General features: G+C 64.6%; 51 protein-coding genes (2 of these 51 running past the window's edge). 27 read left to right on the top strand and 24 right to left on the bottom strand.

Annotation, left to right across the window (positions count from 1 at the left end):
• The 3 genes from J2X42_RS11450 to J2X42_RS11440 form a co-directional block, all read left to right on the top strand.
• Window positions 1-1,134: the final stretch of a Tat pathway signal sequence domain protein gene (locus J2X42_RS11450; protein WP_310165190.1), read on the top strand. The gene continues 1,500 nt to the left of window position 1, outside the view; only the last 1,134 of its 2,634 coding nucleotides appear in the window; the start codon falls outside the window, past its left edge; the stop codon is at window positions 1,132-1,134.
• Window positions 1,135-1,294: 160 nt separating this feature from the next.
• Window positions 1,295-2,197 (top strand): SRPBCC family protein, encoded by a 903-nt coding sequence (locus J2X42_RS11445; protein ID WP_310165188.1) that lies wholly within the window; start codon window positions 1,295-1,297, stop codon window positions 2,195-2,197.
• A 119-nt stretch (window positions 2,198-2,316) separates the two neighbouring features.
• A complete protein-coding gene (locus tag J2X42_RS11440; protein WP_310165186.1) occupies window positions 2,317-3,030 on the top strand; it encodes an SRPBCC family protein in 714 nt (237 codons plus the stop codon).
• A gap of 122 nt (window positions 3,031-3,152) precedes the next feature.
• Here J2X42_RS11440 and J2X42_RS11435 read toward each other — a convergent pair whose 3' ends face one another.
• On the bottom strand, window positions 3,153-5,141 hold the full coding sequence (locus tag J2X42_RS11435; protein ID WP_310165184.1) for a rhamnogalacturonan lyase: 1,989 nt from the start codon (window positions 5,139-5,141) through the stop codon (window positions 3,153-3,155).
• 417 nt (window positions 5,142-5,558) lie between these two features.
• Here J2X42_RS11435 and J2X42_RS11430 point away from each other — a divergent pair, with 417 nt between their 5' ends.
• Both J2X42_RS11430 and J2X42_RS11425 read left to right on the top strand, forming a co-directional pair.
• A complete protein-coding gene (locus tag J2X42_RS11430; protein ID WP_310165182.1) occupies window positions 5,559-5,816 on the top strand; it encodes a hypothetical protein in 258 nt (85 codons plus the stop codon).
• A 74-nt stretch (window positions 5,817-5,890) separates the two neighbouring features.
• Complete coding sequence (locus tag J2X42_RS11425) at window positions 5,891-6,532, top strand: NAD(P)-binding domain-containing protein (RefSeq protein ID WP_310165180.1); 642 nt, start codon at window positions 5,891-5,893, stop codon at window positions 6,530-6,532.
• A gap of 77 nt (window positions 6,533-6,609) precedes the next feature.
• Here the strand turns inward: J2X42_RS11425 and J2X42_RS11420 are convergent, their stop codons facing one another.
• The 3 genes from J2X42_RS11420 to J2X42_RS11410 form a co-directional block, all read right to left on the bottom strand.
• Window positions 6,610-7,539 carry a hypothetical protein gene (locus J2X42_RS11420; RefSeq protein ID WP_310165178.1) on the bottom strand — a complete coding sequence of 310 codons (930 nt, stop codon included), beginning with the start codon at window positions 7,537-7,539 and terminating at the stop codon, window positions 6,610-6,612.
• A gap of 176 nt (window positions 7,540-7,715) precedes the next feature.
• On the bottom strand, window positions 7,716-9,893 hold the full coding sequence (yicI, locus tag J2X42_RS11415; RefSeq protein ID WP_310165177.1) for an alpha-xylosidase: 2,178 nt from the start codon (window positions 9,891-9,893) through the stop codon (window positions 7,716-7,718).
• Window positions 9,890-11,950 (bottom strand): beta-galactosidase, encoded by a 2,061-nt coding sequence (locus J2X42_RS11410; protein ID WP_310165176.1) that lies wholly within the window; start codon window positions 11,948-11,950, stop codon window positions 9,890-9,892. The genes yicI and J2X42_RS11410 overlap by 4 nt, the downstream gene beginning before the upstream one ends.
• Window positions 11,951-11,975: 25 nt before the next feature.
• Here J2X42_RS11410 and J2X42_RS11405 point away from each other — a divergent pair, with 25 nt between their 5' ends.
• On the top strand, window positions 11,976-13,031 hold the full coding sequence (locus J2X42_RS11405; RefSeq protein ID WP_310165174.1) for a LacI family DNA-binding transcriptional regulator: 1,056 nt from the start codon (window positions 11,976-11,978) through the stop codon (window positions 13,029-13,031).
• An 11-nt stretch (window positions 13,032-13,042) separates the two neighbouring features.
• On the opposite strand, the gene J2X42_RS11400 is transcribed toward J2X42_RS11405, so the two are convergent.
• From J2X42_RS11400 to J2X42_RS11390, 3 genes are read right to left on the bottom strand one after another with little or no spacing between them, the layout of a single operon-like run.
• Window positions 13,043-13,978, bottom strand: a complete 936-nt coding sequence (locus J2X42_RS11400) for a carbohydrate ABC transporter permease (protein WP_310165172.1) — start codon at window positions 13,976-13,978, stop codon at window positions 13,043-13,045.
• On the bottom strand, window positions 13,975-15,048 hold the full coding sequence (locus J2X42_RS11395) for an ABC transporter permease subunit (protein WP_310165170.1): 1,074 nt from the start codon (window positions 15,046-15,048) through the stop codon (window positions 13,975-13,977). The genes J2X42_RS11400 and J2X42_RS11395 overlap by 4 nt, the downstream gene beginning before the upstream one ends.
• Window positions 15,049-15,062: 14 nt before the next feature.
• Window positions 15,063-16,769: an extracellular solute-binding protein gene (locus J2X42_RS11390; RefSeq protein ID WP_310165168.1), complete on the bottom strand. Its 1,707-nt coding sequence runs from the start codon at window positions 16,767-16,769 to the stop codon at window positions 15,063-15,065.
• A gap of 211 nt (window positions 16,770-16,980) precedes the next feature.
• Between J2X42_RS11390 and J2X42_RS11385 the strand changes: the two genes are divergently transcribed.
• Window positions 16,981-19,809 (top strand): glycoside hydrolase family 3 C-terminal domain-containing protein, encoded by a 2,829-nt coding sequence (locus J2X42_RS11385; RefSeq protein WP_310165166.1) that lies wholly within the window; start codon window positions 16,981-16,983, stop codon window positions 19,807-19,809.
• 75 nt (window positions 19,810-19,884) lie between these two features.
• Entirely contained in the window at window positions 19,885-20,043 is a 159-nt protein-coding gene (locus tag J2X42_RS11380) for a hypothetical protein (protein ID WP_165478346.1), read from the top strand.
• Between the two features lie 45 nt (window positions 20,044-20,088).
• Here J2X42_RS11380 and J2X42_RS11375 read toward each other — a convergent pair whose 3' ends face one another.
• Both J2X42_RS11375 and J2X42_RS11370 read right to left on the bottom strand, forming a co-directional pair.
• Window positions 20,089-21,021, bottom strand: coding sequence for a threonine/serine dehydratase (locus J2X42_RS11375; RefSeq protein ID WP_310165163.1), 933 nt, complete (start codon window positions 21,019-21,021; stop codon window positions 20,089-20,091).
• A gap of 213 nt (window positions 21,022-21,234) precedes the next feature.
• Window positions 21,235-22,119: a helix-turn-helix transcriptional regulator gene (locus J2X42_RS11370; protein ID WP_310165161.1), complete on the bottom strand. Its 885-nt coding sequence runs from the start codon at window positions 22,117-22,119 to the stop codon at window positions 21,235-21,237.
• Window positions 22,120-22,261: 142 nt separating this feature from the next.
• Between J2X42_RS11370 and J2X42_RS11365 the strand changes: the two genes are divergently transcribed.
• Entirely contained in the window at window positions 22,262-23,734 is a 1,473-nt protein-coding gene (locus J2X42_RS11365; RefSeq protein ID WP_310165159.1) for an MFS transporter, read from the top strand.
• Here J2X42_RS11365 and J2X42_RS11360 read toward each other — a convergent pair.
• On the bottom strand, window positions 23,731-25,113 hold the full coding sequence (locus J2X42_RS11360) for a cation:dicarboxylate symporter family transporter (RefSeq protein ID WP_310165157.1): 1,383 nt from the start codon (window positions 25,111-25,113) through the stop codon (window positions 23,731-23,733). The two genes, J2X42_RS11365 and J2X42_RS11360, sit on opposite strands and share 4 nt — an antisense overlap.
• A 131-nt stretch (window positions 25,114-25,244) precedes the next feature.
• A complete protein-coding gene (locus J2X42_RS11355) occupies window positions 25,245-25,631 on the bottom strand; it encodes a hypothetical protein (RefSeq protein ID WP_310165155.1) in 387 nt (128 codons plus the stop codon).
• 133 nt (window positions 25,632-25,764) lie between these two features.
• Here J2X42_RS11355 and J2X42_RS11350 point away from each other — a divergent pair, with 133 nt between their 5' ends.
• A complete protein-coding gene (locus J2X42_RS11350) occupies window positions 25,765-26,361 on the top strand; it encodes an AAA family ATPase (RefSeq protein ID WP_310165154.1) in 597 nt (198 codons plus the stop codon).
• A 68-nt stretch (window positions 26,362-26,429) separates the two neighbouring features.
• Here J2X42_RS11350 and J2X42_RS11345 read toward each other — a convergent pair whose 3' ends face one another.
• Window positions 26,430-26,594 carry an aldehyde dehydrogenase family protein gene (locus tag J2X42_RS11345; RefSeq protein ID WP_310165151.1) on the bottom strand — a complete coding sequence of 55 codons (165 nt, stop codon included), beginning with the start codon at window positions 26,592-26,594 and terminating at the stop codon, window positions 26,430-26,432.
• Window positions 26,595-26,901: 307 nt separating this feature from the next.
• Here J2X42_RS11345 and J2X42_RS11340 point away from each other — a divergent pair, with 307 nt between their 5' ends.
• A complete protein-coding gene (locus tag J2X42_RS11340) occupies window positions 26,902-27,597 on the top strand; it encodes an amino acid racemase (RefSeq protein WP_310165149.1) in 696 nt (231 codons plus the stop codon).
• A 59-nt stretch (window positions 27,598-27,656) separates the two neighbouring features.
• Entirely contained in the window at window positions 27,657-28,298 is a 642-nt protein-coding gene (locus tag J2X42_RS11335) for a GntR family transcriptional regulator (RefSeq protein WP_310165147.1), read from the top strand.
• Between the two features lie 176 nt (window positions 28,299-28,474).
• Here the strand turns inward: J2X42_RS11335 and J2X42_RS11330 are convergent, their stop codons facing one another.
• From J2X42_RS11330 to J2X42_RS11295, 8 genes are read right to left on the bottom strand one after another with little or no spacing between them, the layout of a single operon-like run.
• Complete coding sequence (locus tag J2X42_RS11330; RefSeq protein ID WP_310165146.1) at window positions 28,475-29,518, bottom strand: NAD(P)-dependent alcohol dehydrogenase; 1,044 nt, start codon at window positions 29,516-29,518, stop codon at window positions 28,475-28,477.
• Between the two features lie 33 nt (window positions 29,519-29,551).
• A complete protein-coding gene (gene aspA / locus J2X42_RS11325) occupies window positions 29,552-31,006 on the bottom strand; it encodes an aspartate ammonia-lyase (RefSeq protein WP_310165144.1) in 1,455 nt (484 codons plus the stop codon).
• Between the two features lie 5 nt (window positions 31,007-31,011).
• Window positions 31,012-31,146 (bottom strand): hypothetical protein, encoded by a 135-nt coding sequence (locus tag J2X42_RS11320; RefSeq protein ID WP_310165142.1) that lies wholly within the window; start codon window positions 31,144-31,146, stop codon window positions 31,012-31,014.
• A 14-nt stretch (window positions 31,147-31,160) separates the two neighbouring features.
• Window positions 31,161-32,162, bottom strand: coding sequence for a D-2-hydroxyacid dehydrogenase (locus J2X42_RS11315; RefSeq protein WP_310165140.1), 1,002 nt, complete (start codon window positions 32,160-32,162; stop codon window positions 31,161-31,163).
• Window positions 32,159-33,229 carry a tartrate dehydrogenase gene (locus tag J2X42_RS11310; protein WP_310165138.1) on the bottom strand — a complete coding sequence of 357 codons (1,071 nt, stop codon included), beginning with the start codon at window positions 33,227-33,229 and terminating at the stop codon, window positions 32,159-32,161. Before J2X42_RS11310 ends, J2X42_RS11315 begins: the two co-directional genes overlap by 4 nt.
• Window positions 33,226-34,770, bottom strand: a complete 1,545-nt coding sequence (locus tag J2X42_RS11305; RefSeq protein ID WP_310165136.1) for an aldehyde dehydrogenase family protein — start codon at window positions 34,768-34,770, stop codon at window positions 33,226-33,228. The genes J2X42_RS11310 and J2X42_RS11305 overlap by 4 nt, the downstream gene beginning before the upstream one ends.
• Window positions 34,771-34,788: 18 nt before the next feature.
• Window positions 34,789-36,066, bottom strand: coding sequence for an FAD-binding oxidoreductase (locus tag J2X42_RS11300; protein ID WP_310165134.1), 1,278 nt, complete (start codon window positions 36,064-36,066; stop codon window positions 34,789-34,791).
• 25 nt (window positions 36,067-36,091) lie between these two features.
• The gene (locus tag J2X42_RS11295; RefSeq protein WP_310165131.1) at window positions 36,092-36,766 is read right to left on the bottom strand and encodes a haloacid dehalogenase type II; all 675 of its coding nucleotides are present in this window, start codon (window positions 36,764-36,766) and stop codon (window positions 36,092-36,094) included.
• 336 nt (window positions 36,767-37,102) lie between these two features.
• Here J2X42_RS11295 and J2X42_RS11290 point away from each other — a divergent pair, with 336 nt between their 5' ends.
• From J2X42_RS11290 to J2X42_RS11250, 9 genes are all read left to right on the top strand, one after another.
• A complete protein-coding gene (locus J2X42_RS11290; RefSeq protein WP_310165129.1) occupies window positions 37,103-38,026 on the top strand; it encodes an ABC transporter substrate-binding protein in 924 nt (307 codons plus the stop codon).
• Window positions 38,027-38,072: 46 nt separating this feature from the next.
• Window positions 38,073-38,969 carry an amino acid ABC transporter permease gene (locus tag J2X42_RS11285; RefSeq protein ID WP_310165127.1) on the top strand — a complete coding sequence of 299 codons (897 nt, stop codon included), beginning with the start codon at window positions 38,073-38,075 and terminating at the stop codon, window positions 38,967-38,969.
• Window positions 38,966-39,733, top strand: coding sequence for an amino acid ABC transporter ATP-binding protein (locus tag J2X42_RS11280; RefSeq protein ID WP_310165126.1), 768 nt, complete (start codon window positions 38,966-38,968; stop codon window positions 39,731-39,733). Before J2X42_RS11285 ends, J2X42_RS11280 begins: the two co-directional genes overlap by 4 nt.
• Before the next feature lie 2 nt (window positions 39,734-39,735).
• Window positions 39,736-40,869, top strand: a complete 1,134-nt coding sequence (gene solA / locus J2X42_RS11275; RefSeq protein WP_310165124.1) for an N-methyl-L-tryptophan oxidase — start codon at window positions 39,736-39,738, stop codon at window positions 40,867-40,869.
• Window positions 40,870-40,946: 77 nt separating this feature from the next.
• Window positions 40,947-42,200: an aspartate aminotransferase family protein gene (locus J2X42_RS11270; protein ID WP_310165122.1), complete on the top strand. Its 1,254-nt coding sequence runs from the start codon at window positions 40,947-40,949 to the stop codon at window positions 42,198-42,200.
• 29 nt (window positions 42,201-42,229) lie between these two features.
• On the top strand, window positions 42,230-43,684 hold the full coding sequence (locus tag J2X42_RS11265; RefSeq protein WP_310165119.1) for an NAD-dependent succinate-semialdehyde dehydrogenase: 1,455 nt from the start codon (window positions 42,230-42,232) through the stop codon (window positions 43,682-43,684).
• 36 nt (window positions 43,685-43,720) lie between these two features.
• Window positions 43,721-44,413 (top strand): GntR family transcriptional regulator, encoded by a 693-nt coding sequence (locus tag J2X42_RS11260; protein WP_310165118.1) that lies wholly within the window; start codon window positions 43,721-43,723, stop codon window positions 44,411-44,413.
• Window positions 44,414-44,762: 349 nt separating this feature from the next.
• Window positions 44,763-45,896 carry an N-methyl-L-tryptophan oxidase gene (gene solA / locus J2X42_RS11255; protein WP_310165116.1) on the top strand — a complete coding sequence of 378 codons (1,134 nt, stop codon included), beginning with the start codon at window positions 44,763-44,765 and terminating at the stop codon, window positions 45,894-45,896.
• A 123-nt stretch (window positions 45,897-46,019) separates the two neighbouring features.
• Entirely contained in the window at window positions 46,020-46,724 is a 705-nt protein-coding gene (locus J2X42_RS11250; RefSeq protein ID WP_310165114.1) for a GntR family transcriptional regulator, read from the top strand.
• An 85-nt stretch (window positions 46,725-46,809) separates the two neighbouring features.
• On the opposite strand, the gene J2X42_RS11245 is transcribed toward J2X42_RS11250, so the two are convergent.
• The 4 genes from J2X42_RS11245 to J2X42_RS11230 all read right to left on the bottom strand — a co-directional run bounded on the left by J2X42_RS11245 (window position 46,810) and on the right by J2X42_RS11230 (window position 50,346).
• Window positions 46,810-47,154: a cupin domain-containing protein gene (locus J2X42_RS11245; RefSeq protein WP_310165113.1), complete on the bottom strand. Its 345-nt coding sequence runs from the start codon at window positions 47,152-47,154 to the stop codon at window positions 46,810-46,812.
• Between the two features lie 948 nt (window positions 47,155-48,102).
• Entirely contained in the window at window positions 48,103-48,501 is a 399-nt protein-coding gene (locus tag J2X42_RS11240) for a cupin domain-containing protein (protein WP_310165111.1), read from the bottom strand.
• Between the two features lie 221 nt (window positions 48,502-48,722).
• The gene (locus J2X42_RS11235) at window positions 48,723-49,100 is read right to left on the bottom strand and encodes a metalloregulator ArsR/SmtB family transcription factor (protein ID WP_310165110.1); all 378 of its coding nucleotides are present in this window, start codon (window positions 49,098-49,100) and stop codon (window positions 48,723-48,725) included.
• On the bottom strand, window positions 49,060-50,346 hold the full coding sequence (locus tag J2X42_RS11230) for an MFS transporter (RefSeq protein ID WP_310165109.1): 1,287 nt from the start codon (window positions 50,344-50,346) through the stop codon (window positions 49,060-49,062). The genes J2X42_RS11235 and J2X42_RS11230 overlap by 41 nt, the downstream gene beginning before the upstream one ends.
• 187 nt (window positions 50,347-50,533) lie before the next feature.
• On the opposite strand from J2X42_RS11230, the gene J2X42_RS11225 reads away from it, so the two are divergent.
• The 6 genes from J2X42_RS11225 to J2X42_RS11200 all read left to right on the top strand — a co-directional run.
• A complete protein-coding gene (locus J2X42_RS11225; RefSeq protein ID WP_310165107.1) occupies window positions 50,534-51,334 on the top strand; it encodes a TIM barrel protein in 801 nt (266 codons plus the stop codon).
• A 48-nt stretch (window positions 51,335-51,382) separates the two neighbouring features.
• The gene (locus J2X42_RS11220; RefSeq protein WP_310165106.1) at window positions 51,383-52,261 is read left to right on the top strand and encodes a 2-hydroxy-3-oxopropionate reductase; all 879 of its coding nucleotides are present in this window, start codon (window positions 51,383-51,385) and stop codon (window positions 52,259-52,261) included.
• A gap of 178 nt (window positions 52,262-52,439) precedes the next feature.
• Entirely contained in the window at window positions 52,440-54,218 is a 1,779-nt protein-coding gene (gene gcl / locus J2X42_RS11215) for a glyoxylate carboligase (RefSeq protein WP_310165105.1), read from the top strand.
• A gap of 1 nt (window position 54,219) precedes the next feature.
• Entirely contained in the window at window positions 54,220-55,416 is a 1,197-nt protein-coding gene (locus J2X42_RS11210) for a glycerate kinase (RefSeq protein ID WP_310165103.1), read from the top strand.
• On the top strand, window positions 55,409-56,752 hold the full coding sequence (allB, locus tag J2X42_RS11205; RefSeq protein ID WP_310165102.1) for an allantoinase AllB: 1,344 nt from the start codon (window positions 55,409-55,411) through the stop codon (window positions 56,750-56,752). The genes J2X42_RS11210 and allB overlap by 8 nt, the downstream gene beginning before the upstream one ends.
• 11 nt (window positions 56,753-56,763) lie before the next feature.
• A protein-coding gene (locus J2X42_RS11200) for a winged helix-turn-helix domain-containing protein (protein WP_310165100.1) crosses the window boundary here: on the top strand, window positions 56,764-57,436 show its 5' portion. It continues 101 nt past the right edge of the window; only the first 673 of its 774 coding nucleotides appear in the window; its start codon is at window positions 56,764-56,766; the stop codon falls past the right edge of the window.

Raw genomic sequence — 57,436 nt, 5'->3', positions numbered from 1 at the left:
CTGGACTTCCTCTTCGACTTCTACGCCGGCCAGGTGGAACAGCGCCGCTGGTACGGGTTCTGGAACTATGGCGACGTGATGCACACCTACGACTTCGACAGGCATGTCTGGCGGTACGACGTGGGCGGCTATGCCTGGGACAACTCCGAGCTCTCCCCCGACCTGTGGCTCTGGTATTCCTACCTGCGCTCCGGCCGGGCTGACGTGTTCCGCTTCGCCGAGGCCATGACCCGGCACACCGGCGAGGTGGACGTCTACCACCTGGGTCCATGGAAGGGCCTGGGGTCCCGTCACAACGTCCAGCACTGGGGCTGCAGCGCCAAGCAGCTGCGCATCAGCACCCCCGCCTACCGCCGGTTCTACTACTACCTCACGGCCGACGAACGGACAGGGGACCTGCTCACCGAACTGGTGGACAGCGACCAGAACTTCCTGGGTCTGGACCCGGTCCGCAAGGTCAGGTCCGACGCCGCCACCTACCGGCCGGACCGGAATGCGCTGGGCGTGGGGCTGGGCACGGACTGGGGTTCACTGGCCGCCACCTGGCTGACGGACTGGGAACGCACCGGCAATCCGCGCTCCCGCGACCGGCTCCTGGGCACCATGGCGGACATCGGCGCCCTGAAGTACGGCTTCCTCACGGGTGAGGCGCTCTACGACCTGGACAAGGGACGGTTCGACGCCGGGCGGGAGCGGATCCAGGTCTCGCACCTTTCGGCGGTGTTCGGGCTGGTGGAAATCTGCAGCGAGCTGGTGGACCTGGTCCCGGACAAGGGCTTTGAAGCCGCATGGCTGCAGTACTGCCGGCTGTTCCTGGCAACGGAGGAGGAGCAGACCGACGCCGTGGGGCAGCCGCTGCCCGGCATCTACCTGACCCAGGCCCACAGCAGGCTCAGCGCCTACGCCGCCGCCCGGCTCGACGACCCTGGCCTGGCGGCCCGTGCGTGGGAGAGCTTCGCCGAGGGCGGCGAGCATCTGAACCATGAGTCGGCCTTCACCCTGCGGACCATCGAGCCGCCGCACGTCCTGCTCCCGGTGGACGAAGCACCGACAGTCTCCACCAACGATGCCTCCCAATTCGGCCTGGCAGTGATCCAGAACCTGGCCCTGATCGGCGACCACCTCCCCCGCTGAGCAGCCCGGCCTCCCAAGCCAGCCTGCCGCCGTCGTCCTCTCATCCAGTTCACGGGTCCCTGGACGGGCTCTGGCCGAGAGCTGATTGTGAAGGTATGGTAAGCATGCTGATGAATTTCTTGGTTCTTCATCAGCTCCGGTTCCAATCGAAGGAGACGTTGTGAGCACGAAAGTGGAAAAGCGCATTCTGGTGAACGTACCGGTCAGCACGGCCTACAACCAGTGGACCCAGTTCGAGGAATTCCCCCACTTCATGGGCGGCGTCAAGAGCGTCAAGCAGCTCAGTGATGACCGCCTGGAGTGGGTGGCCGAGATCGCCGGAGTCCGGCGGCAGTGGACCGCCAAGATCCTGGAGCAGGTCCCCGACCGCAGGGTTGCGTGGGCAGCCACCGAGGGAGCCACCAACGCCGGCGTCGTGGAATTCGAAGACGTGGGCGGCGGCCAGACCTCCCTGCAGTTAACCCTTGAATACGACCCCGAGGGTTTCATTGAAAAAGTGGGCGACAAGCTCCACGTCGTTGACCGCCAGGCCGAGGCCGACCTGAAAAAGTTCAAGGAATTTATTGAGGCCGAGGGCTACGCCAGCGGCGCCTGGCGCGGCTCCGTCAGTGACGGCGCTGCTGTGGGCACCCCGGGCGTGGAGGACGCTGCAGCATCCCGCGGCGACTCCGGCAAAGCCGGCTTCTCCAGCACGGTGGCGGCAGCAGCAGGAGTGGCCGCGGCCGCAGGCGCAGCTGCAGCCATGAGCGCAGGAACGAACAAGGATGAAGGCCGCGACGCCGCCGCACCGGACGCCGTCCCGGTCGAGCCTGTCACCGTAACACCCATACCGGCGGAACCGGTTTCAACGGGTACAGCGGCGGATGCGTCAGGCGGCTCGCTCGCTGACCTTGGTGACGACAGGATCGGACACGCCTTCGACCAGACAAACGGACTGGTGGACACCGAGGGCGAGTCCGACGAAACCGCCGAAGGCGAGCAGCACAGCGCGGCCGAACGCCGCGAAGAGGATCACCGCCAGGGCGGGCTTCCCCCGGTGGGAGGGAACCTGGGCCAGCACTGACGGGCACCTCCGCGAGACAATCCGCGGCTCTGGTTCCCTGCCAGCAACGGCGATATGTTAAGCCTACTGATGACCTCTAGGACTCTTCATCAGATTCGGTTCCAGTCGAAGGAGACGTTGTGAGCACGAAAGTGGAGAAACGGATTGTTGTCGATGTACCAGTGAGCACTGCGTACAACCAGTGGACCCAGTTCGAGGATTTCCCGCATTTTATGGGTGGCGTGGAAAGTGTGACCCAACTTAGCGATGACCGGCTGAAGTGGGTGGCGCGGATTGCCGGAGTCCACCGGCAGTGGGAAGCCAGGATCGTCGAGCAGGTTCCGGACCGAAGGGTGGCGTGGGCGTCCACCGAAGGCGCTACCAACTCCGGCACAGTGGACTTCACCGACGCCGGCGGGAACAAGACTGAGCTGGCGCTCACCTTGGAATACCAGCCCGAGGGCATGGTGGAAAAGGTCGGCGACCTGCTCCACGTGGTGGCCCGGCAGGCGGAGCACGACCTGAAGAAGTTCAAGGAGTTCATCGAACACGAAGGCCATGCCACCGGCGCCTGGCGGAAGTCGGTCCCCGGAACTGCTGCAACTGACGGCGGACCGGCTGCTGCCGGCAGCACTGCCACCCCGGACACCACGGCCGGCGGCACCGCCGCGGCGGAGCCTGAATCGAACAGGTTCGCCCATCCGTTCGACCAGACCAACGGCCTGGTGGATTTTGAGGGCGAGTCTGATGAAACGGCCGAGGGCGAGAACTACAGCGCCGCGGAGCGCAAGCACGAGGAAGACCGCAACAAGGGCTACCTCCCGCCGATGGGAGGAGGATTGGGTCAGCACTGACCGGCCATGGCCGCGCCGCCACCCGGCGTCGGACGTTCTATTGACGCCCTGTTCCCCCAAGAGCACGGTCCGCCCCGCACCATTCGTGCCGGGGCGGACCGTGCTGTTAGGGGGCCTGGCGTTTACTTGCCCCCTACGTAGGTCACCGCGGGCATCGCCGGGGTTTCCATGCCTTCGCCGATGAAGAAGCTCGGGTGCGGCGGCTGGTTGTAGGCCACGTTTTCGCGGGCCACTGCCGTGCGGTACACGGGATCGTGCATCAGCGTGCGGAGCCGGACCTCGGTGGGGGCCGTGGTGGTGTAGATCCGCAGTTCGGTGCTGTCCGACGACGGGAAGGCCAGTTCCTCGCGCCAGTCACCCAGCAGGTCCGCCTGGAGCGACGGGTTGCCCTTGGTGTGGTTGTTGCTGCGTGCTCCGGTGGCGGTCAGCAGCCGGTCGCTGGTTTCGGTTTCCCAGTTCCATTTGGAGATGGTGGGAACGCCTACGCCGGCCGTCGCGTCGAAGTCGTGGTCCACGATCTCGCGAAGCAGGTCGCCGTCCCACCAGGCCAGGAAGTTGGCCGCCGGGATCTTCTCGGCGATCAGCTCGCCCTTGGCGGACATCAGCTGCCCGCGCGGGGAGTTCCAGGAGGCGTCGCCGCCCACAGCCCAGCCTTCGGCCCCGGCGTACCGCGGATCGATGTCGCCGGCAGCCCCGCGGCCCGTGTCCTTGATGGCCGGGATGCTCCAGAGGACCTCACCGGTGGCGGCATCGCGGAACGTGGCGCCGCGGTTGCCGCTCTGGCTCATGCTTTCGTGCACTGCGAAGGTTTCCAGTCCGGGCCGGGACGGATCCAGGTCGGACGTGTGGATGGCGTCGCCGTGGCCGAGCTTGGTGTTGTAGAGCGGCGTTCCATTGTCGTCGATGGTCATGGAGCCGAAGACGAATTCGTCCTTGCCGTCCTGGTCGACGTCGGCCACGGACAGGTTGTGGTTGCCCTGACCCTTGTATTCGGCGCCCGCGACGTCGGAATCGAACTTCCAGCGCTGCACCAGCTTGCCGTCCACGAGGTCGTAGGTGACCAGGACGGTGCGCGTGTAGTAACCGCGGCTGAACATCATGGAGGGGTGTTCGCCATCGAGGTAGGCCACGCCGGCGAGGAAACGGTCCACCCGGTTGCCGTAGCTGTCGCCCCATGCGGCCACCGAGCCGCGCGGCGGGTCGTAGGCGACGGTGTCCATGATGGTGCCTGTCTCACCCTTGAAGACGGTGAGGAACTCGGGTCCGGAGAGCACGTAGCCCGCACTGTTGCGGTAATCCGCGGCCGGGTCGCCGATGACCGTGCCGGCGGCATCCGTGGTGCCGTCCGCTGTCTTCAACGACACTTCAGCTTTGCCGTCGCCGTCGAAGTCATAGGCCAGCACCTGGGTGTAGTGCGCCCCGGCGCGGATGTTGCGGCCGAGGTCGATCCGCCAGAGCTTGGTGCCGTCCATCCTGTACGCGTCAACGTACACGTTGCCGGTGTAGCCGGACTGCGAGTTGTCCTTGGCATTGGACGGGTTCCACAGCTGGATGATCTCGTATTTGCCGTCACCGTCCAGATCCGCCACGCTGGCGTCGTTCGCGGTGTAGGTGTAGGCCTGCCCGGCGGGGGTGACTCCGTCCGCGGGTTTGTCCAGCTTGATGGCGAGGTAGTTCTGGGCCAGCGGCGTGAACTCCTCGCTCAGCCGGTCCTGGCCGTTGCCGTTCCCAACTGTCTGGATCACGTATTTCGAGCCGGCCGTTCCCGCCGGGTCCACGTACATGGTGCTGTCCCGGATTGGATCCACCGTGAGCTGGACGCCGTCGCGGATTACATGGAAGCCGATGCTGTCCTGGTCCAGGCCCAGCATCCGCCAGCTGAGCGTGACGCCCTGGTCGGTGAGTACGGCCACTGGGGCGCGGTCCAGGTTTTCGACCTGGCGCTTGAGTTCACTGGTGCCGGCCTGGGCTGCCGCGTTCGGACTGGGGTCTGCCTGGGCCAGCGGGAGGCCGGTGAAGGCCAGGGCCGCTGCCGCCAGGGTTGCCGCGGCTGCCAAGGGCGCGGCCTTCCGGGGTTTGGTGTGAGGGGAACATTTCACGGGGTATGCCAAAAGAACATCTCCTTTGATGCTGGCGGCAGCTGAGTTTGCCGCACAATGCGTTTTTGTAACGTTTCATTTCGATGCCGGTCGGGGCCCTCCGGGATTTCCGGACATCCGGCGTGGGGTTAGAAAGCGCTTTCCGTCCTTAGGTTTATCAGGGCATGACAAGATCGGTCAAGGCTTCCACGATCTAAAGTGGGAGAAATTGTTCCATTTCGTTGCCGGAGGCCTGGTGTCTTCCGATGGCCACCGCCGAGTTGCTTCCTTGCCCGGCTGACTGCGGTCCACATACATTCCACAGTTCTTGCCGCCATGACTGGACACGGCGGCCGGGCCTGCCCTAGCGTCGGAGCAGGACCCGCCTGCCCGGCGGGTCCCAGCGCTGAAGCAGTCCGGCGCCCGCGCAAACGCTGAAAGTGAGCAACCTTGCCAGCCACCCATTTCGACCGTTTCCTGGCTGAATCCGTGACGCCGCAGCGGGACTCCGGAACGGGATTAGGGCGCGATGAGCTCTATGGCCTCTACACGAGCTGGTGCCTGATCAACCACGTTGAACCTGAGGAGCCGGCGTCCCTGTGGAAGGCGCTGAAAGTGCATGGGATTGCCGCCGAACACAACAACCTGAACATGACCGGGCCCGCCGCTGCGGATTACATCATCTCCAGCGCCCCGGACCTCGTCTGAGGTTTCAGGATATCGCCGGGTTATTCCCGCCGAAGGCCTGAAATATCTCCGGTGGCACCGCTGTTGGCCCGGACATGACAACAATCGGAATCATCGGTGCAGGACACATTGGAAGCCAGGTTGCACAGAAGGCGGTGGAGCTCGGCTATGACGTGGTCATCAGCAACTCACGCGGACCGGAGACCCTCACGGAGCTGGTAACGGAACTGGGTCCGATGGCCCGGGCCGCCACCCCGGCCGAGGCAGCGGCGGCAGGCGATTTCGCCGTCGTCACCGTGCCGCTCAAAAACTACCGGGACATTCCGGTGGAGCCGCTTGCCGGCAAGGTGGTCATCGACACCAACAACTACTACTGGGAGCGGGACGGGCGCATCCCCGCCCTGGATAACGGCGACGCCACCACCTCCGGCCTGCTGCAGGAACACCTGCCGGAGTCCAAGGTGGCCAAGGGGTTCAACCACATCATGGCCAGGGAAATCACCACCGACGGCACCCCGACCGGAACCGTAAACCGGCGTGCCCTCGCCACTGCCAGCGACTACCCCGAAGCCGCGGAGCTGGTGGCCCGCCTGTACGACGAGTTCGGCTACGACACCGTCAACATCGGGCTGCTGGACGACAGCTGGCGCGTGGAACGGGACCGCCCGGCGTACGTCATCCGGCAGAACGAGGCCGAGCTGAAGGAAAACCTTTCCAAGGCTTCGCGCACCATCTAACCCCGGACCTGACTGGCAGCGGACGTCGCGAAAACGCATTTTGACGGCGCCTGCTGCCAGTCAGATGGGTTTTGGACCTACAGGCGGGCCGGGACCAGGACCACCTCGTACTCGCTGTCCGGATGCTCGAACTGGGCGTTCACGGCAGCAAGCGTGTTGCCGAAGAGGGCAGCCGTCGCTGGAGTATTGAAACTTTCGCCGGTGATGACGTCCTCCAGGGTGCCGGTGGAGAGATTGTCAGTGAGCGTAAAGCGGCTGATCTGGTCCGAGAAGTTCTGGACAGCCCAAAGACTCTGGCCCTGAACCAGGATGCCGTCGACGTTCGGCACACTCACTCCTTCGATGAGAGCGCTTTCCTCGGTTTCGGTGTCAACGGTGTAAATGGCCTGGTTCTGCGAATGGGCCACAAACAGCACCCGGCCGCCCTTGGCCGCGGCGATGCCATTCAAGCCAAATTGCATCGTGGGATCGGCCAGGACGAGGCTCGGATCCTCCAGGGTCACCGTCCTTACCGCATCCGGGTCACCCAACTGGTCGAAAGGCACGAAGTAAATCTCCGGGTACTTGGAATTGGTGAACCAGGCACCCTGCGGCGTCAGGGTGACGTCGTTGATAAAGGAACCTTCCAGTGTCGTCAGCGTAATTTCCGCAACGTGCTCGCCCGTTTCAGTGTTGTAAACGTACGCCGTCCCAGAGACTCCGCCCGCAACGAACAGCAGGTTGCTACCGGCATCAAACTTCATGCCCACGGCCATCCTGCCAGCGGGGGCATCAATAAGGAGCTCGGACGTCCCCGCGCGGATGTCGCCCTGGAAGATGTCGCCGGTGGCCAGCTCACCGGCGTAGAAAGTAGTTCCGTTTCCTGCGGCGATCCCCTCGGCGGAGTTGGCACCGTCGAGGACAATAACGCCCGACGGCGGCGCGGCCGCGGCAGGCAGGGACGGGACGAGCAGTGCCATGAGAGCGAAAAACGCGATGGCGGTACGGCGTTGTACGGTTCGGCGCATGATGCTTCCTCGATTGGACTGGTCCGCGCGGGGCAACAGGCGGCAGCTACTGGCGGGAGGCTCCGCACGATGGTCCTGCCAGTTTAAGCACCGCCCGGCGCACTGACCAGAGGCGCCGGAAACCTTCAGGGAGACGCCCGGGCCGCGGCGCAAACGGCGGCCCGGGCACCCGCATTTCAGAGCCCGACGGCGACCGCCTGACCGCCTGCCACGGTCACCTCAAACCGGGCAAATCCGCCGTCGGGCCTGGGAACTGCAACGGTCCTCCGTTGCCCGTCCTCAGCGGCAAAGGCACGGAACTCCAGGTCCGTGGCCCAGTCGTACTCGGGCCGGTCCGTCACGGTTCCCAGCGGCAGGACGGCCCCCTGCCGGACGTAGACGGCAGCTTCCAGCACAGAGAATTCCTTGCGGTGCCATTGCGGTCCGGCCAGCTGCTCGCCGCTTTCCAGAAGGGTCCAGGTTCCGGCCGGAAGGTAAAAGTCCACCGACCCGCCTGCGCCCATCACCGGCGCCACCAGCAGCTCCGGTCCGAGCATGTACTGCCGGTCCAGGTACGCGCAGGCGGGGTCCTCCGGGAACTCGAGGAACATGGGCCGCATCAGGGGCGAACCGGTCTGGTGCGCTTCTTCGGCCGAGGCCAGAAGGTACGGCATGAGCCGCATCTTCAGCCCGGTGAAGTGGCGGAGCACATCGGTGGATTCGTCGTCCACCAGCCACGGCACACGGTAGGAGTTGGAGCCGTGCAGCCGGGAATGGGAGGACAGCAGCCCGAACGCGATCCACCGCTTGAACAGCTCCGGATCCGGTGTCCCCTCGAAGCCGCCGATGTCGTGGCTCCAGAAGGCGAAGCCGGAGGACGCCAAGGACAGGCCGCCGCGGAGGGATTCGGACATCGCGGAGAAGGTGGACTCGCAGTCCCCGCCCCAATGGACGGGGAGCTGCTGCCCGCCGGCGGTGGCGGAACGGGCAAAGAGCACAGCCTGGCCCTCACCGAGCTCCTTGGTGAGCAGGTCGAACACCGTCCGGTTGTAGAGCTGCGCGTAGTAGTTGTGCATCTTCTGCGGATCGGATCCGTCGTGCCAGGCCACATCCGTGGGGATCCGCTCGCCGAAGTCTGTCTTGAAGGAATCCACGCCCTGGTTCAGCAGGGTGCGCAGCTTGTCCTGGTACCAGGTCACGGCGTCCGGGTTGGTGAAGTCCACCAGCCCCATGCCGGCCTGCCACATGTCCCACTGCCACACCGAACCGTCCGCCCGTTTCACGAGGAAGCCCAGCTCTTCGCCTTCGCGGAACAGGTGCGAGCGCTGGGCGATGTAGGGGTTGATCCAGACGCACACCTTCAGGCCGCGATCGTGCAGGCGCCGCAGCATGCCCTTCGGATCCGGGAACGTGGTCGGGTCCCAGACGAAGTCGCTCCAGTGGAAGGCGCGCATCCAGTGGCAGTCGAAGTGGAACACGGACAGCGGCAGCTTGCGCTCGGCCATGCCGTCGATGAAGGACATTACGGTCTTCTCGTCATAGTCCGTGGTGAAGGACGTGGACAGCCACAGCCCGTAGGACCACGCCGGAACCCGTGCCGGCCGTCCGGTCAGTTCGGTGTAGCGGCGAAGGATGTCCTTGGGGGTGGGCCCGTGGATCACAAAGTACTGCAGCCGCTGGCCTTCCACGCTGAACTGCGTGCGGGACACCACCTCGGATCCGATCTCGTAGGACACACGCTCCGGGTGGTTCACGAACACGCCGTAGCCTGCGTTGGTGATAAAGAACGGCACGTTCTTGTACGCGAGATCGCTCGAGGTGCCACCGTCTTCATTCCAGATGTCGATGGACTGGCCGTTCTTCACCAGTGGGCCAAACCGCTCCCCCAGGCCGTACACGTTGGTCCCCACGCCGAGCGTCAGCTGTTCGTGGATAAAGTGACGGCCACCCTCGTCGGTGACGACGCCGATGCTCCGCGGCACCGAACTGGTCAGCAGCCTGCCGTCCCCCACAAAGTCCACGTTCCAGTCGCCCGTTGTGCTGATGCGTGCGGTGAGGCCCCCGGACGTGAACGAGGCCGTGCCGCCGTCGTCCGTGATTTCAACCTCCGCGCTGGCCTCCTTGAGCCCGAAGTGCGGACCCTTGTTCACACCGCCCTGGAAATGCTCGATGGTCACGCCGATGACATCCGGCAGGGGCGATTCGAAACTGATGGTCAGCTGCGGGCAGTTCAGTGCATCGCCGCGGGACCGGATCTTCTGCGTGGGCGCGTAGACCGTGAGCGTATCCCCGGTGATTTCCACATCGGAAACGTCCCGCGGGTGAAGGGCGGAGAGGCCCTTCTTGTGAAGCCAGTAGCCGTCCGTGAATTTCATGCTGTTCCTCTGGTTCGGTGGTTCTTCAAGTTGGAAAGTTCCTGGGGCGCGGGTTCCTTGAGCACCAGCGCCCCGAAGGGTGGCAGGGTCAGCCGTTCACCGCGGGCTCCACCGGTGAGCAGGTCCACCGAGGCCCAACCGGGCTCCACCTCCTGTGGCTGGCCGGAGTGGTTGAGCAGGAACAGGTGTCCGCCGCGGCTGGCAGCCTCCACCTGGTCCGGCAGCGGCGCGGCCAGCGGATAGGCGATTCCCGCCGACTCCAGGGCACCCGCCACCACCTGTTCGAGTGCCAGCGGGGGAAGGTCGGCGCCCACATACCAGGAGTGCCCGGCACCGGTCTGGTTGCGTACGACGGCGGGACGGCCTTCCAGCCTGCCCCCGCCGAAGTGCGCCACCACCTCCGCCGTGCCGGAGTTCAGTGCCAGGTCTTCCGCCCAGATCCTCGCCTGCCCGGCCGGGGCATCCCCGAAGACGACGCCCACCGGCGCGGCGAGTGGCACCCACTCTTCGCCGTCGACCCCCAGCAGGTCCGCGAGCACGCAGGGGAAGCGGCCGGGTGCGAGGTGGCCGTTGTCATCCGCCACGGCGCTGAACGGGCCCACCACCAGGTGGCCGCCGCCGCGCACGTACGCGCCCAGCCCGTCCGCGTGCTCCTTGGACAGCAGGAAGAGGCTCGGCGCCAGGACCAGTGCAAACCTGCCCAGGTCCGCGGAGGGGTGGACCACTTCGACGGCCAGGCCGCTGCTGTGCAGCGGCGCGTAGTACGCCTGGAGCTGGTCCAGGACCTCCAGCCGGTTGGTGGGGGTGTCCGGTGATTCGGCGGCCCACCAGCTGTCCCAGTCGAAGAGGACAGCGATCCTGGCCGTGGAGGGCGTCCCTGCCAGCTGGCGCAGCGTCTGCAGGTCCTTGCCCAGGTCCGCCACCTCGCGGAAAACGCGGGTGTGTTCGCCGGCGAGCGGCACAACGGCGGAATGGAAGCGTTCGGCGCCGAAGCGGGACTGGCGGAACTGGAAGAAGCAGACGCCGTCCGCGCCGCGGGCGATGGCCGAGAACGCGTCAATCCGGAGTTCGCCGGGCTGCTTGGGCACGTTGTGCTCCCGCCAGTTCACCCCCGAGGTGGCGGACTCGATGAGAAGCCACGGGGTGCCGCCGGAAAGTCCGCGGCAGAGGTCGTGGGTCAGCGAGCCGAACCGGTGCGAGTCCGGGTCCGCCGGGTCGGTGTACCAGTCGTTCGCCACCACGTCCGTCTCCCGGGCGAAGGCGAAGTAGTCGGCCCCGCGGAAGAAACCCATCAGGTTGGTGGTCACCGGGCTGGCGGTGTCGTAGCGGCGGATGATGTCCCGTTCCGCACGGTAAAGGGAGAGCAGTTGGTCCGAGGTGAAGCGTTGGAAGTCCAGGGTCTGGCTCGGGTTGATGAGATACGGGGCCCTCCTTGGCGGCAGGACTTCGTCCCAGCTGCCGTAGGCCTGGCTCCAGAAGGAGGTTCCCCAGGCGCGGTTGAGTCCTTCCAGCGTGGCGTAGCGCCGGGTGAGCCAGTCCCGGAAGGCGAGCGCGGTTTCGTCGTCGTAGCTCACTTGTCCCAGCTCGTTGCCCACGTGCCACATCGCCACGGCGGGGTGGCCCGCGTACCGCTTTGCCAGCGACTCGGTGATGGCCGCGGCGGCCTGCCGGTACTTGGCCGACGACGGGTTGAACTGGTTGCGGGAGCCGTACCAGAGCGTGCGGCCGTCCGCGTCCACAGGCAGCGTTTCCGGGTATTCGTGCCCCAGCCAGGCCGGCGGCGAAGCGGTAGGCGTGGCAAGGCAGACCCGGATTCCGCCCTCGTGCAGGAGATCCAGGACTTGGTCCAGCCAGCCGAAGTTACGGGTACCTTCCCGGGGCTCCAGCAGGGCCCAGCTGAAGACGCCCACGGTGACCATGTTGATGCCGGCTTCCTGCATGAGCCGGATGTCCTCCGGCCAGCTTTCGGCAGGCCACTGCTCCGGGTTGTAGTCAGCGCCGAAAAGCAGTCCGGAACGATCCGTCAGGCTGGTCAGGCTGTGGCTGCTGGGATACATGGAAATCCTTGGTTAAATGGGAAGTATGGACAATCGAAGGCCTTCAACAGCGGCGACCATCAACGACGTGGCCCGCGAGGCCGGAGTTTCCACCAGCACCGTGTCCTACGTGATGAGCGGGAAGCGGACCATATCGAAAGAAACCCGCGAAACTGTCGAAGCGGCCATGCGGCGGCTGAACTACAGCCCGCGTTCCAGCGCCCGGGCGCTGGCCTCGAGCCGGTCCAACGTGCTGGGGCTGGTGGTGCCCCTGCGCGCGGACGTGAACGTCGGCGTCGTGATGCAGTTCGTCACCGCCGTGGTCACCACGGCCCGCACGTTCAACCAGGATGTCCTGCTGCTGACCCAGGACGACGCCGGCAGCATCGAACGCGTGACCTCCCAGTCCATGGTGGACGGATTGCTCATGATGGACATCGAGGCCCGCGATCCCCGCATCCCGGTGCTGGCCAAGCTGCAGAAGCCGGCGGTGCTGATCGGGATGCCGGACGATCCTCGCGGCCTGAGCTGCGTGGACTTCGACTTCGCCGCCGCGTCCCGGACCGCCGTCCGGCACCTGGCCGGGCTGGGCCACCGCGGCGTCGCGTTCATCGGCTCCCCGCCGGCGTCGCTGCGCCGGCACGCCACCTATGCGGACCGGGCCCTGAAGGGATTCCAGGATGCCTGCGCCGCGGACCACATCGCCCAGGTGGCCGTGTCCTGCGAGGCGAACTCCCGTGACCTGGCGAAGGCCCTGGACAAGGTCTTCGACGGGCCGGAGCCCATCACGGCGCTGCTGGTCCACAATGAAGGCCTGCTGCCGATGCTGCGGGAGAACCTGGCCGTCCGCGGCCTGGCCATCCCGGAGGACGTCTCCGTCGCCGTGATTGCCCCGGCAGATGTTGCCATGGCCGCCGCCCACCCGTGGACCGCCGTCTCCATTCCCGCCATGGACATCGGCCGGGCGGCCGTGGAGATGGTGATGGACCGCCTCAGCCTGGACAAACCGGCTGAGCTGCGGCTCATCGCGCCCACCCTCACGGACGGCGAGACCACCGCCCCTGCCCGGGCCGCCGTCGGACCTCCCGCGGCCAAGCGGTAGCAGCACGCCGGTCATCCCTTCACCGCCCCAATCATCACGCCCTTGGTGAAGTGCTTCTGCACAAACGGGTACACCAGCAGGATCGGCACCATGGCAAGGACAATCACGGCCATCTGGAGCGCGGGGGACGCCGCGGCGCCGTCGCCGACGTTGATCTGCCCGGGCACCGAGACACCCTGCAGCACGTAGGAGCGCAGCACCACCTGGAGCGGGTTCATGGCGCTGTCGTTGATGTAGAGGACGGCGTTGAAGAACGCGTTCCAGTAGCCCACGCCGTAGAACAGGGCGATCACGGCTGTCACGGCCTTGGACATGGGCAGCACGATCTGGGTCAGTGTGCGCCATTCGCTGGCCCCGTCGATCCGGGCGCTGTCAAGGATGCCCCGGTCAATCCCCATAAAGAACCCGCGCAGGATGATGATGTTGAACACCGAGATGCAGCTGGGCAAAATCAGCGCCCAGTAGGTGTTGATCAGGCCCAGGCTGGACACCAGCAGGTACGCCGGGATGATGCCGGCGCTGAAGAACATGGTGATCAGCAGGGTGAAGAGGATGGGTGTGTGGGCGAACGAGCCCGGCCGGGACAGCCCGTACGCGCAGAGGACGGACACCACCATGCTCAGCAGGGTGCCGGTGGCGGTCACGCCCACGGAGACCAGGACGGCCCGGGTGACCACCCCGCCGCTGAGGATCTGCTGGTACGCGGCCAGCGTGATCTCGCCGGGAATCAGCACCAGCCCGCCGGCACGGGTGATGGTGGCCTGTGACGAGATGCTGGTCAGCACGATCGTGTAGAGAGGCCCCAGGACAGCAAGGACGACGGCGGCGAGCACCACCACTTTGACGGTCTTCGCCACGCGGCCTGGTTCTTCGTCCCAGGCCGGCCGTTCCGGCCGGAGCCTTGGTGATTTTGAGGAGGCAAGGGCCTTGGTTGTTGTTGCGCTCATTTGGAATACACTCCGCTTTCGCCGAATATGTGGGCCACCTTGTTTGCCGCCAGGATCAGCGCCAGGCTGACCAGGCCCTTGATCAGCCCGGCCGCGGCCGCGTAGCTCCAGTCGCCGTTCTGCACGCCTGTGTAGTAGACAAACGTGTCCAGGACCTCGGATGCGTCCGCGCCCACAGCGTCACGCTGCAGGATCATCTGCTCGAAACCCACGGTCAGCGAGTCACCCAGCCGCAGGATCAGCAGCAGCACAATGACGCTGCGCAGCCCGGGCAGGGTCACGTGCCACATTCGCTTCCAGCGCCCGGCACCGTCCACCGCCGCCGCCTCATACTGGGCGGGGTCGATCGCGCTCAGTGCGGCGAGGAAAACGATGATGCCCCAGCCGGCGTCCTTCCAGATGGCCTGGGAAGTGATGAGGAACAGGAACGTGTCCGGATTGGTCATCACGTCCACGGCCTGCCAGCCGTTGGCGCGCAGCGACTGGTTGAGCAGGCCGGCCCCGCCAAAGATCTGCTGGAAGACGGACACCACCAGCACCCAGGAAAAGAAGTGCGGCAGGTACACCACGGCCTGGATTCCCGCCCGCAGCCGGGGGTTGACCAGCGAGTTCAGCAGCATGGCCAGGGCGATGGGAATAGGGAAGAAGAACACCAGCTGGAACGCGGTGATCACCAGCGTGTTTTTGACGGCGAGCCAGAACTCAGGATCGGCGATCACCCTGCTGAAGTTCTCCATGCCCACCCAGGGGCTGTCCGGGATGCCCACGTACGGCGAGTAGTCCTGGAAGGCCACCACGTTGCCCAGCATGGGCAGGTAGGCAAAAACTCCCAGCAGGATCACGGCGGGCAGGGCCATGAACACCAGCGAACGGTCGCGGTTGAAGCGGACCTTCAGGCTGGCGCGCGGACGGAGATTGCCGGCGTCGGGGCCGCCCCGCCGGCCGCCGCCCGGAACGGTGGTGGAGGTCGACGCCGGACGCGTTGCCTGCGTTGCGTGCCCGGGAGAGGTCCCGGCGTCGGGTTTCGTCGGTGTCAGGGCGGACGCCCTGCGCTCGGTTCCGGTGGTCATGTTGCCCGCCATCCCTATGCCAGGAATCCGGCGTAGAACTCGCGGAGCTCGTCGCCGCCTTTGCTCTTCCAGGTGGCGATGGCGGTGTCGAGGTCGGACATGCCCTTGCGGCCGCGGATGATGTCCTTGGCCAGGTCCTCGAACGGCTTGCCGAGGGAGCCGAACTTGGCAGGTTCCTGGATCTGCATGCCGAAGAAGATGTCCTCCTGCACGTTCGGTGCCTGGCGGGCTTCCCATTCGGACTGGGACTGGACCAGGCCGGGGTACTGGACCATGGAGTTCACGATCGGGGCGTTGACCAGGAACGCGTAGGTGCTGGTCACTTCCTGGGTCCCCTTGGCGGTGGCCTGCGGAATGCCCTGTGCGTCGCGGGTGAAGTGCACGCCTTCAACGCCGCTGTTGACCAGGACGTTCTCCTCGGTGCCGAACGGCGCGGCAATGAAGTTGGCCAGTGCCAGCAGTTCCTCCACCTTGGCCGGGTCCGTCTTCTTGATGAAGCTGAAGATCGCTGCGGGTGAGGCGCGGAACAGGGTGGGCTTGCCGCCGTCGGGCGCAAAGTAGTCCAGGGGCTGCATGTTGAACTTGGGGTTGGACGGCAGCACGCGGGCCAAGGCCTCGTGCCAGCCGCCCATGCCGTCCGAGGTCATCAGGGAGGCGCCGGATTCGAAGCGCTGCTTCGCCTGCTGCGAGTTGCCGGCCACGGCGTCCGGGTGCACGGAGCCGTCGGCGAACAGCTTGGCGGTCCATTCCAGGGCCGCGCGGTATTCGTCCGTTTCGAACTTGTTCTGGAGCTTGCCGTCCACCTTCTTCCACTTGGGGACTACCCCGTGCATGATCTGCGCACCGGTCCAGATATCCTCGGAACCCCAGCGGTTTTTGGACGCGTCCGTGAGCTCCTTCGCCACGCTGCGGTATTCGTCGGCGGACGTGGGCGGTTCGACGCCGAGTTCCTTGAAGAGGTCCGCCCGGTAGAAGATGCCGTCGGAGATCAGGACGCCCGGGTACGGCAGGCCGTAGAGGCCGCCTTCGAAGCAGCCCAGCTTCCACGCGGCAGTGGGGATGTTGGCCAAGTTGGGGTACTTCTTGACCTTGTCGCCGGCCAGGAACGGAGAAAGGTCGGTAAAGATGCTGGTGGCGGCCTGGCCGAACCGCGGCGGCATGTTCCAGGAGGGGATGACCATCCAGTCAGGGACGTCCTTGGGTGAGGCCAGGACGGTCTGGATCTTGTCCGCGTAGGTGTTGCCGTCGTTGACCTGGAAGTTGATGGTGGCGCCCAGCTTTTCGTTGACGGCCTTGTAATAGCTGTTGTCCGGCAGGGCGGGAGGGACGGCCCACCAGGCAGGAGTCATAGCCGTGTAGGTTCCGCCGGCGCCTGGGGCGGCGGCCACCGACTTGACCAAGGATTTGGGGACGGACGTGAAGCCCGGCGTGGAGCCGTTGACTGACGGAATATCCGGCTTTACCAGGTCCAGCGGAAGGTAGGACGGGACCAGTTTGGCTACGGTTTCGGCGAGGCCACCGGACGTGGTGGCCTGCGGGGCTGCGGCACCGGTGCCGCAGGCGGTGAGGGCCGCCGGCGCGGCAGCCAGGAAGACGGCGCCGCTGAGGATTCCCAGGAACGAACGTCGGCCGACGCGGGTTGACCCGGCCTCGGCGAGCAGGGCGGAACCTGTTTTCTGGGGACGGCGGCCGCGTGACGGGTCCGCATGGTGACCAAGCATAATCAGCACTCCTTTGTGGTGGATCTTGCATCAGTGAATTTCGAAGGTTTGTCGAACCGCTTCGATTAGGATCAGAGTAGAGCATCACCATTTCACCCGCAAGACTCAAACGTGTTGCGTGTCACAAAGGCTGATGCCACACTGGACTTCGATGCATTTGTAGAAGCGCTTAAACAATCACCGCCGTACAATCACAGCCGATTGGACCCTCATGCCCACTGCCTCCCCAGCCACCGCCGCCACCTCAAAGGCGCAAGGCCTCCTGGACTGCCTCTCCCGCGACCAGAAGATCGCCATGCTCCACCAGCACGCGCCCGCCGTCGAAGCCCTGGGCCTGGCCCCGTTCCACACCGGAGCAGAGGCGGCCCACGGCGTGGCGTGGCTGGGGCCGGCCACCGTGTTTCCGCAGCCCGTGGGCCTGGCCGCCAGCTGGGATGAGGACCTGATCCGCCGGGTGGGGACCGCCGTCGGGCGTGAACTCCGCGGCAAGAAGGCCACGGATGCCGGTGTGGGCACCAACGCCTGGGCGCCGGTGGTGAATCCGCTGCGGCATCCGCTGTGGGGGCGCAACGAGGAAGGCTTCTCGGAGGATCCGCACCTCACCGCTGCCCTGGCAGGGGCTTACTGCGCTGGACTCAAGGGCGACCACGAAAAGTTCTGGCTGACGGTGCCCACGCTGAAGCACTTCCTGGCATACAACAACGAGGCCGACCGGAACGTGTCCAGCAGCCAGCTGCGGGCGCGCGTGCTGCACGAATACGAGCTTCCGGCCTACCGCGGCCCCATCGAGGACGGCGTTGCCGGAGCGGTGATGCTGTCCTACAACCTGGTCAACGGCCGGCCCGCCCACGTCTCGGACCTCGTGGCCGGCGAGCTGCGGCAGTGGCGGAACGGGGAGGACATCACCATCGTCACCGACGCCGGCGCACCGTCCTCGCTGTACACGGCGGAGAAGTATTTCGACGACGGCCCGTCCGCCTACGCGGCTGCCCTCCGGGCCGGGGTGGACAGCTTCACCGAGGACAGCGACAACCCGGAGCCGTCCCTGAAGCACCTGCACGAAGCCCTGGACCGCGGACTGATCAACGACGCGGACATCGACCGCGCGGTCCTCCGGCTGCTGACCCTGCGGGAGCGGACCGGCGAGTTCGAGCCCGGCGGCGGCCCGTTCGGATCCCTCGGGCCTGAACTCGTGGGCGATCCGGCCCATGTGGCACTGGCCCGGGAAGCGGCGCGCAAGTCGGTGGTGCTGCTCCGGAACGGACCGGCTGCCGGCACAGAGGAAACCCTGCTTCCGCTGGGATCGGCGCCCGGAAAAGTCGCCGTGATCGGCGCGCTCGGTGCCACGGTCCTCAGCGACTGGTACAGCGGCACCCTCCAGGACGAAGTCAGCATTTTCGAAGGCCTGTCCGCGCGGTACGGCGACGTGGTGGCAGAGGCCGGACTGGACCTGGTCTCGCTCCGGTGTGTCAGGACCGGCACCTACCTCGGCGCCGGGGACCCGGAGACCACCCTCACCGCCGGCGCTGCCGCGCCCGGGCCGGCGGAGTCGTTCATCCTCAAGGACTGGGGCGGCGGCGAATGCACCCTGCAGTCCCCCGGCACCGGCAAGTTCGTGGCCGCCGATGGCTACTACCTGGCCGCGTCGGCGGACAGGGTGGGCGGCTGGGTGGTGCAGGAGACGTTCCGCCTGCACCCCGCTGTGGACGGGACCGTGTCCATCCAGCACATCGGCACCGGGAAGTGGGTCCGGATTGAGGCGCACACCGGCAGCGCCGCGCTGTCCGCCGCAACCGTGGAAACGGCCGACCGCTTCGCCCTGCGGACCGTCCGTTCCGGCCAGCAGGCCGCCCGGGACGCTGCCGCCGCGGCCGATGTCGCCGTCGTCGTGGTGGGAAATGATCCGCACCTGGGCGGCCGGGAAACCATCGACCGGTCCACCATTGCCCTCCCCGAGCCCGAGCAGGAGCTGATCCGCCTGGTCCGGGAAGCGAACCCGCGGACCGTCCTGGTGATTGTTTCCTCCTACCCCTACGCGCTGGGCCCGCTGGCGGACACGCCTGCGATTGTGTGGACCTCGCACGCCGGCCAGGAGCTGGGGAACGGCCTGGCGGACATCCTCAGCGGCGACTTTGAACCCGCCGGACGGCTGGCACAGACCTGGTGGCAGCGCGATGCCGACCTGCCCGACATCCTGGACTACGACCTCATCTCCTCGCAGGGCACGTACCTGTACAGCACCGCCGAGCCGCTGTACGCGCTGGGGCACGGCCTCGGCTACAGCACTGTCAGCTACGAATCGGCAGCGCTGGCGGGCGGGGGAACTTCGGAGACCGGGATCGAGGTGGTGGTGCGCAACACCGGCACCAGGACCGCCCACGAGCTGGTCCAGGTCTACGCGGCATCCCCCGGCCACCGCTTCGAGTTCCCGCGGCGGCTCCTGGTGGCGCACCGCCGGGTCGGGCTGGCACCCGGCGAGCGCAGGACCGTGCACATTCCGGTGCCGCTGGACCGGCTGGCCACGTTCAGCGTCACCGCAGGGCGGATGCTGGTGGAGCCGGGAACGTACGAACTGATGGTGGGTCCCTCGGCCAACAGCCTGCCGTTGGACGTCGGGCTGGCGGTGGCCGGCGAGGGAAGCGGTCCGCACCGCCGCGGCGCCTGGATCCGCGCCGAGCTGTTCGACGAATGCTCCAACCTCGCGCTGGTGCCGGAAACGCCGTTGGCGGGCACCGCCGTCGCGCCCTTTTCAGCGCAGGAAAGCGCGACGGCGGTCTACCGCGGCTGGGAGGGCGGCAGGCCTGGGCGTGTGGCTCTCCGGCTCACCGCCTCCGGTACCGGTACCGGCCGGATTGTGGTGCAGCTGCCGGGACGCGGCGGCACGTGGACTGACGCGGCGGAGGCGGCAGTTGGTCCCGGGGTCGACGGCGAGCTGCTGCTTGAGCTGGACGGCAGTGGGCCGGCTGGCGGCGGCGGCCTGGAGGCGGTGCGGATCGTCCTGGCCGGTCCGCTGACGGTGAGCGGGCTGCAGGTGACCTGATGCCCTCTTCAATTGCGGTGGTGTGAAGGCCATCATTGGAGTCACAGAGCGCTGCGGTTCAGATCGGAGTTGGCCATGATCCAGGCATTGTTGTGCAAACTGAATGTTCGCCACGAGTGGCACGTTGAACATGCCGAGGACGGTGGCCTGTACAAGCGTTGTCTGCGCTGCGGCAAGGATGGCTACGACGGGGACGGCGCCAATAACGGCTGGGCGCTGACGAAGTGGTGGTAGCCCGCCGCCCTGGCCCCAGGACTGTAGCCCCGCCACCAGGTCCGCCTACAGGGTGGCCGGATCCGTGTTGGCGCCGCAAAGGATGACCGCGACACGCTCCCCTGCCGCCGGCACATAAGCGCCGGCGTGCAGGGCGGCAAATGCCGCCGCGGCACCGTGTTCCACCACCAGGCGGTACTCATCCCAAAGCCGGCTGCGTGCGGCGACGATGTCGGCGTCGGACACCAGGACGCTTTCGACGCCGGTCCTGACCGCCACCGAGAAGCCGATCCCGCCGATGCTGCGGGCTCCGAGGGAATCGGCGGCGACACCGGACACCGCCACGTCCACAGGTTGCCCGGCGGCGAGCGCTGCGTGAAGCGTGGGCGCGGTTTCCGGCTCAACGGCCACCACTTTGGCGTGGCGTTCGACGGCTGCGGCGATCCCGGCCATCAGCCCGCCGCCGCCCACCGCCACCAGCACGGTGTCCACGCTTCCCAGCTGATCCAGGAGTTCGGAACCAACCGTGCCGGCGCCTGCCGCGATCTCGGGCTGGTCGTAGGCGTGGCAGTACACGGCGCCGGTTTGCGCGGCATGGGCAATGGCGGCCTCGTAGGCCACGGCGTATTCGGCACCGCCCTGGACAACCGTGGCGCCGATGGCTTCGAGCTTCCGGACCTTGAAGGCGGGCGCAGACTCCGGCACAAACACAGTTGCCGGAACGCCCAGCTGGGCGGCGGCATAGGCGTTGGCCAGCCCGGCGTTTCCGCCCGAGGCAACCACCACGCCCACCTTGGGGCGCAGTTCGCCGCGTTCCTTGCTGGCGAGGATCCGGTTGAGGGCGCCGCGGGCCTTGAAGGTTCCGGTGTGCTGCATGAACTCGCACTTGAACCAGACCGGCCCGGGGAAGCTGCCCGGGTCCACTTCAAGGACGGGCGTCAGCCGGGTGAGGCCCCTGATGCGGGCAGCGGCCTGGTCGACGTCGGCGCGGGTAATCATGAAAGGCTCCTGGGTGTGGCTGACGGGCACTCCAGCCTAGCGAAACCATCGATTTCTCCGCTAACGCCGTTTTGAGCCATCAAAGGGCGTTACCGGAGCAGTCGCTAGACCTCGTCGTCCCCGGTTCCGGTGTCTCCGTGCTGCACGAAGTGCGAGAACGGCGCAGTGGACTGGTGGAGTTGGGGACCGCAATAGTGACTGATCTGCGCTGACTCAGACAGCCTGGCCAAGTTCGGCGCCGTCCCGGGCAAGGGTCAGGGAAGGGCGCTGCAGCCTGTCGAGTGCTGCCGCAGCGCCGGAGCCTGGTTCTGCGGTGTAGGTGAGGATGCGGTGGCCGGAATCGTCCGGCACCGTCAGGACTTCGAACCCGAGCTCCAGGGCGCCGAGCTGCGGGTGGTTCAACGCTTTGTTCCCTGACATGCAGTTCTCCACGGGGTGTTCGGCCCACATTGTCGCGAAATCGGGGCTTTTGAGGGTCAGCTCACCAACGAGAGCGGCGAGCCCGGTGTCGTCAGAGAACCGTCCGGAGAGCAGCCGCAGGGAGGCGACGGCGCGGCCGGCCTCTGCCCGCCACTGCGGATAGAGGCTGCGGGTTGCCTCATCCAGGAAGAGCATCCGGGTCAGGTTCGGCCGTTCGGACGGCGTGTCGGGGGCTTCAAAGGCCAGGTGGGAGGCAACCAGCCGGTGGCCGGCCTGGTTCCAGGCGAGGACTTCGGTGCGTTTGCCCAACACCACCGACGGAACCCGCATGGAATCGACCAGGCGTTTCGTTCCTGGCCGCGCCTGGTCGGGCCGGTTCCGGGAGGCTTTGGGGTTACGGGGTTTGTTTCCGGAGAGGTCGGCGAGGTGTTTTCTTTCGACTTCGGTCAGTGCCAGCGCCCGGGCGAGGGAGTCAATAACGGAGTCGGAGGCGTTGATGTGCTGACCCTGTTCGAGCCTGGCGTAGTAGGTCACGCTCATGCCGGCCAGCATGGCAACCTCTTCCCGCCGCAGCCCGGGCACGCGGCGGGTCCCGTAGTCCATCAGCCCGACGTCGGCCGGGGTCAGCGCGTTCCGTCGTTTGCGGAGGAAGTCGCCCATGGCTCCTGGTTGATTCATACCTGTGAGTATTCACGAACATTCCCGAAGGTGGGTAGCACTGCCAGTGCTACCCACAACACGGCGTGGCTGTTCCTGTCCGGCGTCGGCAGGGTGGAGAGGAAAACCCGCCCACGCAGTTCAGTGATTGGATCCTTCCGCGATGACAGCACAGCACACCACGCCCCTCCCGCAACCCGCACCACAAGAACCGGCCACACCGGCAGTTCAGCAAGCTTCCCTCCGGATGACCGGACGGCAGCGGCTGACCATGGTGCTGCTGTTGACGGCCAGCTTCACCCTCGCGGTGGACTTCTCCATCCTGAACGTCGCATTGCCGCGGATCGGCGCCGACGTGGGGTTCTCCCTGGAACACCTGCAGTGGATCGCGACGTCCTTCGCGCTGTGCGCGGCGGGATTTACCTTGTTCTTCGGCCGGGTCGCTGACCTGTTCGGCCGCAAGCGGCTCTTCATCGCCGGCATGGCGCTGCTCGGGATCGGCTCACTGGCAGGCGGGCTCGCCACCGACCCAGGGCTGCTGCTCGCCGCCCGCGCCGCCCAGGGCCTCGCCACGGCGGCGGTCACCCCGGCCGCGCTGTCGCTGCTCACCACCTCTTTCCCGCAGGGGCCGTTGCGGGACAAAGCATTAGGCCTGAACGGGTCGCTGATGGCCGCCGGGTTCACGGCCGGCGCGGTCCTGGGCGGGCTCCTGACCGATCTGCTGTCCTGGCGGTGGGCGTTCTTCATCAACATTCCCATCGCCGTCTTCGTCCTGGTCCTCGCTCCGAAGCTGCTCACCGAATCCGCCCGTAGAAACAAAACCAAGCTCGATGTCCCGGGCGCCTTCACCGTCACTCTCGCCCTCCTTTTGCTGGTCTTTGGGCTGACCGCCGCCGGTGAAAAGGGCTGGGCCGAGCCGCTCGCCTGGGCACCGCTGGCAGCGGGCCTGCTCCTCTTTGTCGTGTTCTTCTCTATCGAGAAAAACACGACACACGCGCTCGTGCCCGTGACCATCCTTCGGCGGAACAACATCGCCTGGGGCAACATCGCCGGGATCCTGGCGTTCGCCACCGAAACGTCCCTCGTGTTCGTGCTTACCCTCTACCTCCAGCAGGTCCTCGACTACACACCGCTCGAGGCCGGACTTGCCTTCGCGGTTCTCGGCGCCGGCACCGTCGCCGGCGGGATCGCCGCCCCGAAACTGATCGGCAGAATCGGCGCCAAGAACACCATCATCACCGGCCTCACAGTCCAGGCGGCCGCCACTGGATCCCTGCTGTTTATCAACACAGACCAGGCCTCACTGAGCATCGTGCTGATCGCCACGTTCATCGGCGGCGTCGCGAACCTCGCAGCCATCGTCGGGTTCATGGTCACTGCCACCACGGGGCTCCCGGACACCGAACAGGGCCTCGCCACCGGGCTGACCACCATGAGCCAGCAGATCGGGATCACCATGGGAATTCCGGTCATGAGCACCATCATCGCCGCATCCCTGCTCCAGTCCGGTGACGCCGGACCGGAGCAGGTGCTAGGTGCAGTGCTGCCGGCAATCGGAATCAACGCCGCCCTCTGCCTCGCAACAGCAGCAACCGTCGGGGTCTTCCTCCGCCGCCCGTTCCACACCGGCTCCTAGCGCACCCCGGCAGCGGCGGGAAGGGCCGGCGCTTCGATTCCAGGTTCCCCTTCGGACACCTCGCCGCGGAAGGCGCGGAGCATGGCTTCGCGGTCGAACTGGCCCTCCCATTTGGCCACCACAAAGGTGGCCACACAGTTGCCCAGGAGGTTCACGGAAACACGCATGGAGTCCATGAGCCTGTCCGCGCCGAGGAGCAGCGCCACGCCTGCCACCGGGAAGATCCCCAAGGCGCCGGCGGTGGCGGAGAGCGCCAGGAAGGCGGAGCCGGGGACACCGGCCATGCCTTTGGACGTGAGCATCAGGATGCCCAGGGCAGCGAGCTGCTGGCCAAGGTCCAGGTGGTGGCCAAACGCCTGTGCCAGGAACAGAAGGGAGATGGACAGGTAGAGCGCGGCGCCGTCAAGGTTGAAGGAGTAGCCCGTGGGAACCACCAGTCCGGTGGTGGCGCGGGAGCAGCCTGCGTTGGTCAGCTTGGTCATTATGCGGGGCAGCACCGACTCGGTGGAGGCAGTGCCCAGCGCCAGCAGGAATTCTTCGCGGGAGTACTTGATGAACTGCCAGAGGGGAACGCGGGGATAGACCCAAGCCACCACGAACAGCAGGCCGATGAAGATGATGGCCGCGCCGTAGCAGGCGGCGACCAGGAGCGCGTAGGTGCTCAGCGAGCCCAGGCCGTACTGGCCGATGATGAAGGCCATGGCCCCCAACGCGCCGATGGGCGCGACCCGCATGACCCAGGCCATGATCTTGAAGAAGAGTTCCAGGACCGTCTCCAGCAGGCCGATCACGGGCATGCACCGTTCACGGCCCACCACCACGATCGCGGCTCCGAAGAACACCGAGAAGCAGAGCACCTGAAGCAGGCTGTTGTTGGCGAAGGCACCAACAACACTGGTTGGGATGACGCCCAGGAGGAACGCCCCGGCGTCCTTGGGCGGCGCCGTGCCCGTCTTGGCGTTGACGGCATCCTGGGACAGCGTGCTGGGGTCGATGTTGAGTCCTGCGCCGGGCTGGACGATGTTGCCGACGATCAGCCCGAACACCAGGGCGAACAACGTCGCTGCAGTGAAGTAAACGAGTGCCTTGACCCCGACCCTCCCGACCGCCTTGACGTCGCCCACGGCCGAGATGCCGGTGACGATCACCAGGAAAATCAGAGGGGCGATGATCATTTTGATGAGCTGGATGAAGCCGTCGCCCAGCGGTCTCAGTCCGGAACCGATGTCCGGCCAGAAATGTCCTATCCCGATTCCCAAAAACACGGCGATGAGGATCTGGAAAAACAGGGATGTGTAGAACGGCTTCTTCGTCCGGGCCGGAGCTTCGCTCGCCGGGGCGCTGGAAGCGGAGGCCGCAGGGGCGGAGGGAAGGATCATTGCATTGCCTATCAGCGAAGGAACGGCGGGAAGCCGTTTGGGTCACAGGCAACGCTAGGGACGCAGTGTTTCGCGCAGGATAAATCCATAGTACGGAAATGTTTAACCGCGAAATGGAAAAGTAGGCAGTCCTAGTGGAGGGAAAGGACCAGGTAGAGGGCCGTGAGGATCAGGACTACGGGTGTCATGACCAGGCGCTCGGGTTTGCTGCGGGAGATGCCGTTCAGCACGATGCCGAGGGCGAAGTAGCCCGTCAGGACCCAGCTGGTGACATCCGTGAAGCCTTCACTGACCAGCGGCGGGACCAGGCCGGCCTTGGCCAGCGCCACGTAGGCGATGAGGACGTAGATGATGATGGACGTGGCACTGCCGATTCGCAGCTTGGCGGGGAGCACGTCATGCTGGCCACCCCAGGCGAATCTCCCCAGTGGTGCCCCGGCAATGAGTGCCGCCTGGAAGACGGCCAAGGCGGCCAGAAGTGCGCACGCAGCTATGGCGGCAAGCTGGACAATCGGCATCGGGACGCACGCTCCTGGTGTCAATGGCATACCGTTACAGGACACCGTCGGCCTTCAGCTTATTGTGACCTCCGACGCATGGCGGGACGATCACGCGGTCCCTGCCGTTAAACCACTGGCGAAAGGAGGCCATGTGCTTGTTGTCTTAACCGGAATCGACGGCTCGGGAAAATCCACGGCCGCCGGCGCCCTGGTGTCCGCGGCCCGGGCCGAGGGCAGGAATGCCCTGCTGCTCAGCAACCACGCCGGCCGGCGCAGCATGTCGGTGCTGGCCCGGCGGCTCGGCATCCAGTGGCCCCGCCACCTCGCCGACGCCACGGAAACCACCCTCCGCGTAGTCAACGTCCTGATTTCCCACGCCAAGGCCAGCCGGTTCGACGGCCTGGTGGTCATGGACCGCCACCTGCACTGCCAGCTGGCACTGCGTGCCGCCAAGGGCCTGCGGCGCGGCCGGGCGCTCCCGTGGCTCCTGTCCGCGCTGCCCGCGCCCGACGCCGTCGTGCATCTGGATGTGGAACCCGCGCTGGCGCACCAGCGCATCGTGGCCCGCGGCACCGACGAGGAAACCCTGGAAGACCTGGTGTCCCTGCGCGACGCCTACCGTTCCATGCCCGAATATCCGGGGTTCGTGCTGCTTGACGCCGACTGCCCGCCGGCTGAAGTAGTGGCCCGGCTGACCCGGATCGTGGACCAGGAAGCGGCCGCTGCGGCCTTGGCCACCCGCTCCTAGTCCGTCTCCGCCCGGTACAGAACTCGCGGTCGTCGTGGCAGACAATCAGAGGCCGTCCCGCCGTCATTTCAGGACCGGCCCGACAGGGTCCGGACGATGACGTTCTTCGGTTCCGTCATTGCCTCGATGGCACTGGCTATGCGTTCCCGTCCGAATCCCACGGAGCGCTTGAAGCCGCCGAACGGCATGGCATCAATGCGGACGTCGCTGGTGTCGTTGAGTTTCGCGGTCACGGGCTTCATCAAGGGCGATGAGCGGCCCCAGGTCAGTTTCCCCTATAGCAATGGCGAATCTCGCCGCCGGACAGCCGATGGGAATCGCCCTCCTCCGGCAACCCACGATTAATTTCCACGTCTAAGTATTTACTCGATACGCAGTGTGCAATATATTGGATATGGCAGAAGTCCCCTACCTCACTTTCAGAAAAGAACGACCATGAGAAGACGGGTTAACGAACCGGCACACCTACTTGGGCAGCGCAGAATCCCTCTGCTGATACCAAGTGGTGCGCGCACTTCGGGGCGCGCACCAGGGAGGCGCATGGTCGTTGGCATTCTCGGCGGCATGGGACCCGCCGCTACGGCGGACTTCTATCTGAAGCTGGTTCAGGCGACCCCGGCCACCGTTGACCAGGAACACCTCCAGGTCCTTATGTGGTCCGATCCGACCATTCCTGACAGGACCGAGGCTCTCCTGACCCACGGAGAAGATCCGACGCCGGCACTGATCGCCGGCGCCAGGTTGCTGCAGCAGTCAGGGGCCGCCTTGCTCGCCGTTCCCTGCAATACCGCGCACGCGTTTCTCGGGGCAGTCCAGGCAGAAGTAGATATCCCGATCATCCACATGATCGAGGAAACGGCGAACAGCATCCGGCGGCTGAGCCCGAACGTTCACCACGTGGGACTTCTCTCGACGACTGGCACACAGAAGGCCGGCCTCTATCAGACCTGGCTGGGCACGAAGGACATCCAGGTTCTCTCGCCGGGCCTCCGTTCCCAAGAAAATCTGGTCATGGCGTCCATTCGCGGCATCAAGGCCGGGACCAGCGGCCTCTCCGTCAGATTGCAGCTCACTCATGCTGCCCAGGAACTTATCGATGCCGGCGCACAAGCGATCATCGGCGGCTGCACCGAGGTTCCCGTGAGTCTGGGAGCGGAGGACATCACCGTGCCCTTCGTCGACCCTGCCCGCATTCTCGCTGAAGCCGTGGTGCAACGAGTGCTCGAATCCGCATAACGCAGAGTACAGTATGCGATATGCCACTAGTCCGTCAGAGCACTGTTGACCGACCCAAAATGAGCGAGGCGGCCTACGAGCGACTACGCGACGCAATCGTCCGCGGGGAGCTGGTCCCGGGCGAAAAGATCAAGGATGCTGACCTCGCGGAAACGCTCGGCCTCAGCAGGACCCCCGTCAGGGAAGCGATCACCCGGCTGGTCGAAAGCGGACTCGTCGAGTCAAAACCCGGCGTCTACACCAAAGTGTCCACACTCAATCAACACGACATCGCAGCAAACCTTGCAGTCCTCAAGGCCCTGGACTCCCTGGCCACAGAATCTGCCGTTCCCCGGCTGACTGAACGGGACATCCAAACCATGCGCCAGGCAAACAGAAACTTTGCCACGGCCGTGCACAAGCAGGACGCCTCAAAGGCCCTCGCCGCAGACGACGCCTTCCACCACGTCGTCATCCAGGCCGCCGGCAACCCGGTCATCGCCCGCATCGTCGAACAACTCCACCCCCAACTGCACCGCATCCTCTACCGCAAATTCTCAGGAATCCTCGGCGGTGAAGAAACCATCAACCACCACGAAGAACTCATCCTGATCTGCGAACAGGGAGATGCTCAAGCGGCGGCCGTAATGTCCGGGGAACACTGGTCTCACCTGGGCGACCTCATCAGTGGCCTCTTCGACTCGGATGAACTTTCCAGCTAGCGGAGTTTGAGGTTCGCAACACATCCCACATCGCAGCTGAGCGAAACGCGGCGGGCTCGTCATCAACAGCATCCTCGGCGTCCTCGCTGCCGGTGTTGCCATCGCACGTTTCGGCCCCTACAGCGTCTGAGCCAGCCAGCGGCGTGTAGAGGTATCCGGCGCAGCACGGCGATCGCTCAGAACGTGGATGCGTCAATCACGAAGCGATACCGCACATCGCTGGCCACGACCCGTTCATAGGCGTCGTTGATCTTGCTGGCCGGAATGACCTCCACCTCGGCACCGAACCCGTGGGCAGCGCAGAAGTTGAGCATTTCCTGCGTCTGGAGGATACCGCCCATCTTGGAACCGGCCAGGCTGCGCCGGGACCCGACCAGTGACCAGGCACGTTGCGTCAGCGGCTTCGAAGGCAGCCCCACGAGAACCATTGTGCCGTCCAATGCAAGCAGCGAAAGGTACTGGTCGACGTCGATATCGGCGGTGACCGTACTGATGACCAGGTCGAAATGACCTCTCAGGACGTCGAAGGTGGCGGGATCCGAGGTGGCGTAGTAGTGCTGCGCCCCCAGGCGGAGCGCGTCCTCCTTTTTCTTGAGCGACTGGCTGAGTACTGTGACCTCGGCTCCCAGGGCTGCTGCGATCTTGACGCCCATGTGGCCGAGCCCGCCCAGGCCGATGATGGCCACGCGGTTCCCGGGTCCGGCATCCCAGTTGCGGAGCGGCGAGTACATGGTGATGCCGGCGCAGAGCAGCGGTGCGGCGGTCTCGAGAGAGATGCCGTCAGGGATCCGCAGCACATAGTTCTCGTCCACCACGATGCTGGTGCTGTAGCCGCCCGCGGTTGGGAGGCCATCCCGTCCCACCGAGTTGTAAGTGCTGATTGATCCGGTCAGGCAGTACTGCTCCTCGCCTGCCAGGCAGTTGGCGCATTCACGGCATGAATCCACAAAACAGCCCACGCCGACACGGTCGCCCACCGCATACCGCGTTACCTTGGTCCCCGCGGCTTCGACGACACCGGCAATCTCATGCCCTACGACCACCGGGTACTTGACTCCTGCCCAGTCGCCTCGCGCAGTGTGGATGTCTGAATGACAGACCCCGGTGAATTTGATGGCGATTCTGACCTCAAACTCGCCGGGGTCGCGTCGTTCGATTACGCCGGGCCCCAGTGGGGATGTGGCAGACGTGGCGAGATATGCCTTGGCAAGGGTGTGCATCTTGCGGCTCCTTAGCTTCGTGGCGGGTCTTGGCTACAGTGGCAGCGGGTCCGAAATGCGGGCCTGCGGGTTTGCAAGGTGCTCGGGGCGGAGGATCTCTTCGAGTTCCTCCTCGGTGAGCAATCCGCGTTCCAGGACAAGGGAAGTGACGCTGCCGCCTGTTGCCAGAGCCTGCCGGGCGATGGAGGTTGCCGCATCGTAGCCGATGAGCGGGTTGAGGATGGTAACGACGCCGATGCTCGCCTCGACCTGGGAACGCAGGTATTCCTTGTTGGCTGTGATCACCTCGATGCAGTGATCGGCCAAAGTGGTGCAGGCTGCGGTGAGGTGGGTCAGGCTGGCGAACAGGGAGCGGGCGATGATCGGTTCGAAGGCGTTCAGCTGCAGCTGTCCTGCCTCGGCCGCCATGGTAATGGTGAGATCATTGCCGATAACGTCGAAGGCTACCTGGTTGACGACTTCCGGAATCACCGGGTTGACCTTGCCAGGCATGATGCTTGATCCCGCTTGGCGCGGGGGTAGGTTGATCTCGGCGAAGCCTGCCCTGGGCCCGGAGGACAGCAGCCGCAGGTCGTTGCAGATCTTTGACAGCTTCACGGCGACGCGTTTCAGCGTCCCGGAGAACAGTACGAATGCTCCGCAGTCCTGGGTTGCTTCCACAAGGTTGCCTGCCGTCACCAGCGGCAGCCCTGTGATTTTCCGAAGATGTGAGCACGCTTCCGCTGCGTACTGTGGATGGGTGTTAATACCTGTTCCGATGGCGGTCGCGCCGAGGTTGATCTCGTGCAGGTGGACCAAGGCTTCCCGGATCCGCCGTTCATCCTCGTCCACCATCACCGCATAGGTGCTGAACTCCTGGCCCAGGGTCATGGGAACGGCGTCCTGCAGCTGGGTCCTGCCCACTTTCACCACGTCGTCGAACTCGACGGCCTTGCGCGCCAGCGCTCCGCGGAGATACGCCATGGCGGACAACAGCTCATAGGTGCCTTGGATGGTGGCGATCTTGATCGCCGTGGGGTACACGTCGTTGGTGGACTGGCCCATGTTCACGTCCCCGTTGGGGTGAATCATGGAGTACTCCCCTTTGCCCAGCCCCAGGTGCTCCAGCGCGCGGTTGGCGATCACTTCGTTGGCATTCATGTTCGTTGACGTTCCGGCCCCGCTCTGGATGACATCCACTACGAACTGGTCCAGCAGCAGTCCCTGTTCTATGTCCTGGCAGGCCTGTTGGATGGCATCCTTCTTGACTGCATCAATCAGGCCCAGATCGAAGTTCGCCAGCACCGCCGCGCGCTTGACCTGGGCCAGTGCCCTGACCAGCCCGGGATAGGTGGAGATCGCCGTGCCGGTAATCGGGAAGTTTTCAACAGCGCGCAAGGTCTGGATGCCCCAGTAGGCGTCGGCCGGAATCTCTCTGGACCCCATGAAGTCCTTTTCCTGACGGCTGCCTTTGGTCGACGGAAGAGGTGATGCGGTGGTCTGTGTCACTGTTCTCAGTTCGCGATGGTGGTGCTGGGGCCGGGGATTAGGTGGATGGGCCGCGTGCGCGTGCGGGTGCCCTCGCCTGCGGTTTCGGCGCCGTTAATGAAGTGGTTGATCAGGGTGAGTGTCGTCGTTGACGTGGCCATGGCTGTGTTCCTCTTCAGGTAGGCGAGGGCTCAGGAGTCGGGACGAATCCAAGAGCCTTGTCCACGATGTTTTCCAGTAGTTCGCCGTTGCAGTACCGTTTCAGGTTGTCCACAAACAGCTTGCCGAGGTCATCGAGGTAGTCTTCGGTGTCGCCGCTCATGTGGGGGGTGATGATGACGTTGTCCATGCGCCAGAGGGGGTGTCCTTCGGGCAAGGGCTCGGGATGGGCAACGTCCAGGGCCGCCCCGGCAATGGAACCCGACGCCAACGCCCCGGTCAGTGCGAGAGTATCCACCAGTTCACCGCGTCCCACGTTGATCAGCCGGGCGGACGGCTTCATTGCTGCGAGGACTTCGGCGCCGACCAGTCCCGTGGTGTCGGTCGTCAGCGGCGCTGCGAGGACCAGGTAGTCGTAGTTACGGACGGTCCCGGCCAGGTCACCGGAGGAATGGATCTGCCCAAAATCAGCGTCCACGGGCCGGCTTGTCCTTCCCGCACCGTCGACTTCCATGCCCACGGCGCGGAAGAGACGGGCGATTTCACGTCCAATGGACCCGGTGCCGACCACCAAGGCGCGTTGGCCCTGGATCTTGCGGGTAACCCGGTGCTGCCAGCGTTGCTGCTGCTGGAGCCTGAACGAACCCTGCGCGTCCTTCGCCATGTCGAGGACAAAACCGAGGGCAAACTCCGCGATAGCCCTGCTGAGCACTCCGCGGGAGTTGGTGTAAACAACGTTGCTGCCGATCAGTTCATCAAACAGGAGCTGACTGACTCCCGCCGCAGAAACATGGACCCACTTCAGTGTTGACGCGGCACTCCAGTTCTCCCGCAAAGCCGGCGAGAAGGAGTGCCACTGGTACAGCACGTCCGCGCCGTCCATCGCCTCTGCCAGACCGTCAGCCTTGGTCAGCCGGACATCTGCAAGCTTCTCGATCTCAGCAAGACGGGGAGGCAGCGCCTCCCGATACAGGGCCGCGACGACAGGGCGCTTAGCTCCGGCAGCGATGCTCGTCATGCCGTTACGGGAGCAAGCGCGTCAATGGCGGTCAGGACGGCGGCCGTGAATTCCGACGTCGACGAGGTTCCGCCGACGTCGCGGGTTCCATGACCGTGCCGAAGCGCGGCCTCAAAGGCCAGCCGAAGGTGACCGGCTGCCTCGGAGTGGCCAAGGTGCTCAAGCATCATGGCACCGGACCAGATCTGGCCCACCGGGTTTGCCAGGCCTTTGCCTGCAATATCCGGCGCAGAGCCATGGACCGGCTCAAAGAGGGACGGGAAATCCCCCTCGGGGTTCAGGTTGGCGCTTGGTGCCAACCCGATGGAACCGGTGACAGAGCTGCCAAGATCCGAAAGGATGTCACCGAACAGGTTGGACGCCACAATGACATCGAAAGTCCAGGGTTTCAGGACCAGATGCGCGGCAAGCGCGTCAACGAGCTCGCTGGTCAGCGCTACGCCGGGGTATTCGCGAACCGTTTCGGAAACGACTTCGTCCCAGAAGGGCATGGTGTGCACGATGCCGTTGCTCTTAGTGGCAGAAGTCAGCAATCCCCGCCGGGTCGCCGCGAGGCGGGCGGCGTAGTGTGCTGCCCGCGAAACTCCCAACCGGGTGAAGATGGTTTCCTGCACCGCGCTCTCCTGCGGCAGCCCCCGGTACATCCGGCCGCCGACCTCCGAATATTCGCCTTCGTTGTTTTCCCGGACAATGAGGAGATCGATCGGATGCTTGGCCGCAAGAGGCGACGCAACGCCGTCGAGCGTTTTGACCGGGCGGAGGTTGATGTATTGCTGGAATTCCCGGCGGATGGGAATCAGCAATCCCCACAACGATTCCGCATCCGGAACCTCTGGCGAGCCGACTGCGCCCAGGAAGATCGCGTCATGCCTGGCCAGCTGTTCCAGCCCGTCGACGGGCATCATCCTGCCGTGCTTGGCGTAGTAGTCCGAGCCCCAGTCGAAGTAGGTGAACGCAAGGTTCAGGGAATGGATCCCTGCGATCCGCTCGAGGCATTCGATTGCAGCGGGAACAACTTCATTCCCGATGCCGTCCCCTGCGATGACTGCGATGCTGTGCCTGCTCATGGTGTCCGTTCTGTCAGCGGGCCCCGTTGTTTCCGGCGGGGCGGCTCTCCGAGGTTGATGATGGTGCTCTTCGGTTCAGTCATTTCCAGCACGGCGTATTTCACACCTTCGCGGCCTACGCCCGACTTCTTGAATCCGCCGAACGGCATTGAGTCAATGCGGACGTCGCTGGTCTCATTGATGACAACGGCACCAACGTGCAGCCGGTCGGCGATGGCCATCGCAAGGTCGATGGATTGTGTGAAGACACCCGCCTGGAGACCGTATTCGGAACTGTTGGCTGCAAAAATGGCGTCCTGGGCTTCGATGAACGGCAGGATGCTGACCACTGGCCCGAACACTTCCTCCCGGATCACCCGGCATTCCGAGGGCACGTCGGTCAGGACTGTGGGTTCGTAGTAGGCGCTCCTGCGTTTGCCTCCGGTGTGTACGGTGGCCCCGGCAGCCTTCGCCTCCTCCACCCATTCCTCGACCCTCCGGGCCTCTTCCTCCGAAATGAGGGGCCCGACGTCGGTGTTCCGGTCGAGCTTGGACCCGGTCCTGAGTGCCTGGGTGCCGGCGATGACGTGTTCGAGGACCTGTTCGAAGAGCGAGATATGGACGTACACGCGCTGCACGGACAGGCAGTTCTGGCCCGCAACGCCGAATGCTCCGGCCACAATCGCCTTGGCTGCCTGTATGGCGTCAGCGTCCGGGCAGACAATGGTGGCGTTGTTTCCGCCGAGTTCGGAGATGATCTTCTTCGCACCTGCCGCGGCGGCAATGCGGTCCGCGGTCTGGGGACCTCCGGTGAAGGAGATCAGATCCACTTGCGGGTCCGTCACCAGCGCTTCGGAAACGCCCGGGCCGGAGACGATCGCTGCAAGACGTCCCGACGGAACACCCGCTTCAAGGAGCAGCTGGACCAGTGCCAGCCCGGACAGCGGGGTGCGGCCGGAAGGCTTAAGTACGACGCCGTTGCCTCCGATGAGGGCCGGGCCCAGCTTGTGTGCCACCAGGTTCAGTGGATCGTTGAACGGCGTGATGGCCGCGACGATCCCCACCGGCTTACGGCTGTACCAGCCGATCTTGGTTCCGCCGGCCATGCTGTCGTCAAAGCCCAGAGTCTCCCCCGTGAGCTCGGACGCAGCGGCGGCGGAAAGCCTCAGGGTTTCCATGCAACGCCGTACCTCACGCTCGGCCTCGACGATCGTCTTGCTGCTTTCGGCGGCAATGATCTTTGAGAACCGCGTCGACTGTTCGCCGAGGAGCTGCACGGCCTTGTCCAGCGCCTCGCGGCGTGAACGTACCGGCCATTCGTCAACCTGGAGGTGGCGATGAATGTGCGCGGTCGCGCGCCGCACGTCCTGGGGTGTGGAGATGCAGACCCGGCCGAGCAGGATGCCATCTTCAGGATCCCGTATTTCCAGGGTCATGTCGGTGGTTTGCCACTGGCCTTCGAAAAAGGCACCGCCGGGAAGGTTGGCCACGTTTGCCCGGCCATAACCGGTTTCCGCAACTGTTTTCGGGCGCGTTTGAGCCGCGGTCGTTGATGAAAGCATCTGAAACCCTTATCCCGCCTATTTGACCCGGTCGATGATTTTTGCGGCTGCGCCGATAAAGGGCAGGAACCAGGGCGGGCCGAAGTGGCCCGGGACTGGCGGGTTCTTCAGGTCCTCCCAGACGTTAGCTGACTTGTCCCCGGCCATGTAGTGGGCCATTCTCTTGCCCATGTGGGCTGCCATTTGCACTCCGTGTCCGCTGTAGCAGAGGGAGTAGTAGAGTCCGTCGTGGACGCCGGCGTGGACCATTTGGTCCATGGAAAGGTCCACCAGGCCGCCCCAGATGTAGTCCACCTTGGCGTTGGACAGGTAGGGGAAGAGCTCGAGCATGGCCTTGCGCAGGATCTCGGCGCTCTTGACGTCCGAGTCCGGGCTGGACAGTGCGAAACGGGCGCGGCCGCCGAAGAGGAGCCTGTTGTCCGGGGTGATCCGGAAGTAGTAGGTCAGCATCTTGCTGTCCGATGCCTGGCGGCGGTTGGGCAGGATCCGGTTGACCACGTCTTCGGGCAGCGGGTCAGTCACAATGATGAAGCTGCCCACCGGAATGACCCTGCGCTGCAGCCACGGGGTGATGTTGCCGGTGTAGCCGCTGCTGGCGACCAGGACCTGCTTGGCCCTGGTGATGCCTCGGGTGGTGTGCACGTCGTGCACGGTGCCGGAAACCTTTTTCAGCTCGGTCACTGCCGCGTTCTCGCAAATATCCGCTCCGGCGGCAACAGCCACCTCGGCCAGGCCATGCACGAACTTTCCTACATGCAGACCTGCCCCGAGCGGGTCAACCATCGCTCCCTGGTAGAAGTCCGTGCCGATTTCACTGTGGATCTCGGACTTCGGGATCACGGTGACATGGTGGTCGGCCAGTGTGGCCAGCTTCTCCTGCGACCTCAGGAAGCCCTCATAGTGGGACTTGTGGAAGGCCAGCGAGAGCTTCCCAAAACGCTTGTAGTCGCAGTCGATGGCGTTGTCATGCACCAGCTTCTCGATGGTGTCGATGGCGTCGTTGTATTCCTGGAACATCTCCACGGCCCGTGTGGCGCCGTAGCGCTTGACCGCGGTGCTGAAGCTGATGGCCAACCCGGTAGTAGCCATTCCCCCGTTACGGCCCGATGCGCCCCACCCTACGGTGTGGCGTTCGAAGACGGCAACGCTGGCACCTTGCTTGGCAAATTCCAGGGCCGCGGAAAGCCCCGTAAATCCGGCGCCGATAATTGCCACATCGACGTTTTCGGGTACCGGCGTCTGCCGGTAGTCTCCGGATGCTTGGGCTGTGTCCAGCCAGTATGGAATGAGTTTCACGGTTGACCTTTCGCCTCGAAGTCGGTTAGAGACCGAGGTGCTTGTTGAGCTCGTCCAGGGACTTAACAGAGTTGAGGTCGTAGCCCTCGGTGATGGGGTCATAGCCACGGTCCAGCATCCAGAGGTTCCGGAAGCCCATGTCGTGCATCGGATGCATGTCGTAGCGCGTGTGCGAGGAGACGTGCAGGAAGTCCTCCGGCTTGGCGTTCAGCGTGTCGAGCATGTACTCAAACGCCTGGTAGCGCGGCTTGTAGGCCTGGGCCTGCTCAGCAGTGTAAACGGCGTGGAAGTCTGCGCCGAGCTTGGGAATGCTGATGTCCAGGAAGCTGGTGTCCGCGTTGGACAGAGCCACCAGCTGGTAGTTGTCGCCCATGAGCTTCAGCGGAGCCGGCACGTCTTCGTGGGCAACCCAGCCGCGTACAGCCTCAGCGAACGCTGCTCCAGCGCCTTCGGTCGGCCCGATGCCCCAGCGCTTGCACACCCGGTCAAAGGAATCCTGAAGGATCGCCTCGTAGGGCTTGTAGTCGCCAAGTACCTCGTCGAACCGGTACCCGCGGAACTGCTTCTTGAAGGTCGGCCACTGCTCTTCAGAGATGCGGCCATCAAGCAGGCGGCGCGTGGTGGGATCAATGTCGAAGTTAATGAGCGTGCCGTAGATATCAAAAGAGATGTACTTCGGCCGGAAGTTCGTATCCGCCATGTTCTGTTCCGTTCTTTCAGGAAGTGGAAGGGGGTAGCCCTTCCTTGCGTATTGGGGTTTGGGAGGAGCGCCGTGAGATGGGAACCGTGCCCGGCAGGCTGGAAGGTTCCTGCCCCGATGATTCGACTCTAAGCGTCCAAATTGTAAATTGTCAACAGTTTTGGAGGCTTTGATCAGAACGGTTCTCATGCCGATGCCTCTTGAAAAAAACATGCTGTAAATTGTTGACAATCTACTGTTGAGGGGGTTGCATTGCATTAGATGACGGAGAGATCCGGATCACATTGCAAGCAAAAAAGCTTCCCCTTAGTGACCAACCCCCTCGAAGGAAACACCATGAAGATTCGAACAAAGGCGCAGACTGCATCTGCGGGACTTGCTGTGTTGCTCGCGCTAAGCGCCTGCGGTGGAACTGCCGGCAGCGACTCGACAGAGACGAGCAAGACATCGAACACGGCCGACATCTCTGAGAGTGTCCAGCCTGACGAAAAGGCAGTCAGCCTCTTGCCGGCGTCCTATAAGGACAAGGGCGAACTGACGGTTGCCATGGACCTGCACTATCCCCCGACGACGTTCCTTGCCGAGGACGACACGACACCGATCGGCTTGAACCCTGATATCGCCCGCTTGGTTGCAAAGAAGCTGGGCCTGAAGCTGAAGTTCGAGAACACCAAGTTTGACACGATCATTCCTGGCATCGACGGCGGCCGCTACGACTTAACCATCACCACCATGTCCGCTACGGCCGAGCGACTGAAGGTCCTGGACATGATCGACTACTTCAAAGCAGGCAACTCGGTGGCTGTGAGTGCGGGAAATCCGTTGAAACTCACCAACGAGAGCCTGTGCGGTAAGAACATCGCCGTCACAGCAGGCTCGACGGGCCAGCTGAAGCGCCTCCCTGCCCTCGACGAGCAGACCTGCACTTCGAAGGGACAGCCGGCGATCAACGCCGTGACGTTGCCCAACGTCCAGGAGGCGCTGACCCAGCTGGCGTCAAAGCGGATCGACGGCGTCTTCTACGACACCACCTCCCTCGCGTGGGCCGAGAAGCAGCAGCCGAACGCGTTCACCATCCTGACCCCCCAGGTCAACGTCGGCTCCAGCGACATCACAGCGGTCGGCCTCAAGAAGGGCTCGGCCCTGACCCCGGCTCTTCAAGCCGCCGTCCAGTCAGTACTGAACAGCCCGGAGTACAAGAAGTCCCTCTCGAACTGGGGTCTCGAATCAGGTGCCATCACGGACGCCAAGCTCAACTAGGAGAGGTACTCCCATGGAGCAAACCATCATTGAAAGAAGCAAACCGATGAAAGGTATGGATCCGGCGCTCAAGCCGCGCCTTCGTCGCAGGAGCACCTTTGAATACGTCGCATGGGTCGTCTGCACCCTGGTCGGCCTGGGCATCCTTGTCTCCGTTGCGACGAACCCAAACTTCAAGTGGGAAGTGGTCGCGAAGTACTTCACCCACCAGTCAATCCTGCGGGGTTTGATGCTCACGATCTTCCTCACGATCGCCAGCATGGTCCTGGGAACGCTCCTGGGGCTGGGGCTTGCGATCATGCGATCATCGAGCGTCAAGCCTATTGCGGCCGCGGCCGGGGTCTACATCACATTGTTCCGCGGCACCCCGGTCCTGGTTCAGCTGATTTTCTGGTTCAACATCGCCGCCCTCTACCCGAATCTGACCATCGGGATCCCCTTCACGGACATCAGCACGGCAGTGGACGTGAACGCCCTGATGGGCCCGATCACCGCGGCCCTGATCGGCCTGACCCTTAACGAGGCCGCGTACATGGCCGAAATCATCCGCGGCGGGTTCTCCGCCGTCGGCAAGGGACAACTCGAAGCCGCGGACTCGCTGGGCATGAGCGCATCCGTGAAGATGCGCAAAGTCATCATCCCCCAGGCGATGCCCTCAATCATCCCGGCCACCGGCAACCAGGTCATCGGCATGTTCAAGGAAACCTCCCTGGTCAGCGTCCTGGGCGTCGCTGAACTGCTCCAAAGCGCCCAACTGATCTACGCCCGCACCTACGAGACCATCCCGCTGCTGATCGTGGCCAGCCTCTGGTACCTGGTGATGACCCTGCTGCTGAGCTACCCGCAGTCCAAGCTGGAACAGAAATACTCCCGCGCGACCTCAAGGCTTCCCCGGAAGGCGAAACCCGTTGTGCTGACAGACCCGGAAGGTATTGCCCGATGAGTACTGACGGAACGATTGTTGCCCTCAAAATCCGAAAGTCGTTCGGACCCAAAACAGTCCTGAAAGACATCGACCTGGACATCGCCAGCGGTGAAATCTGCTGCATCATCGGACCCAGCGGCTCCGGAAAGTCCACTGTCCTGCGCTGCATCAACGGCCTGGAAACCGTCGATTCGGGGGTCCTGAAAGTCAACGGCGAAGACTTCGGCTACTACGAAACCGACACCGCCTACCACGCCCTGCCGCCCAAGAAACTCGCCGAACAACGCACCAGGGTGGGCATGGTCTTCCAGCAGTTCAACCTCTTCCCGAACATGACAGCGAATGAAAACATTATGTCCGGACCCGTCCTGGTCAAAGGCCAGGACAAGAAACAAGCCATCAAACAGGCCCATGAGCTGCTCGCCAGCGTCGGCCTGGCCGGATTCGGGGACTACTACCCGGCCCAGCTCTCCGGCGGACAGCAACAGCGCGTCGCGATCGCCCGGTCCCTGGCCATGGACCCCGAGATCATGCTCTTCGATGAACCCACCTCCGCCCTTGACCCCGAAAAAGTTGGAGAAGTCCTCGCCGTCATGAAGCAACTCGCCAAGAAGGGCATGACCATGGTCGTCGTCACGCACGAAATGGGCTTCGCCCGCGAAGTCGCCGACACCCTGGTCTTTATGGACGACGGCTACATCGTGGAGCGCGGCGACGCCCGCGAGGTTCTGTCCAACCCCAAAGAAGCCCGCACCCAGGCCTTCCTGGAACAGGTGCTCTGAGCATGGACGGAAAACTGGCCGTCATCGGCCTGGGCAGCATCGGAAGCATGGCCCTCTGGCAGGCCTCGCGCCTCACGGACTCCGTCACCGGCTTCGAAGCCCACGCACCCGCCCACGCCCGCAGCGCAACCGGCGGCGACACCCGTCTCTTCCGCATGCTCTACCGCGGTGTCCCCGACTACTACCCCATCCTTCAACGCTCCCGCACGCTCTGGGCCGAACTCGAAGCCGAAACCGGGCAGAACATCCTCACCCGCTGCGGCGGACTGTCCATCGGAACCAAGGACGGCCCCTACCTCTCCAAGCTCCTGAAAACCACCAGGATCAACGGTGCAGACCACGAAATCCTCAGCCGCGAAGAGATGGCCGAACGCTACCCGCAGCACAACCTCCGCACCGACGACATCGCCGTCTACGACCCCCACGCCGGCGCACTGCGCACCGACCGTGCCGTCACGGCAGCCGTCGCGGCCGCGGAAGCCAACGGCGCAACAGTCCACACAAACACCCCGATCGACAGCATCACCGAAACGAATGACGGCGTCCTCATCACCTCCGGCGACAAGACCTGGACCTTCGAAAACGTCATCGTCTCCTCCGGCGGCTGGTCCCAACGCCTCATGCCCGACTATCTCAAAGGGCAAACGGAGACTTACCGGTGCTACCTGACCTGGTTCGTCGCCCGGGACGCAGCAGAGTTCGCCCCCGAGAAATTCCCCGTCTTCATCCGAATCTCCGGGGACCGCTCCATGTACGGAGCGCCAAGCGTCGATGGCGTCACCGTGAAGGCCACGTTGGACGATCGTGGGGCAGGAACGCCCTTCGCGGATTCAGTGCCCAGGGAACTCACGCGAGCAGAAATTGCCGAGACCACCGAAACCGTCACGGAATTCTTCCCCGGCCTCTTCCCCAACATCGTCCGGGCGGACGCATTTCCCGAGCTCTACACCACCGACGGGCACCCCCTGCTCGGCCAGCTGAGCGAAGGGAGCAGGATCTACTGCGCCACCGGCTTCTCCGGAGGCGGGTTCAAAAATGCCACCGGCTTCGGCGAGATCGCCGCGAACGAGGCATTGGGCAAACGCACCTTCGACGGCCTCGATTTCGCGCGCCCCCAACGCTTCAAAAAGGTTTGACGCAGGCACCGACAAGTCAGATTCCCTCAACATCGCCTATTGTTGACAATCTACAGATCCTAAGAAAGTATGAGCCCATGGCAACTCTCAGTCCCCTCCTCAAGCAGGCCACTCCAGTCGTCGTCGACCACGCTCTTGGCAGCTGGATCCACGCCACCGACGGCAAGAAGTACCTCGATTTCACCACTGGAATCGGAGTCACCAGCACGGGTCACTGCCACCCCGACGTCGTAGCGGCAGCACGCGAGCAGGTGGGTCAGATAATCCATGCCCAGTACACCACCGTGATGCACAAGCCTTTGCTTGAGCTCACCGAAAAACTGGGTGAGTTCCTGCCCTCGGGGCTGGACAGCGTCTTTTACGCCACGACCGGTTCCGAGGCAGTGGAAGCTTCCGTACGCCTCGCACGTATGGCCACGGGGAGGCCCAACATCATCTCGTTCCACGGCGGCTTCCACGGCAGGACGGTGGGGGCTGCTTCGCTCACCACGGCCGGCACGAAGTTCCGCTCTGGATTCTCCCCCCTTATGGGTGGAGTACACATTGCACCTTTCCCGCACGCCTACCGGTACGGCTGGGATGAGGAAACTGCAGTCAACTTCGCCCTGAAGGAACTGGACCACCTCCTCCTGAGCATCAGCAGCCCCGCAGACACTGCGGGTTTCATCATTGAACCTGTCCTGGGCGACGGCGGTTACATTCCCACTCCTCTTGGCTTCCTGCAGGGTCTGCGGGAACGCGCTGACCGGCACGGTATTGTGCTCATCCTGGATGAAGTCCAGGCCGGCGTTGGGCGGACCGGAAAGTTCTGGGGCCACGATTGGGCAGGGATCACACCCGACGTGGTCATCACAGCGAAGGGACTCGCCAGCGGCTTCCCCATCTCGGCCATCGCAGCCTCCACTGAACTGATGAGCAAGGCATGGCCGGGCTCCCAGGGCGGCACCTACGGTGGAAACGCCGTAGCAGCCGCGGCCGGCGTCGCAACCCTGGGCGTCATCGAGCGCGAGAACCTGGTAGAGAACGCGCTGGTTCGGGGCGATGAGCTGCGGACAGGACTTGACAAGCTCAAGACAGAATTCGCGGGAATCGGAAACGTACGGGGCCGCGGCCTCATGCAAGGCGTCGAATTCTCGTCTGCGGACAGCACCCCTGATCCCGCTACGGCGCTGGCCGTCCAGCAGGCCGCAGTCAAGGAAGAACTTCTACTTCTCACCTGCGGGCCGTATGGCAACGTCGTCCGCATCATCCCGGCGCTCAACGTCACCAGCGACGAGATCCAGGCCGGCCTGGCCAGGTTCACCCAGGCGCTGAAGACGGCCACTTCCTAATCGTTCCCTTCAATCATTGAAAGCGTGACATGAGCACTTCATTTGACCCCAGCACCCTCTACACCGACCTCTTCATAGATGGCGCTTGGCAGAAGGCCAGCAATGGTGCAACGTTCTCCGTTGAAAACCCGGCCACCAACGAAGTCATCGCCCACGTGGCCGATGGCGGGCCGGAAGATGCAGCCTTGGCCATCAAGGCAGCCGGGCGTGCCCAGGCTGGCTGGAGCAAGTCCACTCCCCGGGAGCGGGCCGACATCCTGCGCCGCGCCTTTGAGCTGGTGATAGCCAACACCGACCGGCTGGCGGCAATCATGACCGCAGAGATGGGCAAGCCCCTGGCCGAGGCACGAGGCGAAGTAGCCTACGGCGCCGAAATGCTCCGCTGGTTCTCCGAAGAAGCCGTCCGCATTGGCGGAGACCACACCACATCCGTTGATGGCAACACCCGGATCCTGATCACCAAGGAAGCTGTTGGCCCCTCCGTGCTGGTCACCCCGTGGAACTTCCCGCTGGCAATGGGGGCACGAAAGATCGCCCCCGCCGTGGCTGCGGGCTGCACCATGGTGTTCAAGCCTGCCGAGCTGACGCCGCTGACATCCCTGGCCCTCGTGGACATCTTCAAGCAGGCAGGCCTACCTGACGGGGTACTGAACGTCGTTACGACCTCCAACGCAGCCAGCGTGGTGGAGAACTGGACGAGCAGCGGCATCGCACGCAAGATCAGCTTCACCGGGTCCACCGAGGTAGGCAAGATTCTTCTGCGCCAGGCGGCCGATAATGTCATGCGCTCCTCCATGGAACTAGGCGGGAATGCACCTTTCATCGTTCTCGCCGATGCAGACATTGAGAAGGCTGTCGGTGGAGCCATGAAGGCCAAAATGCGGAACATGGGCGAAGCCTGCACCGCCGCCAACCGGTTCTTTGTGCACCGGTCAGTCGTGGAGGAATTCGCCGAAAAGTTCTCGAAGAAGATGTCAGAACTACAGATAGGGAACGGCGCCGTGGAGGGAACCGAGGTCGGTCCCCTGATCGAACAGAAGGGCCTGGACAAGGTCGAGAGCCTGGTGGCCGATGCTGTCGCCAAGGGTGCACGAGTCCTGACGGGTGGAAGCCGTCCGGAGGGTCGTGGATACTTCTACACCCCCACCGTGCTGACGGACGTTCCACTGAACTCGGACTTGATGACTACGGAGATTTTCGGTCCGGTTGCGGCCATCACGCCATTCGACAGCGAGGATGAAGTCTTGCGCATTGCCAACGACACCGAGTGGGGCCTCGTTGGCTACGTCTTTACTGAGAACATGGACAAGGCACTTCGCTTCTCCGCAGAACTGGAAGTAGGCATGGTTGGGCTGAACACCGGCCTTGTCTCCAACCCTGCAGCACCGTTCGGCGGCGTCAAGCAGTCCGGGCTGGGGCGCGAAGGCGGCAAGATTGGCATCGAAGAATTCCTTGAGACCAAATACACCGCAATAGCAATCTAGAGAACATGTAATACGAGCGAGACGAGGGGGAGATCGATGGCGGCACCGGAAGGACTCTTTGTTCTGGAGGGAAGACCCACGGCGCAGCTGATCGCCGATCAGCTGCGGGAACAAATTGTCCAGGGGATCTTTCGTCCGGGAGAGCAGATCAATGAATCTGTCCTGGCAAGCCAGTTGCGCACATCCAGGGGCCCTGTCCGTGAGGCGTTGCAGCGGTTGTCCCAGGAGGGGATCCTGGTCAGCCGGCGTAATCGTGGTGTCTTCGTCCTGGAGCTTTCAGCCGATGACGTCAGGGAAATCTATGCGGTCCGTGAGGCTGTGGAATCAACCGCAGCAGACGCGCTGCTGGATGGCGGCCAGGAACAGGTCAAGGACACTTGCCGGATCCTAAGGACCGTCATCAGTGACATGGCGAAGCAGGTTGCGGTGTCAGACTGGCAGGCCATTGCACCGCTGGATATGCAATTCCACACCTCCTTCGTGGCCGGCGCCGGCAACACACGCCTGATCCGGATCTACGAAACCCTCGCAGCCGAATCGAGGATGTGTATTCTCAACCTTGCCGTCGCCTACCCCCGAATAGACGACCTGGTCCAGGAACACCAAAACATCCTCGACCTGCTGGAGAAAGGCGACAGGGAAGAACTCCACAAAGCCATCACACAGCACATGCAAAAGGCCGTTGAGGACCTCACAGCAGCAAGGGGAGACAAGGAAATCATCGCCTGAAATCTCCTCCGGCACCATTCAAAAAGAGAAGGCCAGGTCCATCGGATCTGGCCTTCTCTTTTCCACCCCCAACGTCCCAGATGTATAGAGCTGGACGGCGTATGGCGAGCAGAGCAAGGAAAATTTCTGTAAATTGTCGACGATCCGCGACGAGAGTGGTTGCATTGAAGGTAAGACTCGGCATTGACCCTTACCCGCGACCACTGCCCGTTTCAGCTGGGAGCCGGGCCGGAACGTTGAGGGAGGCACCCATGAAGACGATAATCACAGCCCGGACTGCTGCGGCAGGATTGGTTACCGTGGGCGCAGGCAATTCCTTGCGGGCCTTCCTGGAACAGGTGCTCTGAGCATGGACGGAAAACTGGCCGTCATCGGCCTGGGCAGCATCGGAAGCATGGCCCTCTGGCAGGCCTCGCGCCTCACGGACTCCGTCACCGGCTTCGAAGCCCACGCACCCGCCCACGCCCGCAGCGCAACCGGCGGCGACACCCGTCTCTTCCGCATGCTCTACCGCGGTGTCCCCGACTACTACCCCATCCTTCAACGCTCCCGCACGCTCTGGGCCGAACTCGAAGCCGAAACCGGGCAGAACATCCTCACCCGCTGCGGCGGACTGTCCATCGGAACCAAGGACGGCCCCTACCTCTCCAAGCTCCTGGAAACCACCAGGATCAACGGTGCAGACCACGAAATCCTCAGCCGCGAAGAGATGGCCGAACGCTACCCGCAGCACAACCTCCGCACCGACGACATCGCCGTCTACGACCCCCACGCCGGCGCACTGCGCACCGACCGTGCCGTCACGGCAGCCGTCGCGGCCGCGGAAGCCAACGGCGCAACAGTCCACACAAACACCCCGATCGACAGCATCACCGAAACGAATGACGGCGTCCTCATCACCTCCGGCGACAAGACCTGGACCTTCGAAAACGTCATCGTCTCCTCCGGCGGCTGGTCCCAACGCCTCATGCCCGACTATCTCAAAGGGCAAACGGAGACTTACCGGTGCTACCTGACCTGGTTCGTCGCCCGGGACGCAGCAGAGTTCGCCCCCGAGAAATTCCCCGTCTTCATCCGGATCTCCGGGGACCGCTCCATGTACGGAGCGCCAAGCGTCGATGGCGTCACCGTGAAGGCCACGTTGGATGGCAGGGGTGCACCCACGGCCAGCGCCGATTCCGTCCCCAGGGACCTTACGGCCGCTGAGATCCAGGAAACCACCGAAACCGTCACGGAATTCTTCCCCGGCCTCTTCCCCAACATCGTCCGGTCGGACGCATTTCCCGAGCTCTACACCACCGACGGGCACCCCCTGCTCGGCCAGCTGAGCGAAGGGAGCAGGATCTACTGCGCCACCGGCTTCTCCGGAGGCGGGTTCAAAAATGCCACCGGCTTCGGCGAGATCGCCGCGAACGAGGCATTGGGCAAACGAATCTTCGACCGGCTGAAGTTCCTGCGACCCCAACGCTTCAAGATCATTTGAAGCGACCGTCCCAGGAAAGCTGACTTCGACAAAACCTCGTGCCCGATGTGGTCTACAAGGGTGCACGAGTCCAATACTGTCTATGGAAAGCATTACGCCCACGAGTGAAGTGAGGGAAAATCGATGGCGGCACCGGAAGGACTCTTTGTTCTGGAGGGAAGACCCACGGCGCAGCTGATCGCCGATCAGCTGCGGGAACAAATTGTCCAGGGGATCTTTCGTCCGGGAGAGCAGATCAATGAATCTGTCCTGGCAAGCCAGTTGCGCACATCCAGGGGCCCTGTCCGTGAGGCGTTGCAGCGGTTGTCCCAGGAGGGGATCCTGGTCAGCCGGCGTAATCGTGGTGTCTTCGTCCTGGAGCTTTCAGCCGATGACGTCAGGGAAATCTATGCGGTCCGTGAGGCTGTGGAATCAACCGCAGCAGACGCGCTGCTGGATGGGGGCCAGGAACAGGTTAAGGACACCTGCCGGATCCTAAAGACCGTCATCAGTGACATGGCGAAGCAGGTTGCGGTGTCAGACTGGCAGGCCATTGCACGGTTGGATATGCAATTCCACACCTCCTTCGTGGCCGGGGCACGCAACACACGCCTGATCCGGATCTACAAGACCCTCGCAGCCGAATCGAGGATGTGTATTCTCAACCTTGCCGTCGCCTACCCCCGAATAGACGACCTGGTCCAGGAACACCAGAACCTCCTGGATCTGCTGGAGGCAGGCGACAGGGAAGGACTCCACAAAGCCATCAAACGCCACATGCAAAAAGCCGTCGAAGATCTCACTGCAGCAAGGGAAGACGAGGCAGTCACCAAAAGACTGCAGTCATAGCATCGAAGGACGTCAGTATCGGCCGGCTTCGGCGGAGCAAGAGCCCCGGCAGCAGTTGCTGCCGGGGCTCTTGCGGCTTAGACGATCAGTTGATCTCCACCGGAGTGTCCTTTACGACCCACATCTTCCGGAGCGTTTCGTGGATGGTCCAACTGCCCTCCCAGCCTGCTGGCGTAACGAACAAGGAACCCGGACCGATATCAAAGCTGCTGCCGTCCGGTTCGGTGATGGTGGCGGACCCACTCAGAATCTGGCAAATCTCGTCGTAGCCGGGCCGGGTGCTCTTGAACGTTCCCGGAGTTACCTCCCAGATACCCGTCTTCAGGTCCTCCCTGGCCCAGAGACGCAAGGACACTTCGGTCTGCCCGGGGGTGGTCGAGGTCTCCTTGAATTTGTGTTCTCCCGGGTTCTCGGTTCTTGCATCACTCATGACGGTCGCCTTGACCATAGTTACTCCTTCGTGGGCTGCGCCCTGAATTGACGTGCCCGCCTTCGTTGGAATGGCACGGTTCTCATTCTAGCGATTGTCAACAATCGACGATAGACTTTCAGCAGTAAATTTCGCATCTGTATCCGAGTCAGTTGAGGTCCCGGCGGGTTCCCATGGCCTAGGGAGTCAAGAACACGGACCGGTCGGCCCCGGCAGGAATCTGCACGGATATCGGGTAGCCAGATTCCAATACCAACCAGAAAGGCACTAGGAATGTTGCAAAGCCGTCGTGTATCTACGTGGGCGTCCCTCCAACGCGGAGACGCCGTTACCCTTAGCCAACGAGGGGTGGAATGCCACAAGGGTTTGGTTGATGACCGGACTGAAGATGGTCGAACGATTTGGGTGATAGACGAAATCGGTGATCGTCGGCTGTTCCACATTGAGGACGACTGCGACTTATTGATTTCTGACACCGTCCATGCCCGGTAGGAAAGGGCTGGCACGGATCTGCGCCGGAATCTTCGCCGTGGGTTCCATCCTCGTCGCCGTTCATGTTCAGCTCGCGGCGTTCCCGTGACTACGCCAGCGTCCAGGGTGTCCAGGGGTCCTGAGCGGCTGCCGCCCGCCGCTCAGTCACGGAGAGCACCGGACTTGGTCTTCCACGACCCTCTCCCTACTTCAGATTCTGAGCAGCAAACAGGCCGTTCCCGCGCCCCTGTCATGTCTTCTCACGGTGACCCCGCGCCGAAACTCCCGCAGAATGGAAGGCCGGATACACGAGCCGATCGGCGTGAAGCAGTTTCCAGGGACCTCAAAGCCCTTGCTCGCAGCAGGGGAGGTTCGGCGGGCTAAGGTACAGCCCCTGCCCCGCGCGGCAGCCCAGTCGCAACCGTCGGCTGCCGCACCGAGCGGAACAGCGGACAGTTGCGTTAGGTGAGACGAGACCTAAATGAGCGCATGCATCCCGTGGCTGCGGGGGCGGCCAAACGAAGCGGCGCCCAGGAATTCGATGGCGATGAACGGCTCGTCCCCCACCACCCACTCGTCATGCCCGGGCGGGAGTGCATAGGTGTCGTTCGCGTGGATCGTGGAGCGGACGCCGTCGGGCGTTTCAATCTCCATCCGCCCGGATATGCAGTAACCGAGGTGGTTGTGTTCGCAGTACTCGGTCAGCTCGGCGGGCTTCGCGGACTCGGACCACCGCCAGCCCGGCGCGAGGATCAGCCGGGCAACGGAGTAGTCGTCAACGGTGACAAGGTCGAACTCCGCCTTGTCCGGGCACCGCTTCCTGTCCGGAATATCAAAGGACTTAACTGCCAAGGCTCTGATGAAATTTGCGGTCATGAGGACACTGCCTACGGATCTATTTGTGGGGTGCCTGGCGGCGAACCAGACAATGGGTTCGGATACCGACGTGCGGTGAAGTTATGCGGAGACCAAGGAGTCGCGTGCGCTTCTAGCCCCGGCGCACACTCAACCAGCAGACCCCTGCTGGTGTATCTCTAAAGGTATCCCTGTGGCACCTGAAGTCAATGGGTTCTGCTAACCGGCCGGTGCTGCCCTGATCAGTCGTGGGCGGGTTCGCCGGTGATCCGGTGGTCGGCGTGGTTGAACGTCTCGCGGATGAGCCGGACAAGGTGCCCGTCATGCAGGGAGTAGATGACGTGACGGCCGTCCTTGCGGGTGTCCACCAGGCCGCTGAGCCGGAGCTTGGCCAAGTGCTGGCTCGCCACAGTCCGGGGCACCCCGGCCGCAGCGGTGAGTTCCGTGACCGTCCTGGGGCCTTCGGCGAGCTGCCAGAGCAGATGCAGACGGGTCGGTTCGGCGAGCATCCGCAGCGTTCCGGCAGCAGTTTCCAGCAGTTCCGGGCCCGGTGTGACCGGATGGACCAGCGAAGGCTCGTCAGGCGCGGGGACCGCTGGGGTGCCGGGCTGGACGCTCAAGGCTCTGCTCCTTCTCCGACGGTTCCAAGGCTGCTCCGGCGTGGTGCCGTGGCCAGGACAGGAACGCGCCTGCGCTTCCTATCATCGCAATAATTGTCAACGCCGCGGCCGCCCAGCCCAAACCGGCCACGGCCCCGACCCACCCGGCCAGCGGATAGGTCAGGATGTAACAGGCATGCGAGAGGGAGAACTGGGCCGTAAACACATACGGCCGTGTCTCCTCGGTTGATGCGTCCCGCAGCAGCCGGGACGACGGCGTAAGAATCGTGGAGTTCGCGGCGCCCAGCAGGAACCACAAACCCAGCAGCAGCCACCAGCTCGCACCCGGGGCACCGAGCAGTGTGAGCGCCGCCGCGCCAGCCAGCACCATCGGAATGACGGCGGCGCCGGTCAGCATCACAGCCCGGTCCCCGAACCGGTCCAGGACCCGCGGAGCCGACAACGCCACAAGCATCGATCCGACGCCGAAACAGGCCAGTGCAAGGGCCAGGTCTGTGTCCGGCCGCCGCAGGATGTCACGGACATAGACCACGGTGTTGACCAGCACCAAAGCCGTCGGCGCGGCCACCACCAGGTTCAAGGCAAACAGGGAGCGCAACCGGCGGTTCCGCCAGAAAATCCTCGCACCCAGGGTGGTCCGATGCCATAGCGGGGCCTGCGGGCCGTCCGCCGCCGGAACCTTTGGCAGGACGGTGACCGCGACCATCAGCGCCGAGAACAGGAACCCGCCAACGGTGCCGAGGAAGAGGCTGTTGTAGCTGAGCGCCGTCAGCAGCAGGGCTGCCACCGCCGGGCTGACCAGCGCTTCCAGGTCATAAGCCAGCCGGGACAGCGACAGCGCCCGGGTGTAATCCTTCTCCCGGGTCACGATGGTCGGGATCAGCGACTGGAACGCCGGGGTGAACGTCGCTGACGCAGACTGAAGCAGGAAGATCACCACGTAGATCTGCCAGACGTCAGTAATGAACGGCAGGGACAGTGCCATGGCTGCCCGGATCAGGTCCGCCCCGACCAGGACCCTTTTCTTTGGCCACCGCGTGACCACGGCGTTGATCACCGGGGCCAAGCCCACATAGGCCAGCATCTTGATCGTGAGCGCGGTACCGAGCACCGCGCCGGCGTTGCTGCCGGCCAGATCGTAAGCCAGGAGTCCCAGCGCCACCGTCAGAAGGCCGGTGCCGACCAGGGCCACGGCCTGGGCGGCGAACAACCGCCGGTACGTCACGTTCTTCAGAACCGACAACATCGATACCCCTCAAGTGCATGCGTGCGCGTATATGCACCTATTCTACGACCCCGCCCCCCCCTTGACTCACCCACCCTCACTTCCCTACACTTTTCATAAAGCAGAATCTAAATTCCACAAAGCGGAAACTCGACAGAGCGAAGCAGGCGGGAACATAGATCAAAGCCCCTCCCCGGAAGGACCTACGATGACGTACACAGTGAACTGCTCCATCCTCCTGACGGAGCTGCCGTTGCTCGAGCGCCCCGCAGCCGCGAAGGCAGCCGGCTTTGACGCCGTCGAGTTCTGGTGGCCCTTCGAAAGCTCCGTCCCCACCGACGCCCAGGTCACCGGATTCGAGAACGCCATCAAGGACGCCGGCGTTCAGCTCACTGGCCTGAACTTCAACGCCGGCAACATGCCCGGCGGAGACCGCGGCCTGGTCTCCTGGCCCGCACGCTCCACCGAATTCCAGGACAACATCGACGTTGTTGCCGGTATCGGCGAGCGCCTCGGCTGCAAGGCCTTCAACGCCCTCTACGGCAACCGGATCGACGGCGAATCAGCCGAGAAGCAGGACGCCATCGGCGCCGAAAACCTTGCGACGGCGGCTGCCGGAGTCGCGCGCATCGGCGGCACCGTCCTCCTCGAACCGGTCAGCGGCGCACCCAGGTACCCGCTCCTCACCGCCGACGACGCACTCAGGGTGATCGCCCGAGTCAAGGCGGAGTCCGGCGTCGACAACGTCAAGCTTCTCGCGGACTTCTACCACCTGGCAGTCAACGGGGACGACGTCGCCGCCGTCATCGAAAACCACGCCAAGGACTTCGGCCACATCCAGATCGCGGACAACCCCGGCCGCGGGGCTCCCGGAACCGGCGAGCTTCCCCTCGGCGAGTGGATCGCCCGCAGCCGCGAACTCGGCTACGAGGGCTACATCGGCCTCGAGTACAAGGAACCGCAGGAAACGGCCTTCAGCTGGGCCATCCGGCAGCGCGTCAGCCAGTAGTCCCCACCGGCTTCCCCAATCACCACAGACTTCAGTAAAGGAACCATCATGAGCAACGTCGCAGTCATCGGACTCGGAATCATGGGCCTGCCCATGGCCATCAACCTCGTCAAGGCCGGCCACACGGTCACCGGCTTCAACCGCAGCCAGGACAAGATCGACAAGCTCGTCTCCGAAGGCGGCAAGGGTGCCACCAGCATCGCGGACGCCGTGAAGGACGCCGACGTCGTCATCACCATGGTCCCGGACTCCCCCGATGTTGAGGGTGTCGTCAGCGGCCCGGACGGTGTGTTCGCCAACGCCAGGAAGGGCACCTTGTGGATTGACGCCTCCAGCATCCGCCCGGACGTCGCCAAGCGCCTCTCCGAGGAAGCCGCCGCAGCGGGCATCCGCCCGCTCGACGCCCCGGTCTCCGGCGGCGAACAGGGCGCCATCGACGCCGTCCTGTCCATCATGGTCGGCGGCGAAAAAGCAGACTTCGAAGCAGCCCAGGACGTCCTCACCGCCGTCGGCAAGACCATCGTCCACGTCGGCCCCTCCGGCTCCGGACAGACCGTCAAGGCAGCCAACCAGCTGATCGTCGCGGTCAACATCCAGGTCCTCGGCGAGGCGATCGCTTTCCTCGAGGCCTACGGCGTGGACACCGACGCCGCCCTGAAGGTCCTCGGCGGCGGCCTCGCCGGCTCGAAGGTCCTGGACCAGAAGGGCCAGAAGATGCTGGACCGCAACTTCGACCCCGGCTTCCGCCTCGCCCTCCACCACAAGGACCTCGGCATCGTCACCTCAGCAGCCCGCGAAGCCAACGTCGCCGTCCCCCTCGGCGCCGTCGTCGCACAGCTCGTCGCCGCCACCGTCAACCAGGGCGACGGCGGCCTGGACCACTCGGGACTCTTCAAGCAGGTCCTTAAGCTCAGCGGCCGCGAGTAATCCTCACGCGGCGAAGCCGACCGCCCCGAAACGGGGCACATTGACACGGACTCGCCGGCCGCCGTCGTAATTTTCGACGCCGGCTCCCCCAAAGCGCCCCGCGACGGCTCGCAGGGCTACTTCAGCACACCCAAAATCAGCCCAACTGGGCCCCCAAAGTTTCCCCAAGGAGCACACCATGAGCAAGATGCGTACCGTTGATGCAGCGGTTGCCATCCTGGAAAAGGAAGGCGCCATCGAGGCGTTCGGCCTGCCAGGCGCGGCAATCAACCCCTTCTACTCCGCCATGCGGGCCCACGGCGGCATCCGCCACACCCTGGCCCGCCACGTCGAAGGCGCCAGCCACATGGCCGACGGGTACTCCCGGGCCAAGGACGGCAACATCGGCATCTGCATCGGCACCTCCGGCCCCGCCGGCACCGACATGATCACCGGGCTCTACGCTGCCTGGGCCGATTCCATCCCGATGCTCTGCATCACCGGCCAGGCCCCGGTTGCCAAGCTGCACAAGGAAGACTTCCAGGCCGTGGACATCGAGTCCATCGCCAAGCCCGTCACCAAGATGGCCATGACCGTCCTGGAACCCGGCCAGGTTCCGGGCGCCTTCCAGAAAGCCTTCCAGTTGATGCGCTCCGGCCGTCCCGGCCCGGTCCTGCTGGACCTGCCCATCGACGTGCAGATGGCCGAGATTGAATTCGACATCGACACCTACGAGCCGCTGCCGATCGAGAAGCCCAAGGCCAGCCGCAAGCAGCTGGAGAAGGCGCTGGACATGCTGACCGCAGGCGAACGCCCGCTGATCGTGGCGGGCGGCGGCATCATCAACGCCGGCGCCTCCGGGCAGCTGGTGGAGCTGGCCGAGATCCTGAACGTTCCCGTCATCCCCACGCTGATGGGCTGGGGTTCCATCGCGGATGACCACCCGCTGATGGCCGGCATGGTTGGCCTGCAGACCTCGCACCGGTACGGCAACGAGAACTACCTGCGCAGCGACTTCGTGATCGGCATCGGCAACCGCTGGGCCAACCGCCATACCGGCGGCCTGGACACCTACACGGCCGGCCGCACGTTCGTGCACATCGACATCGAGCCCACGCAGATCGGCCGCGTATTCTCGCCTGACCTGGGCATCGCGTCCGACGCCGGTGCGGCGCTGGCCGGGCTGATCGAGCTGGCACGCGAGCGCCGGGCAGCGAAGTCCCTGCCGGACTACTCAGCCTGGGTCGCCGAATGCGCCGAGCGCAAGGCCAGCCTGCACCGCAAGACGCACTTCGAGAACATCCCGATCAAGCCGCAGCGCGTGTACGAGGAGATGAACAAGTCCTTCGGCCGCGACACCATCTACGTGTCCACCATCGGGCTGTCCCAGATCGCCGGCGCGCAGATGTTGCACGTTTTCGGCCCGCGCAAGTGGATCAACGCCGGCCAGGCGGGTCCGCTGGGCTGGACCGCACCGGCCGCCCTCGGCGTCGTTCGCGGCAAGCCGGATGAGACCGTTGTTGCCCTGTCGGGCGACTACGACTTCCAGTTCATGATCGAGGAACTGGCCGTGGGTGCGCAGTTCAACCTGCCGTACATCCACGTGGTGGTGAACAACTCCTACCTGGGCCTGATCCGGCAGTCGCAGCGCGGGTTCAACATGGAGCAGAACGTGTCCCTGGCGTTCGACAACATCAACTCCCCTGAAACCAACGGCTACGGCGTGGACCACCTCAAGGTGGCCGAGGGCCTGGGCTGCAAGGCCATCCGTGTGGAGGACCCCAACGACCTCGCCGCCGCGTTCGACAAGGCCAAGGCCCTCATGGGCGAATTCCAGGTGCCGGTAGTGGTTGAAGTGATCCTGGAAAAGATCACCAACATCTCCATGGGTGTGGAAATCAACGCCATCAACGAGTTTGAGGAACTGGCCGAGACCGCCGCCGACGCCCCCACCGCCATCCTGGCCCTGCAGGCCTAACATGCGGATCGTGATCGCGCCGGACAAGTTCAAGGGATCGCTGTCCGCCCCGGACGTCTGCAGGCACCTGGAAAAGGGCCTGCAGGCGGCCGCCGGCGGGAACCTGGACATCCTCCGGATCCCCGTGGCCGACGGCGGCGAAGGCACCCTGGATGCCGCCGTCGGCTCCGGCTTCACCCGCCGGAGCGCCACAGTCAGCGGCCCCAGCGGGCAGCCGGTCAAGGCGGACTTTGCCGTCCGCGGCCACGAGGCCGTCATCGAAATGGCGGCGGCCTCGGGCCTGGCCCTCCTCCCGCAGGTACAGGGCGGCGGGCAGCCGGATTCAGCCAGTGCCGCCACGGCCACCAGCCTGGGCACCGGCCAGCTGATCCGCGCGGCACTGGACGCCGGCTGCCGGCGCATCATCCTGGGCGTGGGCGGCAGCGCCAACACCGACGGCGGCGCCGGGCTCCTGCAAGGACTCGGGGCCAGGTTCCTGGACGCCACAGGCAACGAACTTCCCGCAGGTGGCGCCGCACTGGCCAACCTGCACCGCATCGACTTCACAGACTTTGAACCCCGCCTCGTGGAAACACGTTTTGTGCTGGCGTCCGACGTCGACAACCCCCTGCTGGGCCCCCAGGGCGCCCCGGCGGTTTTCGGCCCGCAAAAGGGCGCCACACCCCAGGATGTCGAACTGCTCGACACCGCCCTGGCCAGGTTTGTCGAAGTCCTGGCCAGGGAAATCGGATTCCGTGCCGAGCGCGCGGCCGAAGCACCGGGGGCCGGGGCAGCCGGCGGGGTGGGCTATGCCGCCATCGCGGTCCTGGCCGCCACACGCCGGCCAGGGATCGACGTCGTGCTTGAATTCACCCAGCTGGCCCACCGGCTGGCCGGCGCAGACCTGGTGATCACCGGCGAAGGCAGCCTGGACGAGCAAAGCCTGCTGGGCAAAACGCCCATGGGCGTGGCCCGGGCAGCCGCTGCGGCCGGGATCCCGGTGGTGGCCGTCTGCGGGCGCACCACGCTGAGCCCGGAGCAGCAGCAGGATTCGGGTTTCCGGCAGGTCTACCCACTGACCGCCCTGGAACCCAAGGTAGATATATGTATAGCTGAAGCAGGGTCCCTGCTTGAACAATTGGGAAAGAACATCCTCCACGAGCTGGCCAACCCGGCCGCGGCGGATGCCACCGGCACAAAGGAGCCCCTGAATGTCTGAAGAACGCTTTGACCTGGTGATCCGGGGCCGGCGCATCCTCACCACCGCCGGCATCGCACCCCGCGAAGTGGGCGTGCGAGGCGGCAAGATCGTTGCCATCGAACCGCTCGGCAACGGGCTTGCCGGCACCGAAGTGATCGAACTCGCCGACGACGAGACCCTCCTCCCCGGCCTGGTGGACACCCACGTCCACGTCAACGAGCCCGGCCGCACCGAGTGGGAGGGGTTCGCCTCCGCCACCCGCGCAGCCGCCGCCGGCGGCGTCACCACCATCATCGACATGCCGCTGAACTCCATCCCGCCCACCACCAACGTGGACGGCCTCAAGCTCAAGCGCGAAGTCGCCGAGGACCAGGCCTTTGTGGACGTCGGATTCTGGGGCGGCGCCATCCCCGGCAACAAGGCGGATCTCCGCCCGCTGCACGACGAGGGCGTGTTCGGCTTCAAGTGCTTCCTGCTGCACTCCGGCGTGGACGAGTTCCCGCACCTGGAAGCGGACGAAATGGAGGAGGACATGGCCGAGCTCAAGTCCTTCGACTCGCTCATGATCGTGCACGCCGAGGACTCCCACGCGATCGACCACGCACCGCACCCGGGCGGTGACCAGTACTCCACATTCCTCGCCTCACGCCCGCGCGGCGCCGAAAACAAGGCCATCGCCGAGGTCATCGAGCGTGCCCGCTGGACCGGCGCCCGCGCGCACATCCTGCACCTGTCCTCCTCCGACGCGCTGCCCATGATTGCCACGGCCAAGCGCGACGGCGTCCACCTCACCGTCGAAACCTGCCCGCACTACCTGACGCTGATGGCCGAAGAGATCCCCAACGGCGCCACCGCGTACAAGTGCTGCCCGCCCATCCGCGAGGCCTCCAACCGCGAGCTCCTGTGGAAGGGCCTGCAGGACGGCACCATCGACTGCATCGTCTCGGACCACTCCCCCTCCACCCTGGACCTCAAGGACCTCGAAAACGGCGACTTCGCCGTGGCCTGGGGCGGCGTCTCCTCCCTGCAGCTGGGCCTGTCGCTGATCTGGACCGAAGCCCGGCACCGCGGCATCCCGCTGGAACAGGTGGTGTCCTGGATGGCCGAGAAGCCCGCCGCCTTGGCGCGCCTGACCACCAAGGGCCAGCTCGCCCTCGGGTACGACGCCGACTTTGCCGTCTTCGCCCAGGACGAGGCCTTCGTGGTGGACGTCTCCAAGCTCAAGCACAAGAACCCGATCACCCCCTACGACGGCAAGGCGCTCTCCGGCGTGGTCCGGAAGACCTTCCTGCGAGGCAGCGTGGTGGACGGCCAGACCCCCTCCGGCAAGCTCATCCGCCGCGGCGGGGTCTGAGGCACGCAGCCATGGCTGTGCAGGTACATTCCCCGCGGGGCATATGTGCGCGGCCGCCCCTTTCTGCGAGTCGGTCGGAAGAACGCGGCCCGTCGGAAGATCGCGGCCCGTCCGCGCTGGCCGCAAGGGGACTGGCCGTCTGGGTCACCCCGGAACCGGGCAGCGAGATCGACCCTGACGTCCTTGTCCGCGCAGCGCGCCTGCTGCTGGAACGGGCGCTGAAGTTTGCTCCGGAGGCGGAAGTCCATTGGCCTGCCGCCGGGGCTGCCACGTCCGCCGTCGGGACTTCTCCGGCCGGAACGCCCCCTGGGGAGGGGGCACCGGCCGGACCCGGCGGCGGCACTCCCGCGCCGTCGTCGTCCGCCACGGAGGACTCCCCGCACACGGACGACGACGGCGCCTCCCCCGTCCAGCGGCCAGCCGGCCTACCGCCCGCTGGTCTTCCGCCGGTGGCGGGACCGGTCAGCCACGTGGCCGTTGACCTCGCTGCTGACCAGGTGCTGCTGGACGGCCGGCAGGTGAACCTCACCGGCGTGGAATATAAGGTCCTCCGGTACCTCGTGGAGAACTGCTCGCGGGCCATCGGCCGCGAGGAGCTGCAGCATTTCCTCGATTCTTTTGAAAGTCCTGGGGCTTCCACCAGGGCCATCGACGTTTATGTGGGGCGCGTGCGGCGGAAGCTGG

The organism is Arthrobacter sp. BE255 (genome assembly GCF_031457335.1).
GTDB lineage: Bacteria > Actinomycetota > Actinomycetes > Actinomycetales > Micrococcaceae > Arthrobacter.
The sequence above is the reverse complement of the archived record's forward strand: the minus strand, read 5'-3'. Positions and strand labels throughout refer to the sequence as shown.

Excerpts from the sequence above, each read along its gene's own strand:
- J2X42_RS11425 (WP_310165180.1), top strand. The coding sequence starts at position 5,891 with ATGACAACAATCGGAATCATCGGTGCAGGACACATTGGAAGCCAGGTT.
- J2X42_RS11420 (WP_310165178.1), bottom strand. The coding sequence starts at position 7,539 with ATGCGCCGAACCGTACAACGCCGTACCGCCATCGCGTTTTTCGCTCTC.
- yicI (WP_310165177.1), bottom strand. The coding sequence starts at position 9,893 with ATGAAATTCACGGACGGCTACTGGCTTCACAAGAAGGGCCTCTCCGCC.
- J2X42_RS11410 (WP_310165176.1), bottom strand. The coding sequence starts at position 11,950 with ATGTATCCCAGCAGCCACAGCCTGACCAGCCTGACGGATCGTTCCGGA.
- J2X42_RS11405 (WP_310165174.1), top strand. The coding sequence starts at position 11,976 with ATGGACAATCGAAGGCCTTCAACAGCGGCGACCATCAACGACGTGGCC.
- J2X42_RS11400 (WP_310165172.1), bottom strand. The coding sequence starts at position 13,978 with ATGAGCGCAACAACAACCAAGGCCCTTGCCTCCTCAAAATCACCAAGG.
- J2X42_RS11395 (WP_310165170.1), bottom strand. The coding sequence starts at position 15,048 with ATGACCACCGGAACCGAGCGCAGGGCGTCCGCCCTGACACCGACGAAA.
- J2X42_RS11390 (WP_310165168.1), bottom strand. The coding sequence starts at position 16,769 with ATGCTTGGTCACCATGCGGACCCGTCACGCGGCCGCCGTCCCCAGAAA.
- J2X42_RS11385 (WP_310165166.1), top strand. The coding sequence starts at position 16,981 with ATGCCCACTGCCTCCCCAGCCACCGCCGCCACCTCAAAGGCGCAAGGC.
- J2X42_RS11380 (WP_165478346.1), top strand. The coding sequence starts at position 19,885 with ATGATCCAGGCATTGTTGTGCAAACTGAATGTTCGCCACGAGTGGCAC.
- J2X42_RS11375 (WP_310165163.1), bottom strand. The coding sequence starts at position 21,021 with ATGATTACCCGCGCCGACGTCGACCAGGCCGCTGCCCGCATCAGGGGC.
- J2X42_RS11370 (WP_310165161.1), bottom strand. The coding sequence starts at position 22,119 with ATGAATCAACCAGGAGCCATGGGCGACTTCCTCCGCAAACGACGGAAC.
- J2X42_RS11365 (WP_310165159.1), top strand. The coding sequence starts at position 22,262 with ATGACAGCACAGCACACCACGCCCCTCCCGCAACCCGCACCACAAGAA.
- J2X42_RS11360 (WP_310165157.1), bottom strand. The coding sequence starts at position 25,113 with ATGATCCTTCCCTCCGCCCCTGCGGCCTCCGCTTCCAGCGCCCCGGCG.
- J2X42_RS11355 (WP_310165155.1), bottom strand. The coding sequence starts at position 25,631 with ATGCCGATTGTCCAGCTTGCCGCCATAGCTGCGTGCGCACTTCTGGCC.
- J2X42_RS11340 (WP_310165149.1), top strand. The coding sequence starts at position 26,902 with ATGGTCGTTGGCATTCTCGGCGGCATGGGACCCGCCGCTACGGCGGAC.
- J2X42_RS11335 (WP_310165147.1), top strand. The coding sequence starts at position 27,657 with ATGAGCGAGGCGGCCTACGAGCGACTACGCGACGCAATCGTCCGCGGG.
- J2X42_RS11330 (WP_310165146.1), bottom strand. The coding sequence starts at position 29,518 with ATGCACACCCTTGCCAAGGCATATCTCGCCACGTCTGCCACATCCCCA.
- J2X42_RS11320 (WP_310165142.1), bottom strand. The coding sequence starts at position 31,146 with ATGGCCACGTCAACGACGACACTCACCCTGATCAACCACTTCATTAAC.
- J2X42_RS11315 (WP_310165140.1), bottom strand. The coding sequence starts at position 32,162 with ATGACGAGCATCGCTGCCGGAGCTAAGCGCCCTGTCGTCGCGGCCCTG.
- J2X42_RS11310 (WP_310165138.1), bottom strand. The coding sequence starts at position 33,229 with ATGAGCAGGCACAGCATCGCAGTCATCGCAGGGGACGGCATCGGGAAT.
- J2X42_RS11305 (WP_310165136.1), bottom strand. The coding sequence starts at position 34,770 with ATGCTTTCATCAACGACCGCGGCTCAAACGCGCCCGAAAACAGTTGCG.
- J2X42_RS11295 (WP_310165131.1), bottom strand. The coding sequence starts at position 36,766 with ATGGCGGATACGAACTTCCGGCCGAAGTACATCTCTTTTGATATCTAC.
- J2X42_RS11290 (WP_310165129.1), top strand. The coding sequence starts at position 37,103 with ATGAAGATTCGAACAAAGGCGCAGACTGCATCTGCGGGACTTGCTGTG.
- J2X42_RS11285 (WP_310165127.1), top strand. The coding sequence starts at position 38,073 with ATGAAAGGTATGGATCCGGCGCTCAAGCCGCGCCTTCGTCGCAGGAGC.
- J2X42_RS11280 (WP_310165126.1), top strand. The coding sequence starts at position 38,966 with ATGAGTACTGACGGAACGATTGTTGCCCTCAAAATCCGAAAGTCGTTC.
- solA (WP_310165124.1), top strand. The coding sequence starts at position 39,736 with ATGGACGGAAAACTGGCCGTCATCGGCCTGGGCAGCATCGGAAGCATG.
- J2X42_RS11270 (WP_310165122.1), top strand. The coding sequence starts at position 40,947 with ATGGCAACTCTCAGTCCCCTCCTCAAGCAGGCCACTCCAGTCGTCGTC.
- J2X42_RS11265 (WP_310165119.1), top strand. The coding sequence starts at position 42,230 with ATGAGCACTTCATTTGACCCCAGCACCCTCTACACCGACCTCTTCATA.
- J2X42_RS11260 (WP_310165118.1), top strand. The coding sequence starts at position 43,721 with ATGGCGGCACCGGAAGGACTCTTTGTTCTGGAGGGAAGACCCACGGCG.
- solA (WP_310165116.1), top strand. The coding sequence starts at position 44,763 with ATGGACGGAAAACTGGCCGTCATCGGCCTGGGCAGCATCGGAAGCATG.
- J2X42_RS11250 (WP_310165114.1), top strand. The coding sequence starts at position 46,020 with ATGGCGGCACCGGAAGGACTCTTTGTTCTGGAGGGAAGACCCACGGCG.
- J2X42_RS11245 (WP_310165113.1), bottom strand. The coding sequence starts at position 47,154 with ATGAGTGATGCAAGAACCGAGAACCCGGGAGAACACAAATTCAAGGAG.
- J2X42_RS11240 (WP_310165111.1), bottom strand. The coding sequence starts at position 48,501 with ATGACCGCAAATTTCATCAGAGCCTTGGCAGTTAAGTCCTTTGATATT.
- J2X42_RS11230 (WP_310165109.1), bottom strand. The coding sequence starts at position 50,346 with ATGTTGTCGGTTCTGAAGAACGTGACGTACCGGCGGTTGTTCGCCGCC.
- J2X42_RS11225 (WP_310165107.1), top strand. The coding sequence starts at position 50,534 with ATGACGTACACAGTGAACTGCTCCATCCTCCTGACGGAGCTGCCGTTG.
- J2X42_RS11220 (WP_310165106.1), top strand. The coding sequence starts at position 51,383 with ATGAGCAACGTCGCAGTCATCGGACTCGGAATCATGGGCCTGCCCATG.
- gcl (WP_310165105.1), top strand. The coding sequence starts at position 52,440 with ATGAGCAAGATGCGTACCGTTGATGCAGCGGTTGCCATCCTGGAAAAG.
- J2X42_RS11210 (WP_310165103.1), top strand. The coding sequence starts at position 54,220 with ATGCGGATCGTGATCGCGCCGGACAAGTTCAAGGGATCGCTGTCCGCC.
- allB (WP_310165102.1), top strand. The coding sequence starts at position 55,409 with ATGTCTGAAGAACGCTTTGACCTGGTGATCCGGGGCCGGCGCATCCTC.